The organism is Streptomyces sp. NPDC044571, assembly GCF_040647115.1.
Taxonomy (GTDB): domain Bacteria; phylum Actinomycetota; class Actinomycetes; order Streptomycetales; family Streptomycetaceae; genus Streptomyces.
Window position 1 is genome coordinate 1 of sequence record NZ_JBEZBN010000037.1, and the last position, 54,592, is coordinate 54,592.

General features: G+C 72.8%; 58 protein-coding genes and 1 pseudogene (1 of these 59 cut by a window edge). 28 read left to right on the forward strand and 31 right to left on the reverse strand.

What is annotated here, in order from left to right:
* Positions 1-224: 224 nt before the first annotated feature.
* The 6 genes and pseudogenes from AB0B01_RS20360 to AB0B01_RS20385 all read left to right on the forward strand — a co-directional run bounded on the left by AB0B01_RS20360 (position 225) and on the right by AB0B01_RS20385 (position 3,013).
* The gene (locus AB0B01_RS20360; RefSeq protein WP_361720663.1) at positions 225-437 is read left to right on the forward strand and encodes a DUF2191 domain-containing protein; all 213 of its coding nucleotides are present in this window, start codon (positions 225-227) and stop codon (positions 435-437) included.
* Between the two features lie 128 nt (positions 438-565).
* Positions 566-910 carry a hypothetical protein gene (locus tag AB0B01_RS20365; protein WP_361720666.1) on the forward strand — a complete coding sequence of 115 codons (345 nt, stop codon included), beginning with the start codon at positions 566-568 and terminating at the stop codon, positions 908-910.
* Positions 907-1,149 (forward strand): annotated as a pseudogene (locus tag AB0B01_RS20370) (glycoside hydrolase family 3 N-terminal domain-containing protein); the annotation flags it as partial. The gene AB0B01_RS20365 and the pseudogene AB0B01_RS20370, both read left to right, overlap by 4 nt.
* A 23-nt stretch (positions 1,150-1,172) precedes the next feature.
* Entirely contained in the window at positions 1,173-1,718 is a 546-nt protein-coding gene (locus AB0B01_RS20375; RefSeq protein ID WP_361720669.1) for a hypothetical protein, read from the forward strand.
* Positions 1,719-1,794: 76 nt separating this feature from the next.
* On the forward strand, positions 1,795-2,271 hold the full coding sequence (locus tag AB0B01_RS20380) for a glycoside hydrolase family 3 C-terminal domain-containing protein (RefSeq protein WP_361720672.1): 477 nt from the start codon (positions 1,795-1,797) through the stop codon (positions 2,269-2,271).
* 97 nt (positions 2,272-2,368) lie between these two features.
* Positions 2,369-3,013 carry a DedA family protein gene (locus AB0B01_RS20385; RefSeq protein ID WP_361720675.1) on the forward strand — a complete coding sequence of 215 codons (645 nt, stop codon included), beginning with the start codon at positions 2,369-2,371 and terminating at the stop codon, positions 3,011-3,013.
* 86 nt (positions 3,014-3,099) lie between these two features.
* On the opposite strand, the gene AB0B01_RS20390 is transcribed toward AB0B01_RS20385, so the two are convergent.
* Positions 3,100-3,648, reverse strand: a complete 549-nt coding sequence (locus AB0B01_RS20390) for a gamma carbonic anhydrase family protein (RefSeq protein ID WP_361720678.1) — start codon at positions 3,646-3,648, stop codon at positions 3,100-3,102.
* A 155-nt stretch (positions 3,649-3,803) separates the two neighbouring features.
* On the opposite strand from AB0B01_RS20390, the gene AB0B01_RS20395 reads away from it, so the two are divergent.
* Entirely contained in the window at positions 3,804-4,577 is a 774-nt protein-coding gene (locus tag AB0B01_RS20395; RefSeq protein ID WP_361720681.1) for an acyltransferase, read from the forward strand.
* A gap of 11 nt (positions 4,578-4,588) precedes the next feature.
* On the opposite strand, the gene AB0B01_RS20400 is transcribed toward AB0B01_RS20395, so the two are convergent.
* Complete coding sequence (locus AB0B01_RS20400) at positions 4,589-5,455, reverse strand: DMT family transporter (protein WP_361720684.1); 867 nt, start codon at positions 5,453-5,455, stop codon at positions 4,589-4,591.
* A 116-nt stretch (positions 5,456-5,571) separates the two neighbouring features.
* Between AB0B01_RS20400 and AB0B01_RS20405 the strand changes: the two genes are divergently transcribed.
* On the forward strand, positions 5,572-6,165 hold the full coding sequence (locus AB0B01_RS20405) for an XRE family transcriptional regulator (protein ID WP_361720687.1): 594 nt from the start codon (positions 5,572-5,574) through the stop codon (positions 6,163-6,165).
* 5 nt (positions 6,166-6,170) lie between these two features.
* Here the strand turns inward: AB0B01_RS20405 and AB0B01_RS20410 are convergent, their stop codons facing one another.
* Entirely contained in the window at positions 6,171-6,575 is a 405-nt protein-coding gene (locus AB0B01_RS20410) for a CoA-binding protein (protein WP_361720690.1), read from the reverse strand.
* 111 nt (positions 6,576-6,686) lie between these two features.
* On the opposite strand from AB0B01_RS20410, the gene AB0B01_RS20415 reads away from it, so the two are divergent.
* The 3 genes from AB0B01_RS20415 (at position 6,687) to AB0B01_RS20425 (ending at position 11,590) form a co-directional block, all read left to right on the forward strand.
* Positions 6,687-7,334: a YigZ family protein gene (locus AB0B01_RS20415; RefSeq protein WP_361720693.1), complete on the forward strand. Its 648-nt coding sequence runs from the start codon at positions 6,687-6,689 to the stop codon at positions 7,332-7,334.
* An 81-nt stretch (positions 7,335-7,415) separates the two neighbouring features.
* Positions 7,416-8,582, forward strand: coding sequence for an exonuclease SbcCD subunit D (locus tag AB0B01_RS20420; RefSeq protein ID WP_361720696.1), 1,167 nt, complete (start codon positions 7,416-7,418; stop codon positions 8,580-8,582).
* Positions 8,579-11,590 (forward strand): SMC family ATPase, encoded by a 3,012-nt coding sequence (locus tag AB0B01_RS20425; protein ID WP_361720699.1) that lies wholly within the window; start codon positions 8,579-8,581, stop codon positions 11,588-11,590. The genes AB0B01_RS20420 and AB0B01_RS20425 overlap by 4 nt, the downstream gene beginning before the upstream one ends.
* Here the strand turns inward: AB0B01_RS20425 and AB0B01_RS20430 are convergent.
* On the reverse strand, positions 11,580-12,026 hold the full coding sequence (locus AB0B01_RS20430; protein ID WP_361720702.1) for an Lrp/AsnC family transcriptional regulator: 447 nt from the start codon (positions 12,024-12,026) through the stop codon (positions 11,580-11,582). The two genes, AB0B01_RS20425 and AB0B01_RS20430, sit on opposite strands and share 11 nt — an antisense overlap.
* Positions 12,027-12,120: 94 nt before the next feature.
* Here AB0B01_RS20430 and AB0B01_RS20435 point away from each other — a divergent pair, with 94 nt between their 5' ends.
* Positions 12,121-12,678 (forward strand): rhodanese-like domain-containing protein, encoded by a 558-nt coding sequence (locus AB0B01_RS20435; RefSeq protein WP_361720705.1) that lies wholly within the window; start codon positions 12,121-12,123, stop codon positions 12,676-12,678.
* A gap of 137 nt (positions 12,679-12,815) precedes the next feature.
* Here the strand turns inward: AB0B01_RS20435 and AB0B01_RS20440 are convergent, their stop codons facing one another.
* The 4 genes from AB0B01_RS20440 to AB0B01_RS20455 all read right to left on the reverse strand — a co-directional run bounded on the left by AB0B01_RS20440 (position 12,816) and on the right by AB0B01_RS20455 (position 18,962).
* The gene (locus AB0B01_RS20440) at positions 12,816-14,579 is read right to left on the reverse strand and encodes a DUF885 domain-containing protein (RefSeq protein ID WP_361720708.1); all 1,764 of its coding nucleotides are present in this window, start codon (positions 14,577-14,579) and stop codon (positions 12,816-12,818) included.
* Positions 14,580-14,782: 203 nt separating this feature from the next.
* Positions 14,783-16,255, reverse strand: coding sequence for a GNAT family N-acetyltransferase (locus tag AB0B01_RS20445; RefSeq protein ID WP_361720711.1), 1,473 nt, complete (start codon positions 16,253-16,255; stop codon positions 14,783-14,785).
* Positions 16,256-16,379: 124 nt separating this feature from the next.
* On the reverse strand, positions 16,380-17,996 hold the full coding sequence (locus tag AB0B01_RS20450) for an alkaline phosphatase D family protein (protein WP_361720866.1): 1,617 nt from the start codon (positions 17,994-17,996) through the stop codon (positions 16,380-16,382).
* Between the two features lie 114 nt (positions 17,997-18,110).
* Positions 18,111-18,962, reverse strand: coding sequence for an alpha/beta fold hydrolase (locus tag AB0B01_RS20455; RefSeq protein ID WP_361720714.1), 852 nt, complete (start codon positions 18,960-18,962; stop codon positions 18,111-18,113).
* 296 nt (positions 18,963-19,258) lie between these two features.
* Between AB0B01_RS20455 and AB0B01_RS20460 the strand changes: the two genes are divergently transcribed.
* Positions 19,259-20,017: a GntR family transcriptional regulator gene (locus AB0B01_RS20460; protein ID WP_361720716.1), complete on the forward strand. Its 759-nt coding sequence runs from the start codon at positions 19,259-19,261 to the stop codon at positions 20,015-20,017.
* Between the two features lie 143 nt (positions 20,018-20,160).
* Here AB0B01_RS20460 and AB0B01_RS20465 read toward each other — a convergent pair whose 3' ends face one another.
* From AB0B01_RS20465 to AB0B01_RS20475, 3 genes are all read right to left on the reverse strand, one after another.
* Entirely contained in the window at positions 20,161-21,318 is a 1,158-nt protein-coding gene (locus tag AB0B01_RS20465) for an ROK family transcriptional regulator (RefSeq protein WP_361720719.1), read from the reverse strand.
* 101 nt (positions 21,319-21,419) lie between these two features.
* On the reverse strand, positions 21,420-22,070 hold the full coding sequence (locus AB0B01_RS20470; RefSeq protein WP_361720722.1) for a response regulator transcription factor: 651 nt from the start codon (positions 22,068-22,070) through the stop codon (positions 21,420-21,422).
* A gap of 4 nt (positions 22,071-22,074) precedes the next feature.
* On the reverse strand, positions 22,075-23,250 hold the full coding sequence (locus tag AB0B01_RS20475) for a histidine kinase (RefSeq protein WP_361720725.1): 1,176 nt from the start codon (positions 23,248-23,250) through the stop codon (positions 22,075-22,077).
* A 108-nt stretch (positions 23,251-23,358) separates the two neighbouring features.
* On the opposite strand from AB0B01_RS20475, the gene AB0B01_RS20480 reads away from it, so the two are divergent.
* From AB0B01_RS20480 to AB0B01_RS20490, 3 genes are read left to right on the forward strand one after another with little or no spacing between them, the layout of a single operon-like run.
* Positions 23,359-24,270, forward strand: coding sequence for an ABC transporter ATP-binding protein (locus AB0B01_RS20480; protein ID WP_361720727.1), 912 nt, complete (start codon positions 23,359-23,361; stop codon positions 24,268-24,270).
* Positions 24,271-24,299: 29 nt separating this feature from the next.
* Positions 24,300-25,049, forward strand: coding sequence for an ABC transporter permease (locus AB0B01_RS20485; protein ID WP_361720730.1), 750 nt, complete (start codon positions 24,300-24,302; stop codon positions 25,047-25,049).
* Positions 25,050-25,089: 40 nt separating this feature from the next.
* On the forward strand, positions 25,090-25,521 hold the full coding sequence (locus AB0B01_RS20490) for a hypothetical protein (protein ID WP_361720733.1): 432 nt from the start codon (positions 25,090-25,092) through the stop codon (positions 25,519-25,521).
* A 3-nt stretch (positions 25,522-25,524) separates the two neighbouring features.
* Here the strand turns inward: AB0B01_RS20490 and mug are convergent, their stop codons facing one another.
* The 5 genes from mug to AB0B01_RS20515 form a co-directional block, all read right to left on the reverse strand.
* Positions 25,525-26,073: a G/U mismatch-specific DNA glycosylase gene (mug, locus tag AB0B01_RS20495; RefSeq protein WP_361720869.1), complete on the reverse strand. Its 549-nt coding sequence runs from the start codon at positions 26,071-26,073 to the stop codon at positions 25,525-25,527.
* Positions 26,070-27,503 carry an adenylosuccinate lyase gene (gene purB / locus AB0B01_RS20500; RefSeq protein ID WP_361720735.1) on the reverse strand — a complete coding sequence of 478 codons (1,434 nt, stop codon included), beginning with the start codon at positions 27,501-27,503 and terminating at the stop codon, positions 26,070-26,072. The genes mug and purB overlap by 4 nt, the downstream gene beginning before the upstream one ends.
* A gap of 71 nt (positions 27,504-27,574) precedes the next feature.
* The gene (locus AB0B01_RS20505; RefSeq protein WP_361720738.1) at positions 27,575-28,366 is read right to left on the reverse strand and encodes an SGNH/GDSL hydrolase family protein; all 792 of its coding nucleotides are present in this window, start codon (positions 28,364-28,366) and stop codon (positions 27,575-27,577) included.
* Positions 28,367-28,436: 70 nt separating this feature from the next.
* Complete coding sequence (locus AB0B01_RS20510) at positions 28,437-29,462, reverse strand: hemolysin family protein (RefSeq protein WP_361720741.1); 1,026 nt, start codon at positions 29,460-29,462, stop codon at positions 28,437-28,439.
* Positions 29,459-30,799, reverse strand: coding sequence for a hemolysin family protein (locus tag AB0B01_RS20515; protein WP_361720744.1), 1,341 nt, complete (start codon positions 30,797-30,799; stop codon positions 29,459-29,461). Before AB0B01_RS20515 ends, AB0B01_RS20510 begins: the two co-directional genes overlap by 4 nt.
* Positions 30,800-31,040: 241 nt before the next feature.
* Here AB0B01_RS20515 and AB0B01_RS20520 point away from each other — a divergent pair, with 241 nt between their 5' ends.
* Positions 31,041-31,475, forward strand: coding sequence for a GNAT family N-acetyltransferase (locus AB0B01_RS20520; RefSeq protein WP_361720747.1), 435 nt, complete (start codon positions 31,041-31,043; stop codon positions 31,473-31,475).
* Here AB0B01_RS20520 and AB0B01_RS20525 read toward each other — a convergent pair.
* From AB0B01_RS20525 to bioB, 4 genes are all read right to left on the reverse strand, one after another.
* Entirely contained in the window at positions 31,465-32,115 is a 651-nt protein-coding gene (locus AB0B01_RS20525) for a class I SAM-dependent methyltransferase (RefSeq protein WP_361720750.1), read from the reverse strand. The genes AB0B01_RS20520 and AB0B01_RS20525 overlap by 11 nt on opposite strands.
* A 206-nt stretch (positions 32,116-32,321) precedes the next feature.
* Positions 32,322-33,041 (reverse strand): dethiobiotin synthase, encoded by a 720-nt coding sequence (bioD, locus tag AB0B01_RS20530; protein ID WP_361720752.1) that lies wholly within the window; start codon positions 33,039-33,041, stop codon positions 32,322-32,324.
* 1 nt (position 33,042) lies between these two features.
* Positions 33,043-34,383: an adenosylmethionine--8-amino-7-oxononanoate transaminase gene (locus AB0B01_RS20535; RefSeq protein ID WP_361720755.1), complete on the reverse strand. Its 1,341-nt coding sequence runs from the start codon at positions 34,381-34,383 to the stop codon at positions 33,043-33,045.
* Entirely contained in the window at positions 34,376-35,587 is a 1,212-nt protein-coding gene (gene bioB / locus AB0B01_RS20540) for a biotin synthase BioB (protein WP_361720758.1), read from the reverse strand. The genes AB0B01_RS20535 and bioB overlap by 8 nt, the downstream gene beginning before the upstream one ends.
* Before the next feature lie 156 nt (positions 35,588-35,743).
* Between bioB and AB0B01_RS20545 the strand changes: the two genes are divergently transcribed.
* A complete protein-coding gene (locus tag AB0B01_RS20545) occupies positions 35,744-36,916 on the forward strand; it encodes an 8-amino-7-oxononanoate synthase (protein WP_361720761.1) in 1,173 nt (390 codons plus the stop codon).
* Between the two features lie 4 nt (positions 36,917-36,920).
* Here AB0B01_RS20545 and AB0B01_RS20550 read toward each other — a convergent pair whose 3' ends face one another.
* Together AB0B01_RS20550 and AB0B01_RS20555 are read right to left on the reverse strand one after the other, a co-directional pair.
* On the reverse strand, positions 36,921-37,142 hold the full coding sequence (locus AB0B01_RS20550) for a DUF397 domain-containing protein (protein ID WP_361720764.1): 222 nt from the start codon (positions 37,140-37,142) through the stop codon (positions 36,921-36,923).
* A gap of 12 nt (positions 37,143-37,154) precedes the next feature.
* Positions 37,155-38,039, reverse strand: coding sequence for a helix-turn-helix transcriptional regulator (locus AB0B01_RS20555; RefSeq protein WP_361720767.1), 885 nt, complete (start codon positions 38,037-38,039; stop codon positions 37,155-37,157).
* 197 nt (positions 38,040-38,236) lie between these two features.
* Between AB0B01_RS20555 and AB0B01_RS20560 the strand changes: the two genes are divergently transcribed.
* Entirely contained in the window at positions 38,237-38,692 is a 456-nt protein-coding gene (locus AB0B01_RS20560) for an ATP-binding protein (RefSeq protein WP_361720770.1), read from the forward strand.
* Positions 38,693-38,699: 7 nt separating this feature from the next.
* Here AB0B01_RS20560 and AB0B01_RS20565 read toward each other — a convergent pair whose 3' ends face one another.
* Positions 38,700-39,089 (reverse strand): VOC family protein, encoded by a 390-nt coding sequence (locus AB0B01_RS20565; protein ID WP_361720773.1) that lies wholly within the window; start codon positions 39,087-39,089, stop codon positions 38,700-38,702.
* A gap of 309 nt (positions 39,090-39,398) precedes the next feature.
* Here AB0B01_RS20565 and AB0B01_RS20570 point away from each other — a divergent pair, with 309 nt between their 5' ends.
* From AB0B01_RS20570 to AB0B01_RS20600, 7 genes are all read left to right on the forward strand, one after another.
* A complete protein-coding gene (locus AB0B01_RS20570; RefSeq protein WP_361720776.1) occupies positions 39,399-39,701 on the forward strand; it encodes an urease subunit gamma in 303 nt (100 codons plus the stop codon).
* Between the two features lie 15 nt (positions 39,702-39,716).
* The gene (locus AB0B01_RS20575) at positions 39,717-40,028 is read left to right on the forward strand and encodes an urease subunit beta (protein ID WP_361720779.1); all 312 of its coding nucleotides are present in this window, start codon (positions 39,717-39,719) and stop codon (positions 40,026-40,028) included.
* On the forward strand, positions 40,021-41,742 hold the full coding sequence (locus tag AB0B01_RS20580) for an urease subunit alpha (protein ID WP_361720782.1): 1,722 nt from the start codon (positions 40,021-40,023) through the stop codon (positions 41,740-41,742). The genes AB0B01_RS20575 and AB0B01_RS20580 overlap by 8 nt, the downstream gene beginning before the upstream one ends.
* 13 nt (positions 41,743-41,755) lie before the next feature.
* Positions 41,756-42,430: an urease accessory UreF family protein gene (locus AB0B01_RS20585; protein WP_361720785.1), complete on the forward strand. Its 675-nt coding sequence runs from the start codon at positions 41,756-41,758 to the stop codon at positions 42,428-42,430.
* An 18-nt stretch (positions 42,431-42,448) separates the two neighbouring features.
* Complete coding sequence (ureG, locus tag AB0B01_RS20590) at positions 42,449-43,144, forward strand: urease accessory protein UreG (protein ID WP_361720788.1); 696 nt, start codon at positions 42,449-42,451, stop codon at positions 43,142-43,144.
* A gap of 92 nt (positions 43,145-43,236) precedes the next feature.
* Positions 43,237-43,983, forward strand: coding sequence for an urease accessory protein UreD (locus tag AB0B01_RS20595; protein ID WP_361720872.1), 747 nt, complete (start codon positions 43,237-43,239; stop codon positions 43,981-43,983).
* 192 nt (positions 43,984-44,175) lie between these two features.
* Positions 44,176-45,876 carry an alpha/beta hydrolase gene (locus AB0B01_RS20600; RefSeq protein WP_361720791.1) on the forward strand — a complete coding sequence of 567 codons (1,701 nt, stop codon included), beginning with the start codon at positions 44,176-44,178 and terminating at the stop codon, positions 45,874-45,876.
* A 33-nt stretch (positions 45,877-45,909) separates the two neighbouring features.
* Here the strand turns inward: AB0B01_RS20600 and AB0B01_RS20605 are convergent, their stop codons facing one another.
* The 6 genes from AB0B01_RS20605 to AB0B01_RS20630 all read right to left on the reverse strand — a co-directional run bounded on the left by AB0B01_RS20605 (position 45,910) and on the right by AB0B01_RS20630 (position 51,261).
* Positions 45,910-46,620, reverse strand: coding sequence for a lysophospholipid acyltransferase family protein (locus AB0B01_RS20605; RefSeq protein WP_361720794.1), 711 nt, complete (start codon positions 46,618-46,620; stop codon positions 45,910-45,912).
* 169 nt (positions 46,621-46,789) lie between these two features.
* Complete coding sequence (locus AB0B01_RS20610) at positions 46,790-46,948, reverse strand: hypothetical protein (RefSeq protein ID WP_361720797.1); 159 nt, start codon at positions 46,946-46,948, stop codon at positions 46,790-46,792.
* A 32-nt stretch (positions 46,949-46,980) separates the two neighbouring features.
* Positions 46,981-47,943 (reverse strand): cytochrome c oxidase assembly protein, encoded by a 963-nt coding sequence (locus tag AB0B01_RS20615; protein ID WP_361720800.1) that lies wholly within the window; start codon positions 47,941-47,943, stop codon positions 46,981-46,983.
* A 114-nt stretch (positions 47,944-48,057) separates the two neighbouring features.
* On the reverse strand, positions 48,058-49,083 hold the full coding sequence (locus AB0B01_RS20620) for a 6-phosphofructokinase (RefSeq protein WP_361720803.1): 1,026 nt from the start codon (positions 49,081-49,083) through the stop codon (positions 48,058-48,060).
* 191 nt (positions 49,084-49,274) lie between these two features.
* On the reverse strand, positions 49,275-50,003 hold the full coding sequence (locus AB0B01_RS20625; RefSeq protein ID WP_361720806.1) for a glutamine amidotransferase: 729 nt from the start codon (positions 50,001-50,003) through the stop codon (positions 49,275-49,277).
* Positions 50,004-50,022: 19 nt separating this feature from the next.
* Complete coding sequence (locus tag AB0B01_RS20630) at positions 50,023-51,261, reverse strand: MurT ligase domain-containing protein (protein ID WP_361720809.1); 1,239 nt, start codon at positions 51,259-51,261, stop codon at positions 50,023-50,025.
* A gap of 123 nt (positions 51,262-51,384) precedes the next feature.
* Here AB0B01_RS20630 and def point away from each other — a divergent pair, with 123 nt between their 5' ends.
* Positions 51,385-51,936, forward strand: a complete 552-nt coding sequence (def, locus tag AB0B01_RS20635; RefSeq protein ID WP_361720812.1) for a peptide deformylase — start codon at positions 51,385-51,387, stop codon at positions 51,934-51,936.
* Between the two features lie 33 nt (positions 51,937-51,969).
* Here def and AB0B01_RS20640 read toward each other — a convergent pair whose 3' ends face one another.
* Complete coding sequence (locus AB0B01_RS20640) at positions 51,970-52,614, reverse strand: TetR family transcriptional regulator (protein ID WP_361720815.1); 645 nt, start codon at positions 52,612-52,614, stop codon at positions 51,970-51,972.
* Positions 52,615-52,806: 192 nt separating this feature from the next.
* Here AB0B01_RS20640 and AB0B01_RS20645 point away from each other — a divergent pair, with 192 nt between their 5' ends.
* A complete protein-coding gene (locus tag AB0B01_RS20645; protein ID WP_361720818.1) occupies positions 52,807-54,036 on the forward strand; it encodes an acyl-CoA dehydrogenase family protein in 1,230 nt (409 codons plus the stop codon).
* A gap of 63 nt (positions 54,037-54,099) precedes the next feature.
* On the opposite strand, the gene AB0B01_RS20650 is transcribed toward AB0B01_RS20645, so the two are convergent.
* On the reverse strand, positions 54,100-54,592 hold the 3' portion of the coding sequence (locus AB0B01_RS20650) for a hypothetical protein (RefSeq protein WP_361720821.1). It continues 248 nt past the right edge of the window; 493 of the gene's 741 nt are visible here — the last part of the coding sequence; the start codon falls outside the window, past its right edge; its stop codon occupies positions 54,100-54,102.

Consider the following 54,592-nt stretch of genomic DNA (forward strand, 5'->3'; position numbering starts at 1 on the left):
TCTCCTCCTTGCCCAGCGTCTCCTTCTCCAGGAGCGCGAGGACCAGGTTGTCGAGCACGTCGCGGTTCTCGACCAGGATCTCCCAGGCCTCGTTGCGGCCCCCACACGTCTGTCCGCCGCCGTGGAACCGGGCCCGCTGCGGCCTGTCCGGCGGCTAGAGTCCTCGCAGTCGCAGTCGCAGTCGCAGTCGCAGCCGCAGCCGCAGGACAGAGGGAGGACCGCTCATGACCGGCAGAGCCAAGGTCGACATCAGCCTCGACGCCGAGCTCGTCGTGGAGGTGATGGTCCTCGCCGGGGTCGGTTCGCCCCAGGACGCGGTGGAAGCCGTCGTACGCGACTACATCGCGCGCGGCCACCGCACCGAGGCCCGCGTGACGGTGCAGGACGAGCCGCGGCGGCGCGAGCCCGACCCGGTGCAGCAGCCGCCGCAGGGCTGAACCTCACCGCCGGGTGTGGCGCGTCTGAGCGGCACCGGGCGCCGCGGCGGAGCACAGTGGGCGCGGGGAGCGGTCCGGCGCGGGCCGCTCCCTTCGACCGCCGTCAGGGAGCGCCGATGAGCCAGGCCGTGTCCAGACGTTCCGTGATGCGGTTGCTCGGAGCGGTGGGTCAAGGCCTCGGAGCCGGTGGCTGCGCGGACCAGGTGGCCCCCGACGCGCCCGCCCGCAACGGACCCCCCGCCGCCGCCACCCTCCAGGGCGGCGCTCCCCGGATCGACGCCCTGTTGGCCGAGCTCACCCTGGAGGAGAAGACCGCCCTGCTGCACGGCGGTCAGGATCCGGCCCCGCTCGGGCAGGCCGGCTGCGGGCCCGGCGTACCGCGGCTCGGCATCCCGGCGCTACGGCTCCCAACCTCATCCGCGCCCCGTACGCGGGCCGGAACTTCGAGACCTTCTCGGAGGACCCGCGCCTGACGGCGGACCTCGTGGCCGGAGTCGTCCACGGCATCCAGGACGAGGGGCTCATCGCCACCGTCAAGCACTTCGCGCTCAACAACCAGGAGCGGGGCCGCGTCGACGTCGTGGTGGCCGAGCCGACCCTCCACGAGACGGAACTGCGCGGCTTCGAGGCGACCGTCTCCGCCCGGGCGGGCTGCGTGATGGCCGCGTACAACAAGGTCAACGGCACCTACGCGTGCGAGAGCGGGCCGCTGCTCGCCGAACCGCTGCGGGAACGGTGGGGGTTCGAGGGCTGGGTGATGTCCGACTGGACGCCGCGCACAGCACGGTCGCCGCCATCGGCGCCGGACTCGACATGGAGATGCCCGGTGGCACCCACTTCGGAGCCCCGCTCCAGCAGGCCGTACGCGGCGGCTCCGTCCCCGAAGCCGCCGTGGACCTCGCCGTGCGCCGGATCCTGGCCACCATGGACCGCTTCGGGCTGCTCGCGGGCCGCACGGCGGCCCGTCCCGGCCGGGATCCCGCCGCCGGGTCGCGGGTCGCCCGCCGGGTCGCCACCGCGGGCGCCGTGCTGCTGCGCAACGAGCATGCCATCCTGCCCCTGACCGGTGCGGCCGCCCGCTCGATCGCCGTGATCGGGCCCACCGTCACGTTCCCTTCGTCAGTGGGGGCGGCAGCGCCCACGTGGTCCCCGACGGGGCCGCGGCCCCGCTCGCCGCCATCCGCCGCCGCGCGGGGAATGGCGGTGCCGGCGTGCTCCACACCCTCGGCGAGGACCTGTACGGCCGTCCGCTGCCCGCGGGGCTTTCGGCCCAGGCGGTGAGTCTGGCCGACCGGGCGGTCGAGGCGGGGCGGAGCTGGCGGTACGAGGGCGCGTTCACCCTGGCCGCGGCCGACGAGTGGACCCTGCTCGTCCACTACACCGGCAAGCGGCCGAGCGTCCGCCTCGACGGGGAGGAGCTGTTCCCGGTCCGGCACGGAGTGGCCGGGTACTTCGCGGGGGGCTGTTCGGCTCCGCACCCGTCGGGTTCGCCGTCCGCCGCCGCAGCCTGGCCCTCGCGGCGGGCGTCCACCGGCTCGCCGTCACGGCGGAGGGCGGGGACAAGGGGCAGCGCTTCCGGCTGCTGCACACCTCGAAGGCGACGCGGGCCGCCGATCTCGCCGAGGCCGTGGAGACCGCCGAGGGCCCGTGGCTCTCCCGTACCGCAGCCCTCCTCCAGATGTACTACCCCGGTGAGGAGGGGGCGGCGGCCACGGCCGGCATCCTCTTCGGGGACGTGGACCCGGGAGGCCGGCTCACCGTGGGACCCGCAGCAGCGCGGATGGGTGGTGGGATCCGGCCGTCGCGAGGTGTTCGTGGACCGTTCCTCCCGTGACCTCCCACTGAGGGCAAAGGCTGTGGTGAGGAGCAGATAGGCTGCCCGTTCGGCGTGTCACAGGGGACGCGCCGGGACGAATCGGGAGGACGTACCGGTGCACATCCAGGAATGGCTGGAGACGATTCCGGCGGTCAGCATCTATCTCCTGGTGGGTCTGGTCATCGGGCTGGAGAGCCTCGGCATCCCGCTGCCGGGAGAGATCATCCTGGTCAGCTCGGCGCTGCTGGCCTCGCAGAACGGGGAGATCGACCCCGTGGTGCTGGGGATCTGCGCGTCCGCGGGGGCGATCGTGGGCGACTCGATCGGCTACGCGATCGGGCGCAGGGGCGGCAAGCCGCTGCTGGAACGGCTGGGGCGGCGCTTCCCCAAGCACTTCGGGCCGGACCACGTGGCCCAGGCGGAACGCTCCTTCGAGAAGTGGGGGATGTGGGCCGTCTTCTTCGGGCGTTTCGTGGCGCTCCTGCGGATCTTCGCGGGGCCGCTGGCGGGTGTGCTGCACATGCCGTACTGGCGGTTCCTGACCGCCAACATCCTGGGCGGCATCCTGTGGGCGGGCGGCACCACCGCCGTCATCTACTCGATCGGGATCGTCGCAGAGCCGTGGCTGAAGGGCTTCTCGTGGGTGGCTCTGGTGGTGGCGCTCCTGATCGGCCTCACCGTGACGCTGGTGCTGCGCACACGCATGAAGAAGGCGGCCGCGGTCGCCACCGCCGCCAAGGAGCCGGCCGGCGCGGAATGACCCCGTGCGGCCGGCCCCGCCCGCTGCTGCCGCGGACGGCCGGCCCGGGGCAGCAGCGGGCGGTCCGCCGCTGCCGGGCCCGGCGTTCAGCCGGCCAGTGCCGCGCGGTGCTGCTCGGCCAGGTCCGCGTACATCAGGGCGTTCACCCGGATGCCCTCGCGCTCCTCGTCCGTCAGCTCGCGCCGCACCTTGGCCGGGACGCCCGCGACCAGCGACCCCGGCGGAACCACCATCCCCTGGGGAACCAGTGCCTGCGCGGCCACCAGGGAGCCGGCGCCGATCAGCGCGCCGTTGAGGACCGTCGCGCCCATGCCGATCAGGCAGTCGTCCTCCACGGTGCAGCCGTGCACCACCGCGTTGTGGCCGATGGAGACGCGCTCGCCGATCGAAACCGGGAACCCGGGGTCCACGTGGAGCGTGCAGTTGTCCTGCACGTTGCTGTCCGCTCCGAGCACGATCGGGCCGCAGTCGGCGCGCAGCACCGCCGAGTACCAGATGCTCGTGCCCGCGGCCAGGGTCACGTCGCCGACCACGACGGAGGTCGGCGCGGTGAAGGCGGTGGGGTCGATCTTCGGGGTCCTGCCGCCCACACCCGCGACGAGTGCCCGGCTGCCCTGCTCGGCCTGATGCGTCATGCTTCTCTTCCTCGGTGCTCGGTGCTCGGTGCTCGGTGCTCGGTCCTGGTCCGCCCTGTCGCGCTACCGGCACGGTAGGGCACGGACCCCGCGCGGCCCGTGATGGGGTGAAGATCACGGCGCGGTCCGGGCCCCGGGCGCGCTACGGTGGCCCGGTGCCGAAGAACCAGAACACGTTCTCATCCCTGACGGGCCTGCGACGCAGGCTCGGCAGCCGCGCCGCCCACGCCGCCTGGCGCTGGATGCAGCGGGCCGGAGCCGTGACCGCGCAGACCCCGGGCCGGCTGCGCTTCGGTGCGATCGGGGACGGCACCCGGCTCGCCTTCCCCCAGGGCACGGTCTTCGGCGAGCCGTGGATCCGGCTCGGCGAGCACTGCATCATCGCCGAACAGGTCACGCTGACCGCCGGCATGATGCCGGACCTCGACCTCGGGGCCGAGCCGATGCTCGTACTCGGGAACGGCGTGGTCCTCGGCCGCGACACCCACGTCATAGCCGACGCCCCGATCACCATCGGCGACGACACCTTCTGCGGGCCCGGGGTCTACATCACCTCCACGAACCACAGCTACGACGATCCGCACGAGCCGGTCGGCAAGCAGTGGCCGCGCAGCGCACCCGTCGAGATCGGACCCGGCTGCTGGCTCGGCACGGGCGCGGTGATCCTGCCGGGAGCGCGGCTCGGCCGCAACGTGGTGGTGGCCGCGGGGGCCGTCGTACGGGGCGAGGTGCCCGACCATGCGGTGGTGGCGGGGGCGCCGGCGCGGATCGTACGCCGGTGGCAGCCGGACACGGGCTGGCAGCCGCCGCTGCGCACTCCGGCTCCCGTGCCGATCCCGGACGGAGTGACCCCGCAGCAGCTGCGCGCCCTGGCCGAGCTGGCGGAAGGCGAAGCCGGACAGCGCGAGGCGGCGACCGAGCCGGCTTGAGCCGAGCGGTCCTAGCCGGCGGCCAGCAGGACCGTGCCCGCCAGGGCCAGGCCCGCGCCGACCGCCTGGACCGCGCGCAGGCGTTCCTTGAGTACGGCGAAGGCTGCGAAGGCGGTGATCACCGGGTAGAGCGAGGAGAGCACGGCGGCCACGGTGACGGGACCGTGCTGGGCCGCGACGGAGTACGTGCCGTTCGCTGCGACGTCCGCGAGGCCGGTGAAGGCGAGCGCGGGCAGCAGCCCCCACAGCACGCGGAGGCCGGCGCCCTCGGGCAGGGCCGGGGTGCCGCGCCGGGCCTGGACCCACAGGGCGGTGCCGCCCGCGGCCACGTTCGTGACGCGCTGGACGAACAGGGCGAGGAAGAGCCCGGTGACGGTGGTGGAGGCCTGCGCGATGAGGGCCATCACCGCGCCGAACCCGAAGGCCGCGACCAGGGTGAGCACCACGGCCTGGCGCTGTACGGGCGCCCCGCGCAGCTCCGGACCTCCCGCCAGGACGATGCCCACGACGGCCACCGCGATGCCCGCGAACTGGCCGGGCCCGGGCCGCTCGCCCAGCGCGAGTCCCGCCGCGACGGGCACCACCACCCCGAGCGAGCCCAGCGGGGAGACGACGCCCATCGGGCCGAGGGCCAGCGCCTTGTAGAAGCTGAGCATGGCGACCGGGCCGACCAGGCCCGCCGCCACCGCGAACCACAGCTGGGGCCCGGCCTCCCGCCAGGCCCCGGTCCCGAGCACGACGGCGCCGAGCGCGAGGACCGCGAGGACCTGGGAGGCCACGACCACGGTCAATGCCGGTATCCGGCGCGTCAGAAGACCGCCGCCGAAGTCGGCGAGCCCCCACAGTACGGCGGTGGCCAGGGCGAAGAGGGCGGTCATGCGGGGCCTCGCAGTACAGTGCAGTGAACGGTGGAGTGCAGTGTGGAACACAGCGCACGATAGTTCATTCCATTGGACCGCTGCATCCAACATAGTGGACGGAAGGCTGCCGGACGGTGTCGGACCTCGAAGAGCTCACCCAGGCGCTCGCCCGCAACCTCAAGCACTGGCGCGGTGAGCGGGGCTTCACCCTGGACGCACTGTCCGCCCGCGCCGGGGTGAGCCGCGGCATGATCATCCAGATAGAGCAGGCCCGTACGAACCCCAGCGTCGGCACGACCGTCAAGCTGGCCGACGCCCTCGGCGTGAGCATCACCACCCTGCTCGATCACGACCGCACCCCGCAGGTCCACGTGGTGCTGCCGGGGCAGGGCGTGCGGATGTGGTCCACCGAGGCGGGCAGCGGCGCCAGCATGCTGCTCGGCGACGACCGGCGCGGCCCGGTGGAGATGTGGGCCTACCGCCTGGAGCCGGGGGAGAGCACGGTCTCCGACCCGCACCCGGCCGGAACCTTCGAGATGCTGCACGTCACGGCCGGGGAGCTGACCCTCGTCGTCGCCGGCGAGCGGTACGCGGTGCCCGCGGGCGGGGCGGTGTCCTTCGAGGCGGACCGCCCGCACGCCTACCGCAACGAGGGCCCCGCCCCTATGGAAATGACCCTGGCCGTCTCCATCCCGCCCGTCGGCATCCCGCCCGTCGGCGCGCCGTAGGGTCGCTACAGCGCCGGGATCTCGATCGCCGGGCAGCGGTCCATGACCATGTCCAGGCCCGCGGCACGGGTGCGGGCGAAGGCGGCCTCGTCGATCACGTTCAGCTGGAACCAGACGGCCTCCGCGCCCGCCGCCACGGCCTCGTCGGCGACCGCACCCGCCAGGGCGCTGTTCACGAAGACGTCCACCACGTCCACCTTGAAAGGGATCTCCGCCAGGGAGGCGTAGCCCTGCTCGCCGTGGACCGTCTCCGCCTTCGGATGGACGGGAACGACCCGCTTGCCGAACTGCTGGAGCACTCGGGCCACCGCGTACGCCGCCCGGTCCCGGTTGTTGGACAGGCCCACCACGGCCCAGGTGTCGCCGAGTTCGGTGAGGATCTTGCGAATGGTTGCCGGGTCGCCGTGCACGAGTGACGCCTCCTGTTGCCTTCCGGTCGCGGGACCGCATCCGCCCCGCCTCGGACGTCAACGGGAAGAACGCATGTCGGATTCCCCTCGGACCCTGATTAGGGTGGTGCGGTGAAGTCAGACCAGTACGTGACGGTGGCCCGCGAGGGCGTGCACGAGTCCGAGATCAACCGCTCGCGGTTCCTGTGCTCGCTCGCGCCCGCCGCTACCGAGCAGGAGGCGCAGGAGTTCGTCGCGCGCATCCGCAAGGAGCACCCCACCGCCACGCACAACTGCTTCGCGTACGTGATCGGCGCCGACGCCTCCGTCCAGAAGGCCAGCGACGACGGCGAACCCGGCGGCACCGCCGGCGTGCCCATGCTGCAGATGCTGATGCGGCGCGACATCCGGTACGCGGTGGCCGTGGTCACCCGGTACTACGGCGGCGTGAAGCTGGGCGCCGGCGGTCTGATCAGGGCCTACGGCGGCGTCGTCGGCGAGGCCCTCGACGCGCTCGGCACCGTCACCCGCCACCGCTACCGGCTGGCCACCGTCACCGTCGACCACCAGCGGGCCGGCAAGACCCAGAACGACCTGCGCTCCACCGGCCGCACGGTGGTCGACGTGCGCTACGGGGCCGCAGTCGAGATCGAGGTCGCCCTCCCCGAAGCGGACCTGCCCGCGTTCGAGGCCTGGCTCGCCGACAGCACCGCCGGTACGGCCACCCTCACGCTCGGCGGTGAGACGTATGCGGCCCAGCCGCCTTCCGTGACGGGTTAGCGTAGAGGGGTTCCACGAGCAGGAGACGGGCAGGGGGCGGACGGGCATGTGCGCGCAGACGGCCGGCGGGGCGGCCGGCGAGTGAGGCTCCTGCACACCTCCGACTGGCACCTCGGCCGGTCCTTCCACCGCGTGAACCTGCTCCGGGCCCAAGCCGCCTTCATCGACCACCTCGTCGAGACCGTCCGCGAGCACCGGGTCGACGCCGTCCTCGTCGCCGGGGACGTCTACGACCGGGCCGTGCCCCCGCTGCCCGCCGTCGAACTGTACGACCGGGCCCTGCACCGGCTCGCCGACCTGGGCGTCCCGACCGTGATGATCTCCGGCAACCACGACTCCGCCCGCCGGCTCGGGGTCGGAGCCGGGCTGATCGGCCGGGCCGGGATCCATCTGCGCACCGACCCCGCGGGCTGCGCCGATCCGGTGGTGCTGGCCGACGTACACGGTGACGTGGCGCTCTACGGGCTGCCGTACCTGGAGCCGGCCCTGGTCAAGGACTCGCTCGGGGCGGGGAAGCCGAGCCACGAGGCGGTGCTCGGCGCGGCCATGGACCGGGTCCGCGTCGACCTCGCCGCCCGCGCCCCCGGCACCCGCTCCGTCGTCCTCGCCCACGCCTTCGTCACCGGCGGGCAGGCCAGCGACAGCGAACGCGACATCGCCGTCGGCGGGGTCGAAGCCGTCCCCGCCTCGGTCTTCGACGGGGTGGACTACGCCGCCCTCGGGCACCTCCACGGCTGCCAGACGATCAACGAACGCGTCCGGTACTCGGGTTCCCCGCTCGCCTACTCCTTCTCCGAGGCCGACCACCGCAAGTCCATGTGGCTGATCGACCTCGGCCCCGGCGGGGAGATCAGCGCCGAGCGGATCGACACCCCCGTGCCGCGCCGCCTCGCCCGGCTCCGGGGCCGGCTCGACGCACTGCTGGAGGAGCCCGCGTACGCCGCGCACGAGGACTCCTGGATCGAGGCCACCCTCACCGACCCGGTCCGCCCCGAGGACCCCATGGCCAGGCTCGCCGCCCGCTTCCCGCACACCCTGAGCCTCGCCTTCGACCCCGAGGCCCGCGAGGAATCCGGCAGGGCCTCGTACGCCCAGCGCCTCAAGGGCCGCAGCGACCAGGAGATCGCCGAGGACTTCGTCGCCCACGTCCGCGGTGGGGGCGTCGCCGACGAGGCCGAACGGGCCGTCCTCCAGGACGCCTTCGAGGACGTCCGCGCGAACGACAGCCGGCAGGAGATCCACCGATGAGGCTGCACCGGCTCCGGATCACCGCCTTCGGACCCTTCGCCGAACCCCAGGAGATCGACTTCGACGCGCTCTCCGGCGCCGGGATCTTCCTGCTCCACGGGCCCACCGGCGCGGGGAAGACCTCCGTCCTGGACGCCGTGTGCTACGCCCTGTACGGGTCCGTGCCCGGGGCCCGCCAGAGCCCCGGCACCAGCCTGCGCAGCGACCACGCCGCCCCCGCCACCCCGACCGAGGTCACCCTCGAACTGACCGCGGGCGGACGGCGCCTGGAGATCACCCGCCGCCCCGAACAGGACCGGCCGAAGAAGCGCGGCACCGGCACCACCCGCGACAAGGCCCAGAGCCGGCTGCGCGAGTACGACGGGGAACAGTGGCTCGCGCTCAGCCGCTCCCACCAGGAGATCGGCGAGGAGGTCGAGCAGCTGCTCGGCATGAGCCGCGAGCAGTTCTGCCAGGTCGTCCTTCTGCCGCAGGGCGAGTTCGCCAAGTTCCTGCGGGCCGACGAGACGGCCCGCGGCCGACTGCTGGGCCGGCTCTTCGACACCCGCCGCTTCGCCGCCGTCGAGGCGCTGCTCGCCGAGCGCCGCCGGGCCGCCGAGGCCAAGGTGCGCGCCGGCGACGAGAAGGTGCTCGCCGCCGCCCAGCGGCTCGCCCAGGCGGCGGGCGACTGCGCCGACCTGCGCGCCTGGCCCCTGCCCGGCCACCAGCCAGGGGACCCCGGACTCGCCGGGGCCGTCCGCGCCTGGGCCGCCGTCGCCCGGTGCTCGGCACGAGAGCGCCTGACCGTCGCCGAGTACGCGCTGGCCGCCGTCGAGGGCCGCCATGCCGCCGCTCGCCGGGCCGCCGAGGAGGCCCGCGAGCTCGACCGGCTCCAGCGCCGGCACGCCGAGACCGTCCGCCGGGCCGACCTGCTCGCCGAGGCGGCTCCCGAGCGGGAGCGGGTGCGCGAGCTGCTCGACCGGGCCCGCCGGGGCGCCCTGGTGGCCCCCGCCCTCGAACTGCGCGGAGCCGCCTCCGCCGCCCACCTGGCCGCCGCCCATGCGGAGGCCGAGGCCCGCGCGCAGCTCCCGCCGCCGCTCGCCGAGGCGGGCGCCGAGCACCTGGCCGCCGTCGAGCAGCGGCTGCGCGAGGACCTCGGGGCGCTGGGCGCGGCCCGGCGCGACGAGCAGCGCAGCGCGGAGATCGGCCGCGAGCGGGCCACCCTGGAACGGGAGGCCCGCGACGCCGAGGAGCAGCTGCGGGAGTCCGCCGACTGGCTCGATCGCTGGGAGGCCACCAGGGCCGCCCTGACCCGGCGGGTGGATGCCGCCCAACAGGCCGCGACCCAGGCCGAGCAGCTCGCGGGCCGGCTGGAACCCGCCCGGCTGCGCCTGCACTCCGCCCAGCGGCGGGATGCGCTGGATGCCGACGCGCAGCGCACCGAGGGCGAACTGCTGCGCGTACGGGAGGAGTCCGGGGCCGCCCGGGAGCGCTGGCTGGAGCTCAAGGAGGCCCGGCTGCGCGGGATCGCCGCCGAACTCGCCGAGGCGCTGGCGCCGGGCGAGCCCTGCACGGTGTGCGGTTCGGCCGAGCACCCCGCCCCGGCCCGGCCGGCGCCCGGGCATGTGGACCGGGCCGCCGAGGACGCCGCCCACGCCCGCTACGAGCAGGCCGAGGAGCGCCGGGCCGCCGTCGAGCGCAACCTCGCCGCGCTGCGGGAGGCCCGGGCCGAGGCCGCGACCGCCGCCGGGGACGCCACCACGGCGGAACTCCTCGCCCTGACCTCCGACCTGAGTGCCCGGCACGCTGCCGCCCACGCCCTGGCCGCCGGACTGCACGGCGCCCGCGAGCAGGTGGACCGCGCCGAGCGCGAGTACGCCGCCCGCAGCGCCGAGCGCCTCGACGCCGAACGCCGGTCCGCCGCCAGGGCTTCCCGGCGCGAGGCCCTCGACCGGGAACAGGCTGCGCTGGAGGCGGAGCTCGCCCGGGTACGGGGCGACGCGCCCACCGTCGCGGCCCGCGCCCGCATCCTGGAGGACCGGGTCCGCATGGTCGCCGCCGCCGCCACCGCCCTGCGCCGGGCCGAGGCCGGCGCCGCCCGGCTGAAGGAGGCCGACGACCAGCTCGCCGACGCCGCCTTCAAGGCGGGCTTCGACACCGTCGAGGCCGCTGCCGACGCGGTCCTCCCGGACTACGAACGCACCGCCCTGCAGCACCGGCTGGACGCCTGGCAGGCCGAGGAGGCCATGCTGGCCGACCGGCGCGGCGAACGCGACACCGCCGCGGCCGCCGCGCTGCCCCCGGCCGACCCGGAGACCGCCGAGCGGTACGCCGAGCAGGCCGCCGCCCGGCTGCGGACGGCCGGCTCGGCCGTCGATGCCGCCCGGGTGCGCTGCGCCGAGCTGGACCGGCTTTCCCGGCAGGCGGAGCAGGAGCTGCGCACCCTGGGCCCGCTGCGCGAGGCGTACGAGCGGGTGGCCCGCCTCGCCGGGCTGACGGCGGGCACCTCGGCGGACAACGAGCGCAAGATGCGGCTGGAGGCGTACGTGCTGGCCGCCCGCCTGGAGCAGGTCGCGGCGGCGGCGACGCTGCGGCTCCAGCGGATGTCCGGCGGGCGCTACACGCTCGTGCACTCCGACGCCAAAGCCGGCGGACGCGGACGGTCCGGTCTCGGGCTGCACGTGGTGGACGCGTGGACCGGCAGCGAGCGGGACACCGCCACCCTGTCGGGCGGCGAGACCTTCTTCGCCTCGCTCGCCCTCGCGCTCGGGCTCGCCGACGTGGTCACCGACGAGGCGGGCGGCATGCGGCTCGACACCCTCTTCATCGACGAGGGCTTCGGCAGCCTCGACGACCAGACACTGGACGAGGTGCTCGACGTCCTGGACTCGCTGCGTGAACGGGACCGCAGTGTGGGCATCGTGAGCCATGTCGCCGACCTGCGCACCCGCGTCCAGGCCCAGTTGGAGGTCGTCAAGCACCGTGGCGGTTCGGTGGTGCGCCACCGCACCGCGGGCCTCAGGGACTGAGCGGGCGGCGCGGCAGCGGCGAGGAGTAGACGATGCTGGTGGTGACTGCGCCGAGCCCGGCGATCCGGCCGGCGACCTCCTCCAGATGACCCATCGAGCGGGCGGCGACCTTGAGGACGAAGCAGTCGTCCCCGGTGACGTGATGCGCCTCCAGGATGTCCGGGGTGGCCTCCAACAGGTCGTGGAACGGCTTGTAGTTGCCGTGCGGATAGCGCAGCCGCACCAGCGCCAGGATGGACTTGCCGAGCTTCTCCGGGTCCACCACGGCCGTGTAGCCGGTGATCACGCCGGCCTCCTCCAGCCGCCGGACGCGCTCGGTGACCGCGCTCGCGGACATGGACACGGCGCGGGCGAGCTCCGCGAAGCTGGCGCGGCCGTCCTCCTGGAGGGCCGTCAGGATGCGCCAGTCGGTGGCGTCAGGGGAATAGTCGGTCATGAACCAGATGTAGCAGGGGAATCCCCGGCTCAACAAGGAGAAGGCCGGGGAAAGCCACTTCCCCTGGTGATCATTCGCTCGTAGATTCTGAGCCATGACGACGACACAGCGCACCGCCGCCCCCGCCACGGCCCCGGCCTCCGCGACCACCGGAGCCGCCGCGTCCGCCCCGGCCGAGAACCCCGTGCTCCGGGTGGCCCCGGCCACCCCGGCCGCGGCCGCCGCGTACTTCGCCGCGAGCCTCGCCTTCCACGCGGACGTGTCCGATGTCGCCGCGGCCTTCAAGGCCCACCGCGAGCAGGGCGCCGAGCTCGGGTTCCAGCTCGTCGACTCCCGCTCCACCCCGGCCTGGGACCAGGCCCACGTCCCCGGTGCCGTCCACCTGCCCACCGCGCTCATCCCCGAGCAGGCCGAGCAGCTCCTCGACAAGAGCATCCCCGTGGTCACGTACTGCTGGGGACCCGGCTGCAACGGCGGTGCCCGCTCCGCCCTCGCCCTCGCCCAACTCGGCTTCCAGGTCAAGGAGATGCTCGGCGGGATCGAGTACTGGATCCGCGAGGGCTTCGAGGTCGAGACCTGGCAGGGCAGGCAGCAGCGCACGGAGGCCGACCCGCTGACGGCGCCGACCGACTCCGAGGACTGCGGCTGCTGAAGCACCGCGCGCGGCCGGGCCCCGGCCGCCGCCACAACCGTCCGGCGGCCGCGCGTCAGGCGTCGGGCCGCCGCGCGACAGCCGTCGGGCCGCCCGCTCCCACGGGGAGGCGGGCGGCCCGTCCCCAGGGGACGCGGTCAGAGCTTCGACAGCTCGTCCACCAGGTCGTCCAGGCCCAGCGAACCCTGCGACAGGGCCGCCATGTGCCACGCCTTCAGGTCGAAGGACCCGCCGTGCGCGGCGCGGGCGTTGTCCCGGCCCAGCAGCCAGGCCCGCTCGCCCAGCTTGTAGCCGATGGCCTGGCCCGGCATCGACAGGTACCGGGTCACCTCGCTCTCGATGAAGTCCGCGGGCCTGCCGCTGTGCAGCGCGAAGAACTCCTGCGCCAGCTCGACCGTCCAGCGCTCGCCGGGGTGGAACGGGGAGTCCGCGGGGATCTCCAGCTCCAGGTGCATGCCGAGGTCCACGATGACCCGCGCGGCGCGCATCATCTGGCAGTCGAGGTAACCCAGGCGCTGCTCCGCGTCCTTGAGGTAGCCGAGCTCGTCCATCAGGCGCTCCGCGTACAGCGCCCATCCCTCGACGTTGGCGCTCACCAGGCCGATGCTCGCCTGGTAGCGGGAGAGCTGGTCGGCGACGTGGGCCCATTGCGCGAGCTGCAGGTGGTGGCCCGGCACGCCCTCGTGGTACCAGGTGCTGACCAGGTCGTACACGGGGAACCGGGTCTGACCCATCGTCGGCAGCCAGGTACGCCCCGGGCGGGAGAAGTCCTCCGAGGGGTTGGTGTAGTACGGGGCCGCCGCGCCGCCGGGCGGGGCGATCATCGATTCCACCCGCTTCACCCGCTCGGCGAGCTCGAAGTGGGTGCCGTCGAGGTTCTCGATGGCCTCGTCCATGAGGCCCTGGAGCCAGGCCCGCACCTCGTCGACGCCCTCGATGTGGGCCCCGTGCTCGTCCAGGTGCTTCAGCGCCTCCCAGGGGCCGGCCCCCGGCAGGATCTTGGCCGCCTCGGCCTTCATCTCGGACAGCAGCCGGTGGTACTCCGACCAGCCGTACGCGTAGGCCTCGTCCAGATCCAGGTCCGTGCCGTTGAAGTACCGCGACCAGCGGGCGTAGCGCTCGCGTCCCACCGGGTCCGGGGCCCCGGCGACGGCCGGGGCGTACACCGAGCGCATCCAGTCGCGGAGCTGGACGAGGGCCGCGGTGGCCCCGGCGGCCGCCTCGTCCAGCTCGGCGCGCAGCGCCTCGGGACCGCGGGCCGCGAACGCGCCGAAGAAGCCTCCCGGGTCCGTGGCCTGCGTGCCCCCGGTCCCCTCCGCCCCGGACCCCTCCGTGCCCCCGGTCTCCTCCGTGTCCTCGCCGGCCCAGGTGCCGAGCTGGTCGATGAAGGTGGCGGTGGCGCGCGGGCCGCCGTACAGACCGCGGTCCAGGCCGAGCCGGAGGCTCTCGCGGTAGCCGGCCAGGGCGGCCGGGACCGCCCGCATCCGCTCGGCGACGGCCGCCCAGTCCTCGTCCGTCTCGGCCGGGGTGATGGTGAACACGTCGCGGACGGAGTGTGCGGGGGAGTGGATGTTGCTGACCACGCGCAGGTCCTCGTCCGCCTCGTGCACCGCGAGTTCGGCGGTCAGACGCTCGCGCAGCAGGCGGGCGCAGCGGCGCTCGGCGTCACTGTCCGCTCCGGGCAGCTGCTCCGCGGCGGCGAGGCGGGCGAGGGTGGAGCGGGCCAGGTCGGCTACGGCCGCGCGGCCGGCCGGGGAGAAGTCCGGGAGCCGGCTGGAGCACGCGGCGACACCGAGGTAGGTGCCCGTGATCGGGTCGATGGCGATGAGGTCGTCGACGTATGCGTCGGCGACCTGACGGGGCAGCCGGGACGCACTGTCGCTGCGAGGGGTCTCTGACATGCGGCCATCTTCGTACGGGGGACCGCCCCGCGTCATCACCGTTCCGGGTCAGCCTGCTGACGCCCAGGGGGGCCGCACACCCCGGACCTGTTGCGGCACCGGCAACCGTTGCCCGGCGTGGGCCACTTCACACCTCGGCCACGGGGTGCCGCCGCCCGTCCCGGGGCCGGAACGGGCGGGCCGGTCCGGTCCCGGGGCGGGACTCAGCGCGGATGGTGCTGCTCGCGCTGCTCCTGCTCCTGCTGCTGTACGAGCAGCGGGCCGGCCGTGGCGGCGTCCAGCCGGGCCGTGATCACCAGGGTGCCCTCCTCGATCTGGTAGTCGAGGGGCAGGCCGAGCCCGCGCATGGCGGCGACCATGCCGGTGTTGGCGGCCTGGGTGACGGCATACACGCTGTCGCAGCCGGCCTCGACTGCCATCGCGAGCAGGCGGCGCAGCAGTTCGGACCCGATTCCGCGGCGCTGCCAGTCGTCCTCGATCAGCAGCGCGACCTCGGTCTCGTCCCCGTCCCACAGCAGGTGGCCGAGGGCGACCAGCTTGCCGGACGCGGTGGTGGCGGCGAGCGTACGGCCGAAGCGCGGGCTCAGCAGGTGGCCGAGGTAGCGGTCGGCGTCGGCCACCGGGCCGTGGTAGCGCAGGCCGAGGGTGCGCTCGGAGCAGCGGTCGTGCATCGCGCGGGCGGCGGCCAGGTCGGAGCCGTCGGCGCGGCGCACGGTGACCTCGTTGCCCTCGGGCAGGGTCAGGACGTCCTGGGTGCGCGGGACGCGCGGGCCGAGCCGGGCATCGAGCTCGACGAGGGCACGGGCCCGGGCGAACTCGGTGGGCGTGAAGGGCAGGTAGGGCCGCTCGACGGTGATCGCACCGCCCGAGGGGTCGCGCAGCCGCATCACCGTCGCTTCCAGGACACCCTCGACCGGGGCGTCGGCCCCCGCGTTCGGGCGGCCGGAGAGGGTGGTCGCCGGGATCGACTGGATGGTGCAGCGGCCGAGGAGCTGGCGCAGGGCGAGCGGCAGTTCGGCGGCGTCCAGGGCGGTGCGGGTGGCCAGGCCCAGCACCCGGGTGGGGGTGTCGACCAGGTCGTGCGCGTCGGCGCGCTCGATCCAGGTGCTGCGGCCGCCCGCCCCGGCGACGGCCCGGCCGAGGTCGGCCGAGGTCAGCTGCTGGGGGGAGCGCAGCAGGAACTCGTCCACCGTCCCGCCTTCCGGGAGCGGGTGGGTCTGGAGGGTCAGGATGTCCACGCCGCCCCCGGCCAGCGCGGTGCAGAGCGCCGCCAGGCTGCCGGGCTCGTCCCGCACGGTCGTCCGCATCCGCCACAGGGTGGTGGTGGGGGCGGTCGCCGAGGGACCCACCTCCGCGACGGGCGCCGCCACCGATCCGGCCGCGGCGCCGGCCGCGGAGCCTGCGGCCGGGGCGGCGGCCGGATCGGCGGGCCCTGTGGCCGTCGGCGGCGGCGCATGGCTGTGGCGGCGCGCCCACCAGGTGTGGAACGCGGCCGTGACCAGGAGCGCGACGGCCGAGGCGATCAGCAGGACCGGGCCGCTCGGACCGTGCGCGACGAGGTTGGCGATGCCGTCGGCGACCGCGACGGCGCAGAACAGGGCGGCCAGTTCCACGAGGTCGCGGCGCCAGTGGTGGCGGTGGGGACGCTGGGCAGGGGCGGCAGTGCGTTCAGTCATGCATGCCACTGTGGCGCAGGGGTGTTGCGTGATCACGAACGGTCTGTGACCGATGGGTTAAGTATCCATCTGGCCGATTACGCCCTGTTTTTCACGAGGTTTCCCGGCGCAGCGGAGGAGGCGGCTACTGTCCCACGCGTCCCGGCTGGAGCGTCCTGGAGAAGAGTACGCCGCCTCCCTGGCGCCGCAACCGGACGGTGAGTTCCCCGCTCCCGCCGTCGATCCCGACCTCGCCGTAGTACGGGGGGTTCTCGGACGGCGCCATGTTGGCCAGCGGCGCTGACTGGACGTACGCGGTCATCGGGCCGAAGGTCGCGTCGAGCTTTCCGGCCGGGAAGCCGCCGGCGCCGACGGGGCCGGAGACGAACTCCCAGAACGGCGCGAAGTCGGTGAACGCGGCCCGCTCGGGGGCGTAGTGGTTCGCGGCCGTGTAGTGCACGTCGGCGGTGAGCCAGAGGGTGCCGGTGATGCGCCGGTGCTTGATGTGACGCAGGAGTTCGGCGATCTGGAGCTCGCGGCCGAGCGGGGCCCCCGGATCCCCCTGGGCGACGGCCTCGAAGGCGGCCGCCCCGTCGGGGACGACGATGCCCAGCGGCATGTCGGAGGCGATGACCTTCCAGGTGGCGCGGGAGCGCGACAGCTCACGCTTGAGCCACCCCAGCTGTTCCGCGCCGAGGATGCCGACGGTGTCGTCGCTCTGGCGGCCGGGGGAGTTGGCGTTGCGGTGGGTGCGCATGTCGAGCACGAAGACGTCGAGCAGCGGGCCGTACCGCATCACCCGGTACATCCGGCCCTCGGCGCGGCCGCCGCGCAGGTCGGTGACGGGAAAGTACTCGCCGAAGGCCTGGCGCGCGCGGGCCGCGAGGGTGTCGACGTCCTTGACGGTGTAGCGGGGATCCTCGATGAGCTGGCCGGGGTACCAGTTGTTGCGCACCTCGTGGTCGTCCCACTGGGCGAGCACCGGCACCTGGGCGTTGAAGTCGCGCAGGTTGCGATCGAGCAGGTTGTAGCGGAAGTTCCCGCGGAACTCGGCGAGGGTCTCGGCGACCTTCGCCTTCTCCTCCGTGGTGACGTTGCGCCAGACGCTGCCGTCGCGCAGGGGTACGGAGGCTTGGATCGGGCCGTCCGCGTAGATCGTGTCCCCGCTGAAGAGGAAGAAGTCGGGGTTGCGCAGCCGCATTTCCTCGAACACCCGGTAGCCGCCGAGATCCGGGTTGATGCCCCAGCCCTGGCCCGCCAGGTCGCCCGACCAGACGAAGCGCACGTCGCGGCGGCGGGACACGGGCGTGGTGCGGAAGGTCCCGCGCACCGGCTCGCCGGTACGGCGCGGGTCGTCGGGGTCGGCGAGGACGATGCGGTAGTGGATCTGCTGCCCGGGCGGCAGATCGAGCAGGGTGGTGGTGCCGGTGAAGTCGGACGCCGGGCCGAGGAACGGGCCGCCGTGGCGCCGGACACCGTAGCGGAACGACTCGCTCGGTGAGGTCTCGACGTACATCCGCGCCGGCCGGTCGGACCGGGTCCACACGGTGGCCGAGTGGGGGGTGATCTCCCCGGACTGGACGCCCCAGGGCGCACCGGGGCGGCCGGAGCGGACGAAGGCCGGGGCTGCGGACGGCGCGGTGGGTCCGGGCGCGGAGCCCAGGGGCGCGCCGAACGCGGGCGAGGCGGTCGCGCTGGACAGGGCGAGGCTCACCGGAACGGCGAGCGAACCGCCGAGCAGGGAACGTCGGGTGCGGGGCATCGGTGCCATCGGGGCGTCTCCAGGGCCGGCGGGGACGGGTCGGACCAGTGTGCCGCCGCACACCGGCCCGTCCGCGTCGGGCGTGCGAACCGTGGATGAACGATCGTCAGCCGCTCAGTCTCCACGCCGGGTTGTGGCCCGTACGGTGTCCACCACCACCCGCGAGACCAGGGCCGGGTCGTCGTTCATCGGGACGTGTCCGCAGCCGGGGAGCCGGACCAGCCGGGCGCCCGGCACGGTCTGCTTGGCGCGCACGCCCTGGCGCGGCAGGAGCAGCCGGTCGCGGGCGCCCCAGGCGATGGTGACCGGCAGCCCCGGTACGTCGGCGGTGAACCGTACGGAACGGCCCGCGGCCAGGGTCTGCTCGAAGCCGGGTGCCTCGCGCAGTGCGAGGGTCTCGGCGACCACGGCCTCCGGCGAACGGCGCGCGGGCCGGGCGTAGATGGTGCCGGTGAGCGCGGCGCGGCCGGTGGCGCTGCGGGCGAGCCGCTCCAGGGTGGGGCGGGGCAGCGTCAGGGCCCCGAGGCGCATCGCCCGCAGGGTGGCGAAGGCGTACCGCCGCTCGGCCTCCGTCCAGAAGCCGGCCGGCGACAGCGCGGTGACCGAGCGGACGAGGCTGCTGCGGCCCATCTCCAGGGCGAGCAGCCCGCCCAGGGAGTTGCCGACGACGTGCGGGCGCTCGACCCCGAGGGCCGAGCAGAGCGAACCCAGGGCCGCGACGACGGTGCCCAGGTCGTACGGAACCCCCTCGGGCAGGGGCTCCGAGACGCCGAAGCCGGGCAGGTCGACGGCGATGACGTCGTACTCGGCGGCCAGGATGTCGGTCACGGGGTGCCAGGCCTGGAGGTGGTGGCCGATGCCGTGCAGGAGGAGCAGTGGTTCGCCGTCTCCCTTGCGCTCGTAGGCGACGGATGCGGTGCGGGGGCCCAGCGGCGAATCGATCGTGAAGGAGACCGTGGCGGTCATGCTGCTCCTCGTCGGGTGGACGCGTATGAGACAGGCCGTCAGTACTGCCTACCGCCATGATTACCGTCCGGTAGCCCTCGACTACAAGCCTCGCGGGCGTGTCGGGGCGGGCGCGAACATCGCGTGAACGGCTTGATACGTATGCCCGATCTGCCCGGTAAAGGGGTGAGCATTGGTCTTGACCAAGGGTGGGTGCCGTCCTATGGTCGCAGGGATAGTGCAGGAACCTTTAATAAACAAAGGCGCGGAACTGCCGCTGGAACACGGCGATTGCAGCGATGGCAGGAGGAGTCAGGGTGGGGACCACGCAGCTCGAAACGGTGCCGGAGCCGAAGTACTGGCACCTGAAGACCGTCCTCAGCGAGGCGCTCGACCAGGACTTCGCCGTGGGCGAGGTCCTGCCCAACGAGCGTGAGCTCGCCGCCCGCTTCGGAGTCGCCCGCGCGACCCTCCGGCAGGCCCTGGAGCAGCTGGAACTCGAAGGCCGGCTGCAGCGCCGCCGCGGCGTCGGCACCACCGTCGCCCCGCCGCGGGTCGGGGTCGCGGTCGGCGGAGCGCAGCACGGCTGGCCCGCGGAGGGCATCGACGGGTGGGAGTCCGTGGACGCCGCCGAGACCCTTCCGCCGGCCGCCGTCCTGGGGCTCCTCGGCACGTCCGCCGACCAGCCGGTGCACGCGGTGCGCCGGACCCGGTTCAGCCACGGCCAGGCCGTTGCCGCCGAGCTGCTGTACGTGCCGGCCGGTTCGATCCCCGGGCTCTCCGCCATCGACGCCCCGGCCGGTCCGGCCCGTGCCCGCGCCGTCCTGCGCGAACTGCAGCGGCTCGCCCTGGAGGGGCAGGACCGCTCGGTGGAGCTCGGCTCGGCCCGCGCCGACGACGCCAAGGACCTGGACCGGCTCCCCGGAGCTCCGGTGCTCGTCGTCACCACCCGGTACTTCACCGCTGCGGGCACGGCGGCCGTGTCGGTCGCGACGTACCGCGCGGACACCTGCCGGCTGACCTTCGGCGACACGGGGGAAGTGGAAGTCACCCCCGCCCACCGCGCCGCCTCCTGATCGCGTCGCCCGCGCCGAGGGTCGCCCGCCCCCGGTTACGTCCCGGACGCGGGCGGCCTTCCGCGCCGCGCGACGCACCGGCGCTGCCTCGGCAGCAGGGCTCGTGCGGCCCGGGCGTCGTCGCCCCGGCCTTGCGGACGGTGTCAGCGGCGGCGGGCCGTGACCGTCTTCTCCACCGCGAAGAGCTCCTCTTCCACGTGGTCCATCGCCAACCGGAGCGCCCCGGTGGCCACCGCCGCCTCGCCGAGCAGGGACTGCGCCACCCGCGGCGGACGCAGGCAGTAGCGCTCCAGCTCCCGGCGCAGGGGGTCCAGGACACCGTCGAGGCCGGCGGCCCAGCCGCCCACCACGACCAGTTCCGGATCCATCGCCAGGACCAGCGCCGCCACGTCGTGCACCAGCCGCTGGATGAACCGCTGCACCGCGGCCACCGCGCGCTCATCGCCCCGCCTGGCCTTCGCGAAGACCTCCGCCACCGCCTGCTCGTCGAGCGGGTGCAGCGGTTCCCCCGTGGTCGACAGCAACCTCTCGGGAGTGACCTCGCGGCCCAGCAGATGCAGCGCACCGATCTCACCGGCGGCCCCGCCGAAGCCGCGGTGCAGCCGGCCCCCGATGAGCGACCCTGCTCCGGGGCTGAGCCCCGCCATCACGAACACCACGTCGTCGGTTTCCTGCGCAGCCCCCTTCCAGTGCTCGGCGACCGCCGCCGCATTGGCGTCGTTCTCCACCTGCACCGGACAGCGGAAGGAACGCCGCAGCCGCTCCCCGAGCGGCAGACCGGTCCAGCCGGGCAGAGCCGTGCCGAGGCGCACGGTGCCGTCCGCCTCCACGATTCCGGGGCTCGCGACCCCGACCGCCCGCAGCGAATCCCGTGGGACTCCGGCCCGCCGCAGCAGGTCGGCCACCGCCGCCCGCACCCGCTCCAGCCGTTCGTCGGCCGAGGCGGTCTCGGACACCTCCTTGGTGCCGGCGCCGATCACCCGGCCGTCCAGGCCGGACAGCAGGACCGCCACCCGGTGCGAGCCGATCTCGATCCCCAGCAGGTGCCCTGCCTCGGCCCGGAAGCGGTAGCGCCTGGCGGGGCGACCCTGCCGGCGCGCGCCTTCCTCCGCAGCGGCCTCGACGACGAGCCCGGCCGCGATCAGCCCCTCGACCACGCCTTCCACGGTCGGCCGGGACAGCCCGGTCACCCGGGTCAGGTCGGTGAGGGTCGGCGCATCCGCCGCCCGCAGTGCGCGCAGCACCACGGCCGAATTGATCCGCCGGAGCAGAGAGGGATCCCCGCCGGTCAGCTGCCCCAACGTGTGTCCTCCCAGATGGCGAGCCTGTCTGCCGGATCGTACTGCCCACCCGGTGCGGCGGCGATAACCAGCCCCCCATCGGCCGGAACCGGTCGCTCCCCTCAGGCCGGCGCGACGAACCCCGACTCGTACGCCGTGATGACCGCCTGCGTCCGGTCGCGCGCCCCGAGCTTGCCCAGGATCGCGCTCACATGGGACTTCACCGTCTCCGTACCGACGATGAGCTCACGGGCGATCTCCACATTCGTCAGCCCCTTCGCCATCAGTCGCAGCACCGCCTCCTCCCGCTCGGTCAGCGCGGCCCGCTCCAGCACCGCCCGTGCCTGCCGGTTTCCGTACTCGGCGGCGAGGGCCCGCACCGCCGCCGGGAACAGCAGGGTCTCGCCCTCCGCCACCAGCCGTACCGCATGGACGATCTCCGAGGGCCGCGCCCGCTTCAGCAGGAACCCGTCAGCCCCGGCCCGCAGGGCCTGGTAGACGTACTCGTCGTTCTCGAAGGTCGTCACCACGAGGATCTTCGGCGGACTGTCCACGGTCCGCAGGACCGCCCGCGTCGCCTCGATCCCGTCGAGCAGCGGCATCCGCACGTCCATGGCCACCACGTCCGGCCGCAGTTGCCGCACCAGCGGGACCACGGAGGCGCCGTCGGCGGCCTCACCCACCACCTCGATGTCGGGCTGGGAATCCAGAACGGCACGCAGACCTGCGCGCACCAGGGGTTCGTCGTCGACGAGCAGTACGGTAACCGGCATCCGGTCAGCGTATTCGCTCCAGCGGAAGCCGCGCGCGCACCCTCCAACTGCCCTCGAAGGGGCCCGAGTCGGCCTCTCCGCCGAGCAGCGCGGCCCGCTCCCGCATCCCCCGCAGCCCGCTCCCGGTGCCGGTCACCAGGACGGGCTGCTGCGGCAGTGGGTTCGTCACCTCCAGATCCAGCCTGCCGACGGCCACCTCCACCCGCACCCGGACCGGAACCGGACCGCAGTGCCGCAGCACGTTCGTGAGGGCCTCCTGCAGGATCCGGTAACCCTCCCGGGTGACCGGGCCCGGCAACCGCTCCAGCGGCCCCGTCAACTCGGCGTCGACCGTCGCTCCGGAGGCCCGGGCCGACTCCAGCAGGCGGTCGGCCTCCGCGAGCGTCGGCCGCTGCGAAGGCGGCTGCGCCGACTCCCGCAGCACGAGCAGGACCCGTTCCAGGTCCTCCAGCGCGGCCCGGCCCGTGTCCTCGATCGCGCTCAGCGCCCGATCGGTGAACTCCGGGTCGCCCGCGGCCCGCGCCGCCCCCGCCTGAACGACCGCGACGGTCAGCGCGTGCCCGATCGAGTCGTGCAGCTCCCGCGCGATACGGGTCCTCTCCAACAGCTGCTCCGTACGCGCCTCCAGCGCGCTGACCCGCTCGGCCGCCGAAGGCCCCAGCAGCCGGCGCGCCATCGCGGTCATCAGCTCGCCGAGCAGAACGACGATGACGATCAGCAGGACCAACGGCACCGGGGCCAGCAGAGCGGCTGCCCAGGGCGACGGGGTGAAGGGCAGCCGGACGTCCGTGGCGAGCGTCTTCCCGAGGGACGTCCCGATCAGCTCTGCGGTGAACAGCGGCAGCCAGACCGTCGCGAGCATCGCCATGAGCGAGACGACGAGCCGTATCTCCAGCCAGAGAAGGGTCCGCCACCGGTCGCTCCACCGCGCGGACTTGGCTGCGCTGATACCGCTGTCCGCGGAGTCCCGGTCGTTCGGGGTGAGCAGGAACCGTGCCTGCAGTCCCTCGGCCAGGCGCATCCAGGGCATCAGTCCCAGAGGTATGACGATCAGCAGGGGAAACCACGGCGCCTCGGGCTCTATGAACATCCAGACGGCCAACATCAGGATGGGCACGCACAGATGTACCCAGCGCGAGTACGTCACTGGTTGAAGCGGGGCAAGGAGCAGTCTGTACATGCCCCCATGGTGGCAGTGTGCAGCTCACGGCCGTCTCCCCCATGTGGGGGAGACGGCACCCTCGCATGGGGGAGGGAGGGGGGTGGGGCCGGCGGCGAGTCTTGAGGCATGAACAGCATCGAGATCAGGGAACTCACCAAGGAATACGGCCGTGTCAGGGCCGTCGACCACCTCACCTTCGACGTCCTGCCCGGGCGGGTCACCGGCTTTCTCGGCCCCAACGGCGCAGGGAAGTCGACCACGATGCGCCTGCTGTTGGGCCTGGACCGGATCACCTCCGGTACCGCGACCATCGGCGGGCAGCGGTTCACGGACTTCTCCGACCCGCTCCACCGGGTCGGCGCGCTCTTGGACGCCCAGGCCGCCCACGGCGAGCGCACCGCCCGTGAGCATCTGCGCTTCCTCGCCGCCGGCAACCGGATCCCGAGGAGCCGGGTCGACGAGGTACTGGAGCAGGCCGGGATCGCCTCGGCGGCCAAGCGGCGGATCAAGACCTTCTCGCTCGGCATGCGTCAGCGACTCGGCATAGCCGCTGCGTTGCTGGGGGACCCGGGGGTGCTCCTGCTGGACGAGCCGACCAACGGCCTCGACCCGGAGGGCATCATCTGGATCCGCGAGCTGATGCGCGCCCTGGCGGCCGAGGGCCGCACGGTCCTCGTCTCCAGCCACCTGATGTCCGAGACGGCGGCTCTGGCCGACCACCTCGTCGTGCTCGGGCAGGGAAAGCTGCTGGCCGACACCTCGATGGAGGAGTTCATCGACTCCCGCAGCACTCCCCGGGTGCGCCTGCGCACCTCGGACCCGATCCGGCTGCGGGCAGCCCTCGCCCGGGACGGCTTCGAGATGGCGGACACCGATGACGGGCGATGGACCGTCGACGGCATACAGGCGGAGCAGATCGGCAGCATGGCCGCCCGCGAGGGCATCCCCGTGCTGGAACTCTCCGACGAGCGCGCCTCGCTGGAGCAGGCCTACCTCGATCTCACGGCTGGCCACGCCCAGTTCGCCGCCACCCCCTGACCCTTACCTGCGCCCTAGGAGGCCATGCCATGAGCAGCGCTCTGCCCACCGTCCCCGTCCTGCACTCGGAATGGATCAAGATACGGTCCCTGCGCTCCACCCTCGGGGCGCTGACGGCGATCCTCGTCGCCACCGCGGGAATCCAGACCCTGACGGCCGCGCTCATAGGCGACGCCGAGGCCGGCAGTATGGGTGACGACCCGCTTCTGGCGGCCTACTACGGCCTCAACTTCGGCCAGATCGCCGCCATCGCGTTCGGCGCGACGGCACTGTCCGCCGAGTTCCACAACGGCGCCCTGCGCACTTCGCTCGCCGCAGTGCCGAACCGCACCCGCTTCTACCTGTCGAAGATGGCCGTCATCGCCGGACTTGCCCTCGTGACGGGCCAGATCACCGGGCTGGTCACCTTCGTCGCGGGCCAGGCCTTCATGGGCCCGTACACCCTGGAGCTGGGCAGCCCGGGCACCTACCGCTCCATCGTCGGCTGCGGTCTGTACCTCACGCTCATGTCCCTGTTCGCGGCCGGACTCACGGCCGTGCTGCGCAGCGCGACGGCGGTACTGAGCCTGCTCATACCCTTCATCCTGATGGTCTCCTTCATCATCGGCGCGAAGGCCGCGGGCGTGGCCCAGTTCCTGCCCGACCGGGCCGGTCAGATGGTGATGCGCATGGAGATGTTCGGCGATCTCGGCCCCTGGAGCGGGCTCGGCGTGATGGCGCTGTGGGCGGCGGCCGCCCTGACCGGCGGCTGGGTGGCGGTGCGGCGACGGGACGTATGACGCAGGGCCAGTTGTCAGTGGCCACCGGAATACTGACGACATGACCACGGCAGAGCATCTCGACACGATCGACCGGCTCCGGACGCGCGATTTCCCCGATGTCCGGGGCAGGTCCGACGTGGGTGTCAGCGGACCCGGGTACCACCTCGCCGAGCTGGGCGGGAGCCGGTGGTACGGGGACGAGGACGCCGCCGACCGGGTGGTCCACGAGGAACAGGTGGCCGCCGAGTACGAGGCGCTCACCCACCGGCTGGAGGAGCGGTGGGGAGAACCGCACCGGTTCAGCCTCGCCGGTCTGCGGCTCAGGATGCAGGAGGAGGCGGCACAGCCGTGGCAGGAGATCGCTGACACCGGCGGACACCTGTGCCTCTGGCGGGTCGGCGACCGCTGGGTCGCGGTCTACGAGGCCCGCTGGGGGACCGACCACTCACCGCAGCTGATGGCCGCGGTGACCGTGATCGACCCGCCGTAGGCCCTACGGCTCGGTGGATGACTCCGCCGCGGCGCGGAGGCGGGCGTACTCCTGGGCCATGGACTCCGCGGTCCAGTGGGCGTTGAGGCCGCTGGGGTTGGGCAGGGCCCAGATGCGGGTGGAGCCGATCGTGCGGTCCTGGGGGCCGATCTGCGCTCTGCGTTCGCCGAAGGCGGTGCGGTAGGCGGTGACTCCGACGACGGCCAGCCACTGGGGGCGCAGGAGTTCCACCTTGGCGGTCAGGATGCGCCCGCCCTCGCGGAACTCCTCGGCGCTCAGCTCGTCGGCGCGAGCCGTGGCACGGGCGACGACGTTGGTGATGCCGAGGCGGTAGTGGAGCAGTTCTTCCTGCTCGGCGGGGGCGAGGCGGCGTGGGGTGAAGCCGGAGAGGTGCAGGACGGGCCAGAAGCGGTTGCCGGGGCGGGCGAAATGGTGGCCCGTCGCGGCGGAGAGGAGACCCGGGTTGATCCCGCAGAACAGCACGCGCAGACCGCCCGCGACCACGTCCGGGATGACGCGGTCACGGGCGGCGGCAAGCTCGTCGGGGGTCAGAGGATCGACCCCGGCGTGTACCCGGCGGCCTCCGGGTGCTGCTTGGCGATGGCCTCGATACGGGAGACCACGGCGGTGACCTGGTCACCCGCCGCGCCCGTGAAGGACAGCTTGTCGGCCATCAGGGCGTCGAGCTGGGCACGGTCCAGAGGCATCCGCTCGTCGGCGGCCAGCTTGTCCAGCAGCTCGTTGCGCTCGGCACCCTGCTCGCGCATGGCGAGGGCCGAGGCCACCGCGTGCTCCTTGATGACCTCGTGGGCGGCCTCGCGGCCCACACCCGCACGCACCGCACCCATCAGCACCTTGGTGGTGGCGAGGAAGGGGAGGTATCGGTCCAGTTCACGGGCCACGACCGCCGGGAAGGCGCCGAACTCGTCGAGGACCGTCAGGAAGGTCTCCAGCAGGCCGTCGAAGGCGAAGAACGCGTCCGGCAGGGCGACCCGGCGGACCACCGAGCAGGACACGTCACCCTCGTTCCACTGGTCGCCGGCGAGCTCGCCGGTCATCGAGGCGTAGCCGCGCAGGATGACCATCAGGCCGTTCACGCGCTCGCAGGAGCGGGTGTTCATCTTGTGCGGCATCGCGGAGGAGCCGACCTGCCCGGGCTTGAAGCCCTCGGTGACCAGCTCGTGGCCGGCCATCAGGCGGATGGTCTTCGCGATCGAGGACGGGGCGGCGGCCAGCTGCACCAGGGCGGTGACCACGTCGTAGTCGAGGGAGCGCGGGTAGACCTGGCCGACCGAGGTGAAGGCCTGGGCGAAGCCGAGGTGGGCGGCGATGCGCTGCTCCAGCTCGGCGAGCTTCGCGGCGTCGCCGCCCAGCAGGTCGAGCATGTCCTGCGCGGTGCCGACCGGGCCCTTGATCCCGCGCAGCGGGTAGCGGCCGAGCAGGTCCTCCAGGCGGTCGTAGGCGACCAGCAGCTCGTCGGCGGCGGTGGCGAAGCGCTTGCCCAGGGTGGTCGCCTGCGCGGCGACGTTGTGGGAGCGGCCGGCCATGACCAGCTCGGCGTGCTCGCCGGCCAGCTTGCCCAGGCGGGCGAGGACGGCAACGGTGCGGTCGCGGGCCAGCTCCAGCGAGAGCCGGATCTGGAGCTGCTCGACGTTCTCGGTGAGGTCGCGCGAGGTCATGCCCTTGTGGACGTGCTCGTGGCCGGCGAGGGCGTTGAACTCCTCGATGCGGGCCTTCACGTCGTGCCGGGTGACCTTCTCGCGCTCGGCGATGGAGGCAAGGTCGACCGTCTCCAGGACGCGCTCGTAGTCGGCGAGGGCGTCGTCCGGGACCTCGATGCCGAGGTCCTTCTGGGCGCGCAGGACGGCGAGCCACAGCCGCCGCTCCAGCGTCACCTTGTACTCGGGGGACCACAGGACGGCGAGCTCCGCGGAGGCGTAGCGGCCGGCCAGGACATTGGGGATGCGGGGCTTGGCTGTCACGTGTAGGGATTCTACTTGGGCCGCCGCTGTGTGTTTACGCAGGTAGGGACCCCGGCTCCGATTGTGCCTTGCTACGAGAGCGGCTCGCTCGCACTCGCTTCGTACGGCAGCAGCTTCGGGCGCTTGGCCGGACGGCCGTCCCCGGAGGAGCGGCCCGTCAGCCGGCGGCCGATCCAGGGCAGCAGGTGCTGCCGCGCGAAGCTCAGGTCCTGGGAGCGGCGCACCGCCCAACCCGGCGCCACGGCGGGTGCGAGCGCGGCCCGCCAGTCCTCCTCGGGCGGCAGGCCCAGCGCCTGCCAGACCGCCTCCGCCACCCGTCGATGCCCCTCGGCCGTCAGGTGCAGCCGGTCCACGTCCCACATGCGGGGGTCACCGAGGACGTCGGCCCCGTACAGGTCCACCACCCGCGCTCCGTGCCGCGCGGCGAGCTCCTCGACCATGGCGAAGAGCTCTTCCATGCGCGGCCGGAAGCGTTCCATCACCGGCCCGTTGCGTCCCGCCGAACGCATCAGCACCAGCGTCCCGCAGGACGGGGCCAGCAGGCTGACGGCCTTCTCCAGGTGCCCGCGGACCCGCCCCATGTCGACCTTGGGCCGCAGCGCGTCGTTCAGCCCGCCCACCAGCGTGACCACATCGGCGCGCATCGCTGCCGCCACCGGCACCTGCTCCTCGGCGATCTGCCCGATCAGCTTGCCGCGGACCGCGAGGTTCGCGTAGCGGAAGCCGGGCTCGCGCGCGGCCAGCCTGGCGGCCAGCACATCGGCCCAGCCCCGGTAGGAGCCGTCGGGCAGCAGGTCGGACATGCCCTCGGTGAAGGAGTCGCCGACCGCGACGAAGCTGGTGTAGGAGGCATTCATTTCCATGGGGCAGCGATGTTACCGCGAGGTATTGCCGTCCTGGCAGGCCGGGTCCGCAGTGCTCGGGCGGGGAGGCTCAGGCCGAGGCGGGCCTGCCGAACAGCTCGCGCAGCACGTCCTCCATCGTCACCAGGCCCGTCATCACACCGGCCGGCCCCAGGACCGCCGCGAGGTGCGTCCGGCTGCGCCGCATCGCGGTCAGTACGTCGTCCAGCGGGGTTTCCGCCCGCACCTGGGCGATCTGGCGCAGCGCGGACACCGGGAACGGCTGGTCGCGCTCGGGCCCGTTCGCATCCAGGGCGTCCTTGATGTGCAGGTAGCCGAGGATCCGGTGCTGCCCGTCGATCACGGGGAAGCGGGAGTAGCCGGACTCCGCCGACAGGCGCTCCAGCCCTGCCGGCGTGATGCCCTCCCGTGCCACGACGACCCGCACCGAGGGCAGCACCACGTCCTTGACCGGCCGCCGGCCCAGCTCCAGGGCGTCGTGCAGCCGCTCGCTCGCCCGGTCGTCGATCAGCCCCGCTGCGCTGGAGTCCTTCACGATCCGGGCCAGCTCGTCGTCCGAGAAGGTGGCCGACACCTCGCTCTTGGCCTCCACGCGCAACAGGCGCAGCAGGGTGTTGGCGAAGGCGTTGATCGCGAAGATCACCGGCCGCAGCGCCCGCGCCAGGGTCACCAGCGGTGGTCCCAGCAGCAGCGCGGTGCGCACCGGCTCGGACAGGGCCACGTTCTTCGGCAGCATCTCGCCGAAGAGCATGTGCAGGTACGTCGCGAGGGCCAGCGCCACCACGAAGGAGATCGCGTGCGTCACCCCCGAGGGCACGCCGACCAGGTCGAACAGCGGGGTGAGCAGGTGCGCGATGGCCGGTTCGGCCACGACGCCGAGCACCAGGGTGCACAGCGTGATGCCCAGCTGCGCGGCCGCCATCAGCGCCGACACGTGCTCCAGGCCCCACAGCACGGAGCGCGCCCGCCGGTCGCCGTGCTCGGCGTAGGGCTCGACCTGGCTGCGCCGGACCGAGATCAAGGCGAATTCGGCGCCGACGAAGAAGGCGTTCACGACCAGGGTCGCCAGGCCGATCAGCAGTTGCAGGACCGTCATCGGGCCCCCTCCTCGTCCACGGGGTGCGGGGGCGCGGCCGGCATGTGCAGCAGTACTCGCGCGGCGCGGCGCCCGGTGGCGTCCACCACGTCCAGCTGCCAGCCGTCCAGCTCAAGGGTGTCGCCGACGGCCGGGATCCGGCCCAGCTCGGTCGCCATCAGCCCGGCGAGGGTCTCGTACGGCCCGTCCGGCACCCGCAGCCCGATCTGCCGCAGCTGATCGGTGCGGGCGGCGCCGTCGGCGGAGTAGAGCACGCGCCCGGCGGCATCCGTACCGGCGGGAGCCAGGTCGGGGGTCTCGTGCGGGTCGTGCTCGTCGCGCACCTCCCCGACGACTTCCTCCACGATGTCCTCCAGGGTGGCCACCCCGGCCGTGCCGCCGTACTCGTCGATGACCACGGCCATCGTCTGCTTGCCGGACAACCGGTCCAGCAGCCGGTCCACGGTCAGGGACTCGGGCACGAGGAGCGGCGGGCGCAGCAGCCGGGAGACCGGGTGGAGGCGCCGCTGCTCGGCGGGCAGGGCGAGGACGTCCTTGATGTGGACGGTGCCGACGACTTCGTCGAGGGTGCCGCGGTAGACGGGGAAGCGCGACAGCCCGGTCGCGAGCGTCGCGTTCGCCACGTCCTCGGCGGTGGTCTGCACGTCCAGGGCGGTGACCTGGACGCGCGGGGTCATCACGTTCTCCGCGGTCAGGTCGGCCAGGTTCAAGGTCCGCACGAACAGCTCGGCGGTGTCCTTCTCCAGTGCGCCCGCCTTCGCGGAGTGACGGGCCAGGGCCACCAGCTCCTGCGGGGTGCGGGCGGAGGCCAGCTCCTCGGCCGGCTCCATGCCGAACCGGCGGACCATGTGGTTCGCGGTGGTGTTCAGATGGCTGATGAACGGCTTGAAGGCCCGGCTGAAGACGCGCTGCATCGTCGCCACGCGTTTGGCGACGGCGAGCGGGGAGGAGATCGCCCAGTTCTTCGGCACCAGCTCGCCGACGACCATCAGGACCACGGTCGACAGCACCGTGCCCAGGATCAGGGCGGTGGAGGAGGCGGCGCCCGGGGACAGGCCCATGGCCTCGAACGGGCCCTGGAGCAGGGCGGCGATCGAAGGCTTGGAGATCATTCCGATGACCAGGCCGGTCACGGTGATGCCGAGCTGGGCCCCGGACAGCTGGAACGTCAGGCTGCGGACGGCGGCCAGGGCGCTCTCCGCCCCGCGCTCACCGCGCTCGACGGCTCTCTCCAGCTCGCTGCGCTCGACGGTGGTCAGCGAGAACTCGGCCGCCACGAAGGCGCCGCAGGCAAGGCACAGCAGCAGCGCCACGGCGAGCAGGAGCACTTCGGTCATCGTCCGGTCACCTCCGTCCCATGATCAGCCCGGCGGCCGGCTGCCGCGCGGTATCGGGTGCCGGATCGGTGGTCGGGGGTACCGGGAGGCTCGCCCATGGGCGGAGGCTCACACCTTTCGTCGGAGGCCTCGGCTCGGCCCCGAAAGGGATCCGGGGAGCCGCTTCCCCCTAGGGTAAAGGACGGGCAAAGAGAGCGGATCATTCTTTTGGCGGAGCACCCGCCGATGGTGGGATCCGGACATGAGCGATCTTCATATCGGGCCTGCGTCGGCCGCCGACCTCACCACCGTGCTGAACTTCTGGAAGACCGCGGCCGAGGGGACGAGTATCAGCGACGACCTTCCCGGGGTCGAGCGGTTGTACGCCCGCGACCCGCAGGCCCTGCTGCTCGCCCGGCGCGACGGCGAACTGGTCGGCACAGTGATCGCCGGGTTCGACGGATGGCGCTGCCACCTGTACCGGCTCGCCGTGCACCCGGGGCACCGGCGCCGGGGCATCGGGACGGCGCTGCTCGCCGCCGCGGAGGAGCGGTTCGCGGCGCTGGGCGGCCGCCGTGCGGACGCGATGGTGCTCGACCGGAACGAGCAGGCCCACGGAGCGTGGAGCGCGGGCGGGTACCACCCCGAGGACCACTGGACGCGGTGGGTCAAGCCGCTGGAGGCGTTCAGGGCCTGAAGGGGCGGCGGGCCGAGCCGATGACGCAGTACGAGGTGGGGAAGGCCGGTCCGCGGGCGGGCAGCCGGAAGCTGCGGCAGGAGACGATCCGGAAGCCGGCCGCCTCGATCGCGGCGAGCGGGTCGCGCGCGGTGTGGCACCCGCCGAAGAGGTGGGGCCACACGGTCCGGTCCAGGGCGCGCTGGACCCCGGCCATCCCGCGGGTCGGGGCGCGGCCGTGCTCGAAGAAGCGGAGCTCGGCGTCAGGGCGGAGCACCCGGTGGAGCTCCGAGAGGGAGCGGTGCAGGTCCCGTACGGAGCACAGCACCAGCGAGGCCACGGCGGTGTCGAAGGCATCGCTCTTGACGGGAAGGGCTTCGGCGGAGCCGGGCACGACGTCGACGGGTACCTCGGACCGCAGGGCGGCGTCGGCCGCGAGCCGGCGCAGCAGGGGCTCCGGTTCGACGGCGACCACCTCGGAGACGGCGCGCGGGTAGTGGGCGAAGCTGAGGCCGTTGCCCGCACCGATCTCGATGACGCGACCGCTCACTCCGTGCAGGAGCTCCTCGCGGAGGGCGGGGAGGGTGGCGTGCCGTTCGGCGGCGGCGCTCGCTCGGGCGTAGAGGCGGGCGAAGACGGGGTGATGGGTGCGCGGCGGCATGGGGGCTCCCGGGGGACGACTACGTTGAGTCTCCCCGCGCGGAGCACTTGCATCCCCGGCAGCCGGGGGCTGGTGCCGGCCCCGTCGGATCGGCTTCCTCGGGCCGCTTCCCCGGGTCGGCTTCTCCGGGCCGGCTTCCTCGGGTCGGCTTTCTCCGCGTCGGCTCCGGAGGGGACCGGGAGCGGTCCCCTCCGAAGCAGGCTGCGTCAGGGCTGCCAGGCGGTCTGGAAGGCGGACGCCGACCACGTGCCCGACAGGGTCGGGGCCAGCCAGCCGGGGGCCGCCGTGCGGAAGACCGCCGGCGGGAGGCTGCCCGAGGACTCCGGGACCGCACCCAGGAGCGGGACCCCCGCGCTGGACGGGAGGTCCTCCAGGTTGCAGCGGCAGGCCAGGTCCGGCTCCGCCGGCCAGCTGCCGATGACCACACCCAGCGGTTCCAGGCCGCGGGCGCGCAGGGCTTCGGTGGTCAGGGTGGTGGAGTTGAGGGTTCCGAGGGCCGCCGGGGCGACCACCAGGACCGGGGCGTCCAGCAGCCGGGCTGCGTCCGCCAGGGTGTGGCCCGCCTCGTCGAAGCGGACCAGGAGGCCCCCGGCGCCCTCCACCAGGACCAGGTCGTGCGAGGCGGCGAGCCGGTTCGCGGCCTCGGCGACGGCGGCCGGGGAGACCGGGGGCAGTCCGGAGCGGCGGGCCGCCGTGTCCGGGGCCAACGGCTCCGGGTAGCGAGCGAGTTCCAGGGCGGTCACCGAAGGACCCGCCAGGCGGACCGCTTCGGCCGCGTCGCCCGGTTCCGCCGGGCCCACGCCCGTCTGGGCGGGCTTGAGCACCGCCACCGACCGGCCCGCGGCCACCGCGGCCGCGGCGACGGCCGAGGTGACCACCGTCTTGCCGATCTCCGTGCCGGTGCCCGAGACCATGAGTACGGCCATGTCAGCCCTCCTCCGCCGCCGCGCACACGGCCCGGCAGATCCGCGCCACGTCGGCGTCACCCGTGACGAACGGCGGCATCGTGTAGACGAGGTCCCGGAAGGGGCGCAGCCAGACGCCCTCCCGGACCGCCGCCCGGGTGGCCGCGGCCATGTCGACCTCGTGCGTCAGCTGGACCACGCCGATCGCGCCCAGCACCCGGACGTCCCGGACACCCGGCAGTTCCCGGGCCGGGGCCAGGCCCTCCAGCAGGCCCGCCTCGATGCGCTTGATCTCGCGCGGCCAGTCCTGGCCGAGGAGCAGGTCGATCGAGGCCAGCGCCACGGCCGTGGCCAGCGGGTTGCCCATGAAGGTCGGCCCGTGGGCCAGGACCGGCACCTCGCCCTGCGAGATGCCGGCCGCCACCCGCTCCGTGCAGAGGGTGGCCGCCAGGGTGAGGTAGCCGCCCGTCAGGGACTTGCCCAGGCACATCACGTCCGGGGTGATCCCCGCATGGTCCGCCGCGAACAGCGCGCCGGTGCGTCCGAAGCCCGTCGCGATCTCGTCCAGGACGAGCAGCACGTCGAACTCGTCGCACAGTTCGCGCAGGACGCGCAGGTACCCGGGGTTGTGGAAGCGCATGCCGCCCGCGCCCTGGACCACCGGTTCCACGATGACCGCGGCCACCTCGTCCGCGTGCGCCGCGAACAGGGAGCGCAGGTGCGCGACGTACGCCGGGTCCACCGGCGTGCCGAAGCCGCTCGGCGGCGCGTCCGCGAAGAGCTGGCGCGGCAGGACGCCCGACCACAGCTCGTGCATGCCGCCCTCGGGGTCGCACACGGCCATCGGCTGCCAGGTGTCCCCGTGGTACCCGCCGCGCCAGGTCAGCAGGCGGGTCTTGGCCGGGCGGCCGATGGAGCGCCAGTACTGGAGGCACATCTTGACGGCGACCTCGACCGAGACCGACCCCGAGTCGGCGAGGAAGACGTGCTCCAGGCCGGGCGGGGTGATCTCGACCAGTTTCGCGGCCAGCCGGACGGCCGGCTCATGGGTGAGCCCGCCGAACATCACGTGTGACATGCGCCCGAGCTGGTCGGTCGCCGCCTCGTTCAGGGCCGGGTGGTTGTAGCCGTGGATCGCCGACCACCACGACGACATGCCGTCGACCAGCTCGTCCTGACCCTGCGAAGGCTCACCGAGCCGCAGCCGCACCCCCGAGGCGGAGGAGACGACCAGCGGCTCCTGCCGCCCCGGCATCGGCCCGTACGGGTGCCAGACGTGCTGCCGGTCCAGCGCGAGCAGTTCTGCGGCCGGCAGCGGGGGGTGGTGCGGTCCGGGGGTGAAGGGGTGGTGCGGATCAGGCATTGGGGGCGAGATCCGTTCCCGCGCCGCGGCGGCGCACGGCCACCAGATCGGGGCGGACCTCGCCCGCCGGGGCCTGCCCCTGCGCCGCCCGGGCGGCCACGGGCTCGTGGTCGTGGCCCGAGCAGCCGCCGCAGGCCGAGCCGCAGCCGGCCTCCGCCGCCGAGGAGCCGCACGGCCCGTGGGCCGGGACCGCCGCGTCGGAGCGGTGTGCGGGCAGGGTCGTCGTGCCGGCGCCCTCCACCTCGAAGCCGGCGTCCGCGATCATGTCCAGGTCGGCCTGGCCGGCCTGGCCCTCACTGGTGAGGTAGTCGCCGAGGAAGATGGAGTTGGCCACGTGCAGCGCGAGCGGCTGCATCGAGCGCAGGTGCACCTCGCGGCCGCCGGCGATCCGGACCTCCACGTCGGGGCAGACGAAGCGGACCATCGCGAGGATCCGCAGGCAGCGCTGGGGGGTGAGGTTCCACTCCTTGGCCAGCGGGGTGCCCTCGAAGGGGATCAGGAAGTTGACCGGCACCGAGTCCGAGTCGAGCTCGCGCAGCGCGTAGACGACGTCCACCAGGTCCTCGTCGCTCTCGCCCATGCCCGCGATCAGACCGGAGCAGGCGGACAGGCCGGCGGCGTGCGCCTTCTGCACGGTGTCGACACGGTCGGCGTAGGTGTGGGTCTTGGTGATCTGACCGTACGTCGCCTCGGACGTGTTGAGGTTGTGGTTGTAGGCATCGGCGCCCGCGTCCTTCAGACGCTCCGCCTGGCCGTCCGAGAGCAGACCGAGGCACGCGCACACCTCGATGCCCTCGTTCTCCTCCTTGATCGCCTCGATGGTCTTGCCGACCCGTTCCACGTCCCGGTCCGTCGGGCCGCGCCCGCTCGCCACCAGGCACACCCGCTTGGCGCCACCGGCGACTCCGGCCGCGGCGGCCTGGGAGGCCTCCTCCGGCTTGAGCCACGTGTACTTGAGGATCTCGGCCTTCGAGCCCAGCCGCTGGGAACAGTAGGAGCAGTCCTCCGGGCACAGCCCGGACTTCAGGTTGACCAGGTAGTTCAGCTTGACCCGACGTCCGAACCACTGGCGGCGCACCTTGCCGGCCGCGGCCACCACGTCGAGCAGTTCATCGTCGGAGGTCGCCAGAACGGCAAGCGCCTCTTCGCGGGTCGGCAGCTCGCGCCGCAGCCCCTTGTCCACCAGGGTGTTCAGCAGGTCCATGACGCCGATCCTGGACCACACGACCACTCCCGGCCAAGGAGAGATCGCACAACATGGCCGGAACGGAGTGTGTGGATCGCCACATCTGACACTCAAGTCCCGCCCACTAGGGTCAGGCAGGTCTGTGGACAGCCGACAAAACGCGAGGACCCGCCGATGCCCCAGCCCCACCCCGAACCCGCCGACGTCTTCGCCTGGATCGACGGCGCGGAGCGGGCCCGTGAGCAGGCCGGACTGGTCCGGACCCTGCGTCCGCGCCCGGCCTCCTCACCGCTCCTGGACCTGGCGAGCAACGACTACCTCGGGCTCTCCCGGCACCCCGAGACCGTGCGCGGTGCGCGGGACGCGGCGGAGCGCTGGGGCGCCGGGGCCACCGGCTCGCGTCTCGTGACGGGCACGACCGAGCTTCATGCGGAGCTTGAGCGCGAGCTCGCCGCCTTCTGCGGTTTCGAGGCCGCGCTCGTGCTGTCCTCCGGGTACGCGGCGAACCTCGCCGCCGTCACCGCGCTCAGCGACCGGGGCACTCTCGTCGTCTCCGACGCCGGAAACCACGCGTCGATCGTCGACGGCTGCCGGCTGTCCCGGGCGGAGACGGCCGTGATCCCGCACGCCGATCCGGAGGCCGCGCGCAAGACGCTCGGCATGCACGACGGCCGGGCGCTGCTGGTCAGCGACTCGGTCTTCTCCGTGGACGGGGACGCCGCCCCGCTCGCCGGCTACGCGGCGGCCTGCCGGGACGAGGGCGCGGCCCTGGTCGTCGACGACGCCCACGGGCTCGGTGTCCTCGGCGAGGGCGGCCGGGGCGCGCTGCACGCGGCGGGGCTCGCGGGCGCACCCGGGGTGGTCGCCACGCTGACGCTCTCGAAGTCCCTGGGCAGCCAGGGCGGAGCCGTACTCGGTCCGGCCAAGGTGATCCGCCACCTGGTCAACACCGCCCGGACCTTCATCTTCGACACGGGGCTGGCCCCGGCCGCGGCGGGCGCGGCGCTGGCGAGCCTGCGCCTGCTCGTGCGGGAACCGGAGCGGGCCGGACGGGCCCGCGAGGTGGCCGACCGGCTCTACGGGCGGCTCACCGCGTCCGGCCTGACCGCGGCCAGGCCGGACGCGGCCGTGGTGTCGGTACGGGCCCCGTCGGCTTCGGCGGCACTGCGCTGGGCCGCCGACTGCCGCGAGGCAGGTCTGTCCGTGGGATGCTTCCGTCCGCCGTCGGTGCCGGACGGCATCTCCCGGTTGCGGCTGACCGCTCGGGCCGATCTCACGGGGGACGAGATCAGCCGGGCCGTCGAGACGATCCTTGCGACCGCCCCGGCCGCAGCCGTGGACCTCTAGGGCGTCAGGCGGGCAGGTCCGCCCGTACGGATGCGAGGAAGCCGTCCCAGGCCGGCCCGGTGAAGAGCACGGCCGGGCCGTCCGCCCGCTTGGAGTCGCGGACGGCCAGCAGGCCGTCGCCGAGGACGGCCGCTTCCACGCAGTTGTTCATTCCGGTACTGCGGCTGCTTCGCCGCCACCGCGCGCTGATCAGAAGTCCGCTCGTGGAGAGGGGGGTTGCGGACACGGGAGTGCCTCCTTACGCGTCGTCAGCGAGTGCGCTGATGAGATCCGACGAGTCCTGGGGCGGGAGGGCGTGCGCCTGGATGGTGCGGAACGCGGCGCTGTACGCCTCAAGGTCTTCCTTCCGCTCCAGATAGAGGCTACTCGTCAAATGGTCGAGTACCACCACATCCAGATCGGCGATGTTCGGAAATGAGAAAATAACGAACGGTCCGGTCAGGCCGAGATGACCCCCCACGCTGAACGGCAGCACCTGGAGCCTCACTTGGGGCAGCCGCCCCACCTGCACCAGATGCCTCAGCTGCGCCGCCATCACCCCCGGCCCGCCGATCTGCCGGCGCAGCACCGCCTCGTCAAGGACGGCGCTCAGCTCCAGCGGGGGATCGGCCCGCAGCACCGACTGCCGCGCCATCCGTACGTCGACCAGCGCGTCCACCTTCGGCTCCGGCAGCCCGCCCAGCGCGGCCCGGGTCACCGCCCGCGCGTACTCAGCGGTCTGCAACAGGCCCGGGACCACGGAGAGTTCCACGGTACGGGCGGAGCGGGCACCTGCTTCGAGGCTGATGAAGTCCCGGTATTCCTGGGGCAGCAGCCCCCGGTAGTCGTGCCACCACTGGCGCCCGCGCCCGGTCTCCTCGCCCGGCCCGGGACCCGCGGCCGAGGCCGACAGGGCCTCCAACAGCGCCCGCTGCTCGGGGCTCACCACCTCCGCGTACACATCGAGGAGCAGCCGGATGTCCTCCGGTTTGACGCCACTGCGCCCCGTCTCGATGCGGCTGATTTTCGACTGGTGCCACCCGACGATCCGGGCCGCCTCACCACTGGTGAGTCCGGTACGGTCGCGCAGGGCGCGCAGTTCCTCGCCGAGCTTGCGCCGACGCACCGCGGGACCGTGCTGCATACCCGCCTCCTTCCACCGGCACAGACCGCACCAGTCTGCCGCCCAAATAGGCTCTTCCGTAGCAGAGTTCACCGCATTGAGCGACAGATATATGCATATCTTGGGGTAACGGCAGCCCGGACGGGACGATGGGTGGCACTCTGGCGTCCAGCACAGATCCGGGGCGGATCCGCCCCGGTGGGAAAGGGACCGTCTCCATGGCAGATCACCAGGAAGCATCCGTCACTCTGCCGAGCGATCCCGCCTCGGTCGCCGCCGCCCGCCGCTACGTCGCGGACGTGCTGGGCGAATGGGGGCTGCCCGACGAAGCCGAAACCGCCGACAGCGTCCGGCTGATCGTCTCCGAGCTCGCCACCAACGCCGTGCAGCACACCTTCGGCCAGTCGCCCACCTTCACCGTGGACGTCCGACTGGAGCGCGGGGAATGGCTGCGCGTCGGTGTGACCGACAGCCACCCCCGCTGGCCCAGGCGGCTCCCGGCCGCCGTGCAGCAGGACAACGGCCGGGGCATGGTCATCATCCGCTGGCTCACGGCCGAGGCGGGCGGCCGGCTCTCCGTCAGTCCGACCGAGGACGGCGGGAAGACGGTGTGGATCGCCCTGCCCTGGCCGGTCGGCGCGGACACCCCGGCGCCGAGCGCCACCGGCTGTTGAACACCGCTCAGACCAGGCCCCGCTCCACCGCGCTGCGCTCGATGCACAGTTCGTTGCCCTCGGGGTCGGCCAGTACCGCCCAGCCGGTGCCGTCCTCGTTGCGCCGGTCGTCCACGAGCTTCGCCCCGAGCCCGATCAGCCGCTCGACGGTCTCGTCGCGGGTTCCGGTGGGCGGCTGGATGTCCAAGTGGACCCGGTTCTTCACCGTCTTGCCGTCGGGCACCCGGATGAACAGCAGACCCGGCACACCGGGCTGCCCCGGCTCCAGCAGGATCTCGTCGTCGTCCGCCAGGTCGTCCGGGCGGATCGGGAAGCCGGTCACCGCGGACCAGAAGGTGGCGACCTTGTACGGCTCCAGGGCGTCGAACGTGATGTGCCGGACAGGGTTGAGAAACATACCTCTCCTCTGAAGGGGCCGGCCCGTATACGGAACCGGCTGCGGAGGCGGCCCGGAGTTGAACCGGGTGCCCTGACGAAACGTGGGTTAACGCGACGGAAAAGCGCGGGCCCTACCGTGTCGGCCACGGCCTTCCGTCAATGATCACCCATCCGTCGGCAAAGCGGCGGTGCTCGGGACGGAAAGCCTTTCCCTGCGTTGGGCAAGACACGCTTGGCTCGGATATGTGCAGGTCAACAGAGTGTTGAAGGCCGCTAGTGTCGGCCCGGCGCGCAGAGTTGATCTTGTCCTGGAAGCTTGGTGATACGAGTGCAACTGACACCGCACGAGCAGGAAAGACTGCTCATCCACGTCGCCGCCGACGTGGCGGAGCGGCGCAAGGCGCGCGGGGTCCTCCTCAACCACCCCGAGGCGGTGGCCCTGATCACGTCGCACATCCTCGAAGGGGCCCGCGACGGACGGACGGTGGCCGAGCTCATGGCCTCCGGCCGCACCGTCCTCGGCCGGGCCGAGGTGATGGAGGGGGTTCCCGAGATGATCCACGACGTCCAGGTCGAGGCGACCTTCCCGGACGGCACCAAGCTCGTCACCGTCCACGCCCCGATCGTCTGAAGAGGAGCGCCTCCCATGATCCCCGGCGAAATCGCCTACGGGGACGGCCCGGTGCGCCTCAACGAGGGCCGCCCCGTCACCCGCCTCACCGTGCTCAACGCCGCCGACCGGCCCGTCCAGGTCGGCTCCCACTACCACTTCGCCGAGGCCAACCCCGGTCTCGACTTCGACCGCGCCGCCGCGCACGGGCTCCGGCTCAACATCGCCGCCGGGACCGCCGTCCGCTTCGAGCCGGGCATTCCGGTCGCCGTGGAGCTCGTACCCCTGGCCGGGCTGCGCACCGTACCCGGACTGCGCGGGGAGACCGGGGGGCCGCTCGATGGCTGAGCTGAACAGGCAGGCCTACGCCGACCTCTTCGGGCCCACCACGGGCGACCGGATCAGACTGGCCGACACCGACCTCTTCGTCGAGATCGAGGAGGACCTCAGCGGCGGACCCGGACGCTCCGGCGACGAAGCCGTCTTCGGCGGCGGCAAGGTGATCCGGGAGTCCATGGGCCAGGCCCGCACCACCCGCGCCGAGGGCGCACCCGACACGGTGATCACCGGAGTCGTCGTGCTCGACCACTGGGGCATCGTCAAGGCCGACATCGGAATCCGGGACGGCCGGATCTGCGGCATCGGCAAGGCCGGCAACCCCGACACCATGGACGGGGTGGACCCCCGCCTCGTGATCGGCCCGGAGACCGAGATCATCGCGGGCAACGGGAAGATCCTCACGGCGGGCGCCATCGACGCCCACGTCCACTTCATCTCCCCGACCGTCATCGACGAAGCCCTGGCCTCCGGGATCACCACCCTCGTCGGCGGCGGCACCGGCCCCGCCGAGGGCACCAAGGCCACCACCGTCACCCCCGGACCCTGGCACCTCGCCCGGATGTTCGCCGCCCTGGAGTCCCACCCCGTCAACATCGGGCTCCTCGGCAAGGGCAACACCATGTCCCGCGAGGCAATGCACTCCCAGCTGCGCGGCGGCGCACTCGGCTTCAAGATCCACGAAGACTGGGGGGCCACCCCCGCCGTCATCGACGCCTGCCTCGACGTCTGCGAGGAGACCGGCGCACAGGTCGCCATCCACACCGACACCCTCAACGAGGCCGGATTCGTCGGCGACACCCTCGCCGCGATCGGCGGGCGGACCATCCACTCGTACCACACCGAGGGTGCGGGCGGCGGGCACGCCCCCGACATCATCACCGTGGTCTCCGAGCCGAACATCCTGCCCAGCTCCACCAACCCGACCCGCCCGCACACCGTCAACACCATCGAGGAACACCTCGACATGCTGATGGTCTGCCACCACCTCAATCCGGCCGTCCCCGAGGACCTCGCCTTCGCCGAGTCGCGGATCCGGCCGTCCACCATCGCCGCCGAGGACGTCCTGCACGACCTCGGGGCCATCTCCATCATCTCCTCCGACGCCCAGGCCATGGGCCGTGTCGGTGAGGTCGTGCTGCGCACCTGGCAGACCGCCCACGTGATGAAGAAGCGGCGCGGCTTCCTGCCCGGCGACGGCCCCGCGGACAACCACCGCGCCCGCCGCTACGTCGCCAAGTACACGATCAACCCGGCCGTGGCCCAGGGACTCGCCCGGGAGATCGGCTCGGTCGAGACCGGCAAGCTCGCCGACCTCGTGCTCTGGACCCCGGCCTTCTTCGGGGTCAAGCCCGAGGCCGTCATCAAGGGCGGCCAGATCGCCTACGCGCAGATGGGCGACGCCAACGCCTCCATCCCCACCCCGCAGCCGGTACTGCCCCGGCCCATGTTCGGCAGCCGCGGCCGGGCCCCCGGGCTGAACTCGGTCAACTTCACCGCCCAGGCCGCGCTCGACGACCACCTCCCGGAACGGCTCGGACTCGGCAAGGAGTTCGTGGCCATCGAGAACACCCGCAAGGTGGGCAAGACGGACATGCGCAACAACGACGCCATGCCGAGGGTCGAGGTCGACGCCGACACCTTCACCGTCACCATCGACGGGGAGGCCGTCGAGCCGGCGCCCGCGGTGGAACTGCCCATGGCGCAGAGATACTTCCTCTTCTGATGAGGACGGCCCGATGAGCCTCGCCACCCTGCTCGTCCTCGCCGACGGACGCTTCCCCGCCGGCGGCCACGCCCACTCCGGCGGGGCGGAGGCCGCCTGCAAGGCGGGCCGGATCCGGGACGCCGCCACGCTCGCGGAGTTCTGCCGGGGACGCCTGCACACCGCGGGGCTGGTCGCCGCCGGCCTCGCCGCGGCCGCCGCCCACGGCCTCGACCCGGCGGAGCTCGACGCCTTCGCCGACGCCCGCACCCCCTCGCCCGCGCTGCGCACCGCCGCGCGGCGGCTGGGCCGGCAGCTGCTGCGGGCTGCCCGGGCCACCTGGCCCGCCGCCGAACTGGACGCGCTGGCCGCCGCCTTCCCGCGCGGGGCCCACCAGCCCGTCGTCCTCGGCATCACGGCCCGGGCCGCAGGGCTCGGGCCGCTGGACGCCGCGCACGTCGCGGCGTACGAGAGCGTCAGCGGTCCCGCCACCGCGACCGTCCGGCTGCTGGGCCTGGACCCGTTCGAGGCCAGCGGGGTCCTGGCGGGGCTCGCCCCCGAACTCGACGCCGTGTCCGGTCAGGCCGCGGGCGCCGCCCTGCTGGCCCGCCACGAGGGCCTGGACGCCCTGCCCGCCGCCTCCTCGCCGCTGCTGGACATCTCGGCGCAGGTCCACGCCGAGTGGCCCGTACGGCTCTTCGCCTCCTGACCCCACCCAAGGAGAACCATGCACCTCGACCACGGTGTGACCTACCCCCGGCGCCACACCCACAGCGCCGCGCCGCTTCGGGCCGACGGCTCGCGCCGCGCCCTGCGCATCGGACTCGGCGGCCCCGTCGGCTCCGGCAAGACGGCCACCGTCGCCGCGCTCTGCCGCGCCCTGCGGGCCGAACTGTCCATGGCCGTCGTCACCAACGACATCTACACCCGCGAGGACGCCGAGTTCCTGCTGCGCGAGGCCGTGCTGCCGCCCGAGCGGATCGCCGCCGTGGAGACGGGGGCCTGCCCGCACACGGCCATCCGCGACGACATCTCCGCCAACCTGGAAGCAGTGGAGGAGCTGGAGGACGCCTTCCGGGAGCACAGCCCGCTCGACCTGGTCCTCGTCGAGTCCGGCGGGGACAACCTCACCGCCACCTTCTCCCGCGGGCTCGTCGACGCCCAGATCTTCGTCATCGACGTGGCCGGCGGAGACGACATCCCGCGCAAGGGCGGCCCCGGCGTCACCACCGCCGACCTGCTGGTCGTCAACAAGACGGACCTCGCCCCCCACGTGGGCTCCGACCTCGACCGGATGGCCCGCGACGCCGCCGAGCAGCGCCGTGGACTCCCCGTCGTCTTCCAGTCCCTGCGCGGCGCCGAGGGAGTGGCCCCCGTCGCCGCATGGGTGCGTGAGCGGATCGCCGCCTGGGCCGTACGGTGACCAGCGCGCCCCCGGCCGCCGCTCCGGCCGCAGACCCCGCCGACCTCTCCACCGATCTCCCGGCCGCCCACCCCGCCCCGGCTCCGCGCGGCCTGCGGGCCACGGCCCGGATCGGGGCGGTGGCCGACGGCCGGGGCGGCACCGCGCTGCCCCTGCTGGCCGGGGAGGGGCCCCTCGCGCTACGCCGCACCCGCGGCGCGGCCGACGAGGCCGGCGTCATGCTGGTCGGCGCGATGAGCGCACCGCTCGGCGGGGACCACCTCCGGGTCGAGGCCACCGCCGGTCCGGGGGCGCGGCTCGCCCTGGCCTCGGCGGCGGCGACGCTGGCGCTGCCCGGCCGCGGCGGTGAGCCCGCGCGGTACGACGTACACCTGAGCCTGGCCGAGGAGGCGGCGGTGCGGTGGCTGCCGGAACCGCTCGTCTCCGTCCGCGGCAGCGACCTGTGGGTCCGCACCCGCGCCGAACTCGCCCCCACCTCCCGGCTGCTGCTGCGCGAGGAGCAGGTGCTGGGGCGCACCGGGGAGGGCCCTGGCCTGCTGCGCAGCCGACTGACCGTCACCCGGGGCGGGCGTCCGCTGCTGGACCAGGAGCTCTCCTGCGGGCCGGGCGCGCCCGCCGGCTGGGACGGTCCGGCGGGGCTGGCCGGCCACCGGGCGCTCGGTCAGGTCCTGTTCGTGGACCCGCGGTTCACCGGGGCCCCGCCCGCCGCCGCGGTGCTCGGGGAGTTCGCCGCCGTCACTCCGTTGGCCGGTCCCGCGGTGCTGGTGACGGCGCTGGCCCCCGACGCCCTTCGGCTACGGGAACTACTCGATGCGGCGTGTCGCACGTACGGCTGGTGATCGCACAGTAAACCTGGGACGAATCCGACACCGCTCAGCGGTACACACCTTTCCGGTTATCGGGTTGGCAAAGAACACGACCGAGCTCTGTTGTCAGGTGTAGGTCAGACGGAAGGATCCACCTGCACCATCGACCGAACCCGACTGAACTCGGCCGCTCCCGGCCGAGTCTGATGCAGGGGGAACAACCACGTGATACGCAAAGCAGCGCTGGGGAGCGCTGCCACTCTGATCACCGGCGCGCTGTCCGCTGGTCTGCTGCTGGCCCCTCCGGCCGCGGCGGCGACCACCCGCGACAACGGGGTTCCGGAGGCGCTGGGCGTCCAGCTCGCCGCCGCCCGGGCCGCGCGCACCGGGATCGAGTGGAAGGACTGTCCCGCCGACTGGGGCTTCGCGGCCCCGATCCAGTGCGGTTGGGTCAAGGTCCCGCTCGACTACGCCAAGCCGTTCGGCAAGACCATCGAACTCGCGCTCGACCGTGCGGTCAGCACGGGCACCAAGGAGGAGCGCCAGGGCGCGCTCATCTACAACCCGGGCGGTCCGGGCGGCTCCGGCATGCGCTTCCCGCGCCGGGTCACCACCAAGTCCCCGCTGTGGGTCAACACCTCCAAGGCGTACGACTTCGTGGGCTTCGACCCCCGCGGTGTCGGCCACTCGGCGCCCATCTCCTGCATCGACCCGCAGGAGTTCGTCAAGGCCCCGAAGGCGGACCCGGTCCCGGACACCGAGGCCGACAAGAGCGCCCAGCGCAAGCTCGCCGCGGAGTACGCGGACGGCTGCAAGGAGCGCAGCGGCGAGATGCTGCCGTACATGACCACGCCGAACATCGCGCGTGACCTGGACGTCATCCGCGCCGCCCTCGGCGAGAAGAAGCTGAACTACCTCGGCGTCTCCTACGGCACCTACCTGGGCGGCGTCTACGCCACCCTGTTCCCGACCCACGTGCGCCGCATGATCGTGGACAGCGTGGTCAACCCGGAGCAGGACAACATCTGGTACCAGGCCAACCTGGAGCAGGACGTCGCCTTCCAGAAGCGCTGGAACGACTGGCAGGACTGGGTCGCCAAGAACGACGCCTCCTTCCACCTCGGCGACACCCGCGCCAAGGTCGAGGCGAAGTGGCAGCAGCTGCGTGCCCAGGCCAAGGCCAAGCCGCTCGGCGGGGTCGCCGGTCCGGCGGAGCTGATCGGCTTCTTCCAGGGTGCCCCGTACTACGACTCCTCGTGGGTGCCGGTCGCCACGGCGTTCAGCGCCTGGGCCGCCGGTGACGAGAAGCCGCTGATCGATGCGACCGCCCCGGACATGTCCGACATCGCGGGCAACGTCGCCTCCGAGAACGGCAACGCGGTGTACACCGCGGTTGAGTGCGCCGACGCCAAGTGGCCGACCAGCTGGGCCAAGTGGGACCGGGACAACAGCAAGCTGCACCAGCAGTACCCGTTCCTGACCTGGTCCAACGCCTGGATGAACCTGCCCTGCGCGACCTGGAAGTCCAAGCAGAGCAAGCCCATCGAGGTCGGCGCCCAGCACGGCCTGCCGCCGGTCCTGATCGTCCAGTCCGAGCGCGACGCCGCCACGCCGTACGAGGGTGGCGTCGAGCTGCACCGCCGCCTCGCCGGCTCGCGTCTGATCACCGAGCAGAACGCCGGCTCGCACGGTGTCACCAGCCTGGTGAACCCCTGCATCAACACGCGCGTGGACAGCTACCTGCTGACCGGCAAGGTCGACGCGAAGGACGTGACGTGCGGCCCGCACGCCGCTCCGGTCGCCCCGGCCCCGGCCGCCGCCAAGGCGCTCGCCGAGGCTCCGGCGTCCGCCTTCCCGGCGCAGGAGGAGCTGCCGGCCATGCGCCAGGCCCGGCCGTACTCGGCTGAGCTCGGGCAGAAGCAGTAGGCAGTAACCGCAGGGAGCAGTACGGGAGAAGGCTCAGCGCATCCGGCGCCGGGCCTTCTTCCGCGCTTGCTCCTCCTCGGCCTTCACCTCGGCGGCGTACCGGTCGACGTACTCCTGGCCGGACAGTTCGAGGACCGCGTACATGATCTCGTCAGTGACGGCCCGCAGGACCGCCCGCTCGCCCTCCAGTCCGGCGTACCGCGAGAAGTCCAGCGGTCGGCCGAAGCGGATCGTCACCCGCCGGATGTTGGGGATCTTCTGCCCGGGCGGCTGGATCTCGAAGGTGCCGACCATCGCGCACGGGATGACCGGCACCCCGGCCCCCAGCGCCATCGCGGCCACCCCCACCTTGCCCTTGTAGAGCCGCCCGTCGTGCGAGCGGGTGCCCTCCGGGTAGATGCCCAGCAGCTCGCCCTTGGCCAGCACCCCGAGGCCCTCGCGGAGCGCGGCCTGGCCGGCGTCCCGCCCGGAGCGGTCCACCGGGATCTGCCCGGCGCTGCGGAAGAAGAAGGCGGTCAGCCGCCCCTTCAGTCCCGGGCCGGTGAAGTACTCGGCCTTCGCGAGGAAGGTGATCCGCCGTTTGAGGATCGCGGGCATCAGGAAGTGGTCGGAGAAGGACAGGTGGTTCCCCGCGACGATCGCGGCCCCCTCGGACGGGATGTTCTCCAGCCCCTCGATCCTGGGCCGGAACAGCAGCCGCAGCAGCGGGCCGAGCAGCACATGCTTGAGCAAGTGGTAGAACACCTGGGCACGGTCCTTTCACCTCGCGGTCACGTCAGTGTGGCGCACCCGGTGCCGGATGGGCATGGAGAACCAGAAGCCGATCGGCCGGGAGGCGCCGCACGGGCACGGCGAGAGGACGAGCGGACGCGTCGCCCGTCGCGGACGGGCGCGGGTCGGCGGGGCCGGTGGGTCAGGTGTTGCGGGAGGCCGCCATCCCGGCGGTGAGGAGCCCCAGCACCACCCAGCCGAACCACAGCCAGCCGTTGCTGCCGAGGGCCACCGAGTACGTGGCGACGGCCACCAGGGCGGCGAAGGTCATGACGGCCATCGCCTTAACGGATCCGGTCATGCCCCATGGTGGCGCGCGAAGGTGCTCCGGCGCTACTGGCCACGCGCCTGGAGCGAGGCCAGATACGAGTTGTACGCCTCCAGCTCCTGGTCGCCGTCGCGGTCCGCGGCCCGGTCGGCGCGCTTCGCCGCCCGCTGCTCCGAGTGGTACCACTGGTAGACCAGTGCGATCAGCACCAGCACCGAGGGGATCTCGCTGAACGCCCAGGCGATGCCGCCGCCCCACTGCTGGTCGAGCAGCGGGTCGACCCCGAGCGAGGCGGGCGGGTTGGCGTACGTCTTGATCATCGGCTGGCTCGCCATCATCAGGGCGATGCCGAAGAAGGCGTGGAAGGGCATGCCGGCGAAGAGCTCCAGCATCCGCATCACGTAGCCGGGGCGGTGCGGACCCGGGTCCACGCCCATGATCGGCCAGAAGAAGACCAGGCCGACGGCGAGGAAGTGCACCATCATCCCGATGTGGCCGACCTTGCTCTCCATGAGGAAGTCGAAGATCGGCGTGAAGTACAGGGCGTACAGGCTGGCGATGAACAACGGGATCGTGAAGACGGGGTGGGTGACCACCTTCATGTAGCGGCTGTGCAGCAGCATCAGCAGCAGCTCGCGCGGCCCCTTCACCCCCCGCGCGGCGGGCGGCAGCGCACGCAGCGCCAGCGTCACCGGTGCGCCGAGCAGCAGGAGGATGGGGGAGAGCATGCTGATCACCATGTGCTGGACCATGTGCACGCTGAACATGACCATGCCGTAGTCGTTCAGCTTGGTGCACATCATCAGGGCCACGCTCAGCACACCGGTGGTGAAGGCGATGGTCCGGCCCGCCGACCAGGCGTCCCCGCGCCGGCGCAGCCGCGCCACACCCCACAGGTACAGCCCGAGGCCCAGCAGCGAACCGACCAGGAAGAAGGCGTCGAAGGAGAACTCCAGCCCGCGCCCAAGAGTGAACGGCGGCAGGTCCATGTCCATGTTCATGTCCATGCCGTGACCGCTGTGATCCATCTGTCCACTCCCTTGACCTGTGGTGCCCCACCACAGTAGTGCCGCCCCCGGACGGGACCGCGTCCGGGGGCGCCCCTCAGCGTGTGACGAAGAAGGGGGGATGCATCAGATACGTCACAGAACGTTCTGCGCCTCGTCGTAGCGCTCCGCCGGGACCGTCTTCAGCGTCTGTACGGCGTCGGCCAGCGGCACCATCTCGATGTCGGTGCCGCGCAGGGCGGTCAGCATCCCGAACTCGCCGCGGTGGGCGGCCTCGACCGCGTGCCAGCCGAAGCGGGTGGCGAGCACCCGGTCGTACGCGGTCGGGGTGCCGCCGCGCTGGACGTGGCCCAGGATCACCGGGCGGGCCTCCTTGCCGAGGCGGCGTTCCAGTTCGACCGCGAGCAGGTTGCCGATCCCGGCGAAGCGCTCGTGTCCGTACTGGTCGGTGCCCCCCTCCTGGAAGTCCATCGAGCCCGCCCGGGGCTTGGCCCCCTCGGCCACCACGACGATCGCGAACCGCTTGCCGGCGGAGAAGCGCTCGCCGACGATCGCCGTCAGCTCCTCGATGTCGAAGGGGCGCTCCGGCACCACGATGGCGTGCGCGCCGGCCGCCATGCCCGAGTGCAGGGCGATCCAGCCGGTGTGGCGGCCCATGACCTCGACGACCATCACCCGCTGGTGGGACTCGGCGGTGGTCTTCAGCCGGTCCAGGGCCTCGGTGGCCACCCCGACGGCCGTGTCGAAGCCGAAGGTGACGTCCGTCGAGGCGATGTCGTTGTCGATGGTCTTCGGCACCCCGACGATCGGCAGACCGGCCTGCGAGAGCAGGTTCGCGGCCTTCAGGGTGCCCTCGCCGCCGATCGGGATGATGGCGTCCAGGCCGAGGTCGGCGACGTGGCCGCGGGCGCGCTCCACACCGTCGCGCAGATGGGCGGGCTGGACACGGGAGGAGCCGAGGATGGTGCCGCCGCGCGCCAGGATGCCGCTCACGGCGTCCAGGTCGAGCTTGCGGTAGTCGCACTCCAGCAGGCCCCGCCAGCCGTCGTGGAAGCCGATGACCTCGTCGCCGTGGTCGACGACGGAGCGGTGCACGACCGAGCGGATGACGGCATTGAGGCCGGGGCAGTCGCCGCCGGAAGTGAGCACACCTATGCGCATGGCAGGAAGAGACCTTTGCAACGTGGGCCGACGACCGGACCACGTCGTCCGGTTGGAACTACCCGCCACCCTACAAGCGGATCCGCACCGGACTGAACCATCCTCCACATGCTGGTCGGATCCGTTCGTGCGAACGCACGTCGGCCCGGATCCCCTGGGGAATCCGGGCCGAACGCACGGCTGCGCGGAGGTTACGCCGGCTGCGTCGCCGCCGAGATGCGCTCGGCGCGCAGCGCCTCGTACCACCGGTCGTCGATGGGCGGCAGCGCGTTCACGTCGAGGGCCAGCTTCAGCAGCAGGTCCGCGATCTGCGGGTTGCGGGCCATCACGGGTCCGTGCATGTAGGTGCCGAAGACCGTGTCGTTGTACGCGCCCTCGGTACCGTCGCCGGTGCCGTTGCCACGGCCCAGACGGGTGCGGGCGAACGGCTTCGCCGTCGGGCCGAGGTGCGTGACGCCCTGGTGGTTCTCGAAGCCCGTCAGCTGCGGCAGGCCCAGCTGCGGGTCGATGTCGGCGAGCACGTCGCCGACGCACCGCTCGCCCTCGCCGCGCACGGTGACGACGTCCAGCAGGCCCAGGCCCTGCTGACGCTCGCCCATGTCGTTGACGAACTCGTTGCCGAGGATCTGGTAGCCGGCGCAGACGGAGAAGACGATCGCCCCGTTCGAGACGGCCCGCTCCAGACCGCCGTCGCGCAGCAGCCGCTCCGCGGCGAGCCGCTGCGGCCGGTCCTCACCGCCGCCGATCAGGTAGATGTCGCCCGAGGTGGGGATGGGCTGGTCGCTGCGCACGTCCACGCGCTGCACGTCCAGGCCGCGCTGGCGCGCCCGGCGCTCCACCACGAGGGCGTTGCCCTGGTCTCCGTACGTGCTCAGCAGGTCCGGGTAGACCCACACCAGACGCAGGCTGTTGTCGCTCATGCTTTTGTCCTTGAGGGTTCTAGTTGCCGACGCGGCGGCGCACGTCCTGGAAGGCGGTGTAGTTGGCGATCAGCTCGATCTGCCCGGGCGGCGCCAGCTGCACGGCCTCGTCGAGGGTCTCGCACACCCGGAAGTCCAGTCCGGCGACTTCCAGGCGGACGGCCAGGTCCAGCTTGCGGTCGCCGATCACGAAGATCGGGTGGCCGGCGAGGCGCGGGTAGTCCACGTCCCACAGCCAGGAGGTGTCGGTGCCGTCGGCTCCGCGGGCGTTCACCGACAGGATCACCGGGGTCGGCGGCGGGTCGATCAGCGAAAACGTTTCGAGCCAGCCCGCGGGGTTCTTCGCGAGCAGCAGGCGCAGCTCACGGCCCTGGAAGGTGACGACGTCGTAGCGGCCGGCGACGGCCTGCACCTGGTACATCCGCTCCAGCGCGACCTGCGGCGGGACGCCGAAGACGGCGGCCACGGCGGCCGAGGTCGCGGCGTTCGCCTTGTTGGCGCGGCCGGGCAGCTGCAGGTGGATCGGCCAGGCGCTGCCGTGCGGGTCCAGCACGTGGTCGCCGGAGAGGACCCAGCTCGGGGTCGGGCGTCGGAAGCCGCACTCGCCGCAGAACCAGTCCTCGCCGGGGCGCTGCATGACGCCGCCGCAGGAGGGGCACGACCAGGCGTCGTCCTTCCACTCCTGGCCGGCGGCGACCCACACCACGTTCTGCGAGGAGGAGGCCGACCACACGATCAGCGGGTCGTCGCAGTTCGCGACGATGACGGCCTTGGAGCCCTGGAGGCCCTCGCGCCACTTCTCCGCCAGCATGCGGGTCTCGGCGGCGCGGTCCAGCTGGTCGCGGGAGAGGTTCAGCAGGGCGATCACCTTGGGGGTGACGTCCCGGGCCACCCCGGCGAGGTACTTCTCGTCGACCTCGATGACGCCGTACTTGGCGTCCGAGCCGCCCGCGAGTGCGGAGGTGATGCCGGCCGGCATGTTGGCGCCGAGGGCGTTGGAGACGACCGGGCCGCTGGCCCGCAGGGCCTCCGCGATCAGGCGGGTGGTCGTGGTCTTGCCGTTCGTCGCGGAGACGAGGACGACGTCGAGATGCTGCGCCAGCGCGCCGAGGAGATCGGGGTCGAGTTTGAGTGCGACCTTGCCACCGATCACCGATCCGCTTCCGCGTCCCGCGGCCCGCGACACCGCCGCCGCGGCCTTGCCCGCCGTCACGGCCAGCTTGGCCCGCGGCGAAAGCGGCTCCGTGTTGCCTGCCATCGTCCCTTGTCCTCCTTGCGTCGGTCGGCCCCAGCCTATCCAGTACCGGCCGGGGCCTTGACCGCGGCGCCCCAGGGCCGCCGCAGATCTCCTCATATATTCGCCCGTCGTAGGCTTACGGCCATGCGACAGCGCCTCATCCCCGGTACCACCGGCCTCGTCCGCACCATGAGCCTCCTGGGCGATCCGGTGCTCCACTCGGTGTGCGCGGAGGTCACCGATTTCGGCCCGGCTCTCGACCGGCTCATCGAGGACATGTTCGCCACGATGTACGCGGCCGACGGCGTCGGGCTCGCCGCGAACCAGATCGGCGTCGGGCAGCGCGTGTTCGTCTACGACTGCCCCGACGACGAGGACGTCCGCCACGTCGGGCACATCGTCAACCCGCGGCTGGTGGCGGCCGACGGGGACGAGTTCCGCGGCCCCGAGGGCTGTCTGTCGCTGCCCGGCCTGGAGGCGGGCACGGTCCGCTTCGACCGCGCGGTCGTCGAGGGGGTCACGTCCGACGGCGCGCCCGTACGCGTCACCGGCACCGGGTTCTTCGCCCGCTGCCTCCAGCACGAGTGCGATCACCTCGACGGCACCGTCTACGCGGACCGGGTCGCGGGGCTGCGCGCCCGGCGTCTGCGCAGGGCGATCCGCCGGGCTCCCTGGGGCGGCGCCCGGCGGGGCTGAGCCGGCCGGGGCGGCGGGGGGACCCCGCGGCCCTCAGAAGCCCGGGCCGTCCACGCGGTTGCCCGCGGTGGCCAGGCGGCCCCACAGCAGGTCCGTCAGGCCTGCCACCAGTTCCGCGCGCTCGCAGGGACGTTCACCGAGCCACCAGTCGCCGGCCGCGTGCATCATGCCGACGATGCCGTGTCCCCAGACGCGGGCGAGGCGTTCCCCGGCGGGGCCCAGGTCCACCCGCTCGCTGATCACCTTCGCGAGCTCCTCGCCCAGCCTGCGCAGCAGCGGGGCCGAGTGCAGCCCCACGTCGAAGCCGCGCTCGGCGGTGTGCGAGTCCTCGGCCGGGTGCATCAGGAACCGGTAGACCTGCGGGCGGGCCTCGATGGCGGCGAGGTAGGTGTCGAGGGTGGACTCCACCCGGCTGCGGCGTTCGGCCGGGGCGTCGAGCGCGGCCCGCAGCGAGTCGAGCAGGGCGTCGGTGTGCCGGACGGCGAGGGCCTGGTAGAGCCCCGCCTTGTCGCCGAAGTGCCGGTAGAGGATGGGCTTCGTGATGCCCGCCTCCGCCGCGATGGCGTTCATCGAGGCCTTGGGGCCGTCCCTGAGCACGACCCGGTCGGCCGCTTCGAGCAGTTCCCGCCGGCGGCGGTCGGCCGCTCCCGCTTCGCCGGCCTGCTGAGTGGTCTCCATGACGTGTTTCTCTCCCCGCCCTTGCGATGGTGCGTGACGCCCACGCAACGTAACACCCCGCACACCCGGCCGAACGAATCGGCTGCCCCCCGAGGACCCGGCTTGACACTTGCTACTCACCGGTAACAGACTGTGGTCACCGTAGGGGTTACTGTTGGTAACGTGCCCTTGTATGCAACAGGTGGAGGGGACATGGCGGAGTTCACCATGGAGCTCAATGACGACCAGAAGCAGGTCCGGGACTGGATCCACGGCTTCGCGGCCGACGTGATCCGCCCCGCGGCCGCGGAATGGGACGAGCGTGAGGAGACTCCATGGCCCGTCATCCAGGAGGCCGCCAAGGTCGGCATCTACTCCCTCGACTTCTACGCGCAGCAGTTCTTCGACCCGACCGGCCTCGGCATCCCGATGGCGATGGAGGAGCTGTTCTGGGGTGACGCGGGCATCGCCCTGTCGATCGTCGGCACCGGGCTCGCCGCGATCGGCGTCGTCGCCAACGGCACCGAGGAGCAGATCGGCACCTGGATCCCGCAGATGTACGGGGACGCGACGGACGTCAAGGTCGCGGCCTTCTGCTCTTCCGAGCCCGACGCCGGCTCCGACGTCGGCTCGATGCGCACGCGCGCGGTCTACGACCAGGCCAAGGACGAATGGGTGCTGAACGGCACCAAGACCTGGGCGACCAACGGCGGCATCGCCAACGTCCACATCGTGGTGGCCGTCGTCGACCCCGACCTCGGCACCAAGGGTCACGCCTCCTTCATCGTGCCCCCGAACACCCCGGGCCTGTCCCAGGGGCAGAAGTTCAAGAAGCACGGCATCCGCGCCTCGCACACCGCCGAGGTGGTCCTGGAGGACGTCCGCGTGCCCGGCTCCTGCCTGCTCGGCGGCAAGGACAAGCTGGACGAGCGGCTCGCCCGGGCCCGCGAGCGGGCGAAGGCGGGCGGCGGCGAGCGCGTGAAGAACGCCGCCATGGCCACCTTCGAGGCTTCCCGGCCCGCGGTCGGCGCCATGGCGGTCGGCACCGCGCGCGCGGCGTACGAGGTCGCCCTCGACTACGCGAAGACCCGGACCCAGTTCGGCCGGCCGATCATCGACAACCAGGGCGTGGCCTTCCAGCTCGCCGACATGCGCACCCAGATCGACGCGGCCCGGCTGCTGGTGTGGCGGGCGTCCTGGATGGCGGTCGCGGGCAAGCCGTTCACCTCGGCGGAGGGCTCGATGTCGAAGCTCTTCGCCAGCGAGGTGGCCAAGAAGGTCACCGCCCAGGCGGTCCAGATCCTCGGCGGGAACGGCTTCACCCGCGAGTACCCGGTCGAGCGCATGCACCGCGACAGCGCCATCTACACCATCTTCGAGGGCACGAGCGAGATCCAGCGGCTGGTGATCGCGCGGACGATCTCCGACATGCCGATCCGCTAGCGCGGGGCCGTACGACGGGGGGCGCCCCGGACACCGTGCGGGTCCGGGGCGCCGCCGTACCCGCTAGCGGAGCGGGGTCAGGCAGCTGTGGTGGCTGCCGTCCGCGCTGTACTTCAGGTCGGCGATGAACCCTTCGTCGCACGGGTACGAGTGGACCCGGTACTCGGCGTTCGGCGAACCGCAGTCGGTGACGAGCAGCTTCTGGTCGTTCCAGTCGCCCTCGTTGCGTACGCACTGCCCGGTCCGCAGCGTCACCGGCTTGTCGTCGCCGGCCGCGAGGCCGATCAGGATCAGCGTGGGCACGGCCAAGAGGAACAGCGCCACCGGCACGAGGAAGAGGAGCGCCGCAGGACGGCGCCACAGCGGCTTGCCGGGGTCCATCGCGGGCCGGAAGCCGCCCGTCGGGGGAGCGAGCCTGCGGAAGCTCGCGCGCGGGCCGAGGTTCACCAGCAGGGTGACCGGGGTGATGAAGAACGACAGCGGACCCCACCAGCCCTGCCACAGCGTGTCCCCGGACATCCGGCGGTAGGTGGCGAGCCCGCAGTCGCGGCAGAAC

Excerpts from the sequence above, each read along its gene's own strand:
- AB0B01_RS20360 (WP_361720663.1), top strand. The coding sequence starts at position 225 with ATGACCGGCAGAGCCAAGGTCGACATCAGCCTCGACGCCGAGCTCGTC.
- AB0B01_RS20390 (WP_361720678.1), bottom strand. The coding sequence starts at position 3,648 with ATGACGCATCAGGCCGAGCAGGGCAGCCGGGCACTCGTCGCGGGTGTG.
- AB0B01_RS20400 (WP_361720684.1), bottom strand. The coding sequence starts at position 5,455 with ATGACCGCCCTCTTCGCCCTGGCCACCGCCGTACTGTGGGGGCTCGCC.
- AB0B01_RS20425 (WP_361720699.1), top strand. The coding sequence starts at position 8,579 with ATGAGGCTGCACCGGCTCCGGATCACCGCCTTCGGACCCTTCGCCGAA.
- AB0B01_RS20430 (WP_361720702.1), bottom strand. The coding sequence starts at position 12,026 with ATGACCGACTATTCCCCTGACGCCACCGACTGGCGCATCCTGACGGCC.
- AB0B01_RS20435 (WP_361720705.1), top strand. The coding sequence starts at position 12,121 with ATGACGACGACACAGCGCACCGCCGCCCCCGCCACGGCCCCGGCCTCC.
- AB0B01_RS20440 (WP_361720708.1), bottom strand. The coding sequence starts at position 14,579 with ATGTCAGAGACCCCTCGCAGCGACAGTGCGTCCCGGCTGCCCCGTCAG.
- AB0B01_RS20445 (WP_361720711.1), bottom strand. The coding sequence starts at position 16,255 with ATGACTGAACGCACTGCCGCCCCTGCCCAGCGTCCCCACCGCCACCAC.
- AB0B01_RS20450 (WP_361720866.1), bottom strand. The coding sequence starts at position 17,996 with ATGCCCCGCACCCGACGTTCCCTGCTCGGCGGTTCGCTCGCCGTTCCG.
- AB0B01_RS20455 (WP_361720714.1), bottom strand. The coding sequence starts at position 18,962 with ATGACCGCCACGGTCTCCTTCACGATCGATTCGCCGCTGGGCCCCCGC.
- AB0B01_RS20470 (WP_361720722.1), bottom strand. The coding sequence starts at position 22,070 with ATGCCGGTTACCGTACTGCTCGTCGACGACGAACCCCTGGTGCGCGCA.
- AB0B01_RS20475 (WP_361720725.1), bottom strand. The coding sequence starts at position 23,250 with ATGTACAGACTGCTCCTTGCCCCGCTTCAACCAGTGACGTACTCGCGC.
- AB0B01_RS20480 (WP_361720727.1), top strand. The coding sequence starts at position 23,359 with ATGAACAGCATCGAGATCAGGGAACTCACCAAGGAATACGGCCGTGTC.
- AB0B01_RS20485 (WP_361720730.1), top strand. The coding sequence starts at position 24,300 with ATGAGCAGCGCTCTGCCCACCGTCCCCGTCCTGCACTCGGAATGGATC.
- AB0B01_RS20490 (WP_361720733.1), top strand. The coding sequence starts at position 25,090 with ATGACCACGGCAGAGCATCTCGACACGATCGACCGGCTCCGGACGCGC.
- AB0B01_RS20505 (WP_361720738.1), bottom strand. The coding sequence starts at position 28,366 with ATGGAAATGAATGCCTCCTACACCAGCTTCGTCGCGGTCGGCGACTCC.
- AB0B01_RS20510 (WP_361720741.1), bottom strand. The coding sequence starts at position 29,462 with ATGACGGTCCTGCAACTGCTGATCGGCCTGGCGACCCTGGTCGTGAAC.
- AB0B01_RS20515 (WP_361720744.1), bottom strand. The coding sequence starts at position 30,799 with ATGACCGAAGTGCTCCTGCTCGCCGTGGCGCTGCTGCTGTGCCTTGCC.
- AB0B01_RS20520 (WP_361720747.1), top strand. The coding sequence starts at position 31,041 with ATGAGCGATCTTCATATCGGGCCTGCGTCGGCCGCCGACCTCACCACC.
- AB0B01_RS20525 (WP_361720750.1), bottom strand. The coding sequence starts at position 32,115 with ATGCCGCCGCGCACCCATCACCCCGTCTTCGCCCGCCTCTACGCCCGA.
- bioD (WP_361720752.1), bottom strand. The coding sequence starts at position 33,041 with ATGGCCGTACTCATGGTCTCGGGCACCGGCACGGAGATCGGCAAGACG.
- AB0B01_RS20535 (WP_361720755.1), bottom strand. The coding sequence starts at position 34,383 with ATGCCTGATCCGCACCACCCCTTCACCCCCGGACCGCACCACCCCCCG.
- bioB (WP_361720758.1), bottom strand. The coding sequence starts at position 35,587 with ATGGACCTGCTGAACACCCTGGTGGACAAGGGGCTGCGGCGCGAGCTG.
- AB0B01_RS20545 (WP_361720761.1), top strand. The coding sequence starts at position 35,744 with ATGCCCCAGCCCCACCCCGAACCCGCCGACGTCTTCGCCTGGATCGAC.
- AB0B01_RS20555 (WP_361720767.1), bottom strand. The coding sequence starts at position 38,039 with ATGCAGCACGGTCCCGCGGTGCGTCGGCGCAAGCTCGGCGAGGAACTG.
- AB0B01_RS20560 (WP_361720770.1), top strand. The coding sequence starts at position 38,237 with ATGGCAGATCACCAGGAAGCATCCGTCACTCTGCCGAGCGATCCCGCC.
- AB0B01_RS20565 (WP_361720773.1), bottom strand. The coding sequence starts at position 39,089 with ATGTTTCTCAACCCTGTCCGGCACATCACGTTCGACGCCCTGGAGCCG.
- AB0B01_RS20575 (WP_361720779.1), top strand. The coding sequence starts at position 39,717 with ATGATCCCCGGCGAAATCGCCTACGGGGACGGCCCGGTGCGCCTCAAC.
- AB0B01_RS20580 (WP_361720782.1), top strand. The coding sequence starts at position 40,021 with ATGGCTGAGCTGAACAGGCAGGCCTACGCCGACCTCTTCGGGCCCACC.
- AB0B01_RS20585 (WP_361720785.1), top strand. The coding sequence starts at position 41,756 with ATGAGCCTCGCCACCCTGCTCGTCCTCGCCGACGGACGCTTCCCCGCC.
- ureG (WP_361720788.1), top strand. The coding sequence starts at position 42,449 with ATGCACCTCGACCACGGTGTGACCTACCCCCGGCGCCACACCCACAGC.
- AB0B01_RS20610 (WP_361720797.1), bottom strand. The coding sequence starts at position 46,948 with ATGACCGGATCCGTTAAGGCGATGGCCGTCATGACCTTCGCCGCCCTG.
- AB0B01_RS20615 (WP_361720800.1), bottom strand. The coding sequence starts at position 47,943 with ATGGATCACAGCGGTCACGGCATGGACATGAACATGGACATGGACCTG.
- AB0B01_RS20620 (WP_361720803.1), bottom strand. The coding sequence starts at position 49,083 with ATGCGCATAGGTGTGCTCACTTCCGGCGGCGACTGCCCCGGCCTCAAT.
- AB0B01_RS20625 (WP_361720806.1), bottom strand. The coding sequence starts at position 50,003 with ATGAGCGACAACAGCCTGCGTCTGGTGTGGGTCTACCCGGACCTGCTG.
- AB0B01_RS20630 (WP_361720809.1), bottom strand. The coding sequence starts at position 51,261 with ATGGCAGGCAACACGGAGCCGCTTTCGCCGCGGGCCAAGCTGGCCGTG.
- def (WP_361720812.1), top strand. The coding sequence starts at position 51,385 with ATGCGACAGCGCCTCATCCCCGGTACCACCGGCCTCGTCCGCACCATG.
- AB0B01_RS20640 (WP_361720815.1), bottom strand. The coding sequence starts at position 52,614 with ATGGAGACCACTCAGCAGGCCGGCGAAGCGGGAGCGGCCGACCGCCGC.
- AB0B01_RS20645 (WP_361720818.1), top strand. The coding sequence starts at position 52,807 with ATGGCGGAGTTCACCATGGAGCTCAATGACGACCAGAAGCAGGTCCGG.